The organism is Rhodococcus sp. NPDC019647, from assembly GCF_044389235.1.
Classification (GTDB): Bacteria; Actinomycetota; Actinomycetes; order Mycobacteriales; family Mycobacteriaceae; genus Rhodococcus_F; species Rhodococcus_F oxybenzonivorans.
Map to the genome: position 1 here is coordinate 1 of NZ_JBIRXS010000024.1, position 55,028 is coordinate 55,028.

The 55,028-nt window shown below is 66.0% G+C and carries 59 protein-coding genes, 1 pseudogene and 1 riboswitch (1 of these 61 running past the window's edge); of the genes and pseudogenes, 31 read left to right on the plus strand and 29 right to left on the minus strand.

Features of this window, described 5'->3' with window-relative positions; all coding sequences use genetic code 11:
• On the minus strand, positions 1 to 310 hold a 310-nt coding region (locus ACH49N_RS29265; RefSeq protein ID WP_397504815.1), incomplete at its 3' end, for a maleylpyruvate isomerase N-terminal domain-containing protein.
• A 37-nt stretch (positions 311 to 347) separates the two neighbouring features.
• Here ACH49N_RS29265 and ACH49N_RS29270 point away from each other — a divergent pair.
• On the plus strand, positions 348 to 1,298 hold the full coding sequence (locus ACH49N_RS29270) for a YafY family protein (protein WP_358276212.1): 951 nt from the start codon (positions 348 to 350) through the stop codon (positions 1,296 to 1,298).
• A 36-nt stretch (positions 1,299 to 1,334) separates the two neighbouring features.
• Positions 1,335 to 1,772: an OsmC family protein gene (locus tag ACH49N_RS29275; protein ID WP_109326478.1), complete on the plus strand. Its 438-nt coding sequence runs from the start codon at positions 1,335 to 1,337 to the stop codon at positions 1,770 to 1,772.
• Positions 1,773 to 1,778: 6 nt separating this feature from the next.
• Here the strand turns inward: ACH49N_RS29275 and ACH49N_RS29280 are convergent, their stop codons facing one another.
• From ACH49N_RS29280 to ACH49N_RS29300, 5 genes are read right to left on the minus strand one after another with little or no spacing between them, the layout of a single operon-like run.
• Entirely contained in the window at positions 1,779 to 2,114 is a 336-nt protein-coding gene (locus tag ACH49N_RS29280; RefSeq protein WP_358276214.1) for a ScnB, read from the minus strand.
• Positions 2,111 to 2,794 (minus strand): thiocyanate hydrolase subunit gamma, encoded by a 684-nt coding sequence (scnC, locus tag ACH49N_RS29285; protein WP_109326480.1) that lies wholly within the window; start codon positions 2,792 to 2,794, stop codon positions 2,111 to 2,113. Before scnC ends, ACH49N_RS29280 begins: the two co-directional genes overlap by 4 nt.
• Positions 2,791 to 3,090, minus strand: a complete 300-nt coding sequence (locus ACH49N_RS29290) for an SH3-like domain-containing protein (protein ID WP_358276216.1) — start codon at positions 3,088 to 3,090, stop codon at positions 2,791 to 2,793. Before ACH49N_RS29290 ends, scnC begins: the two co-directional genes overlap by 4 nt.
• Positions 3,087 to 3,530 carry an SH3-like domain-containing protein gene (locus ACH49N_RS29295; RefSeq protein ID WP_109326484.1) on the minus strand — a complete coding sequence of 148 codons (444 nt, stop codon included), beginning with the start codon at positions 3,528 to 3,530 and terminating at the stop codon, positions 3,087 to 3,089. Before ACH49N_RS29295 ends, ACH49N_RS29290 begins: the two co-directional genes overlap by 4 nt.
• A 24-nt stretch (positions 3,531 to 3,554) precedes the next feature.
• Positions 3,555 to 3,749: a CbtB-domain containing protein gene (locus ACH49N_RS29300; RefSeq protein WP_159919034.1), complete on the minus strand. Its 195-nt coding sequence runs from the start codon at positions 3,747 to 3,749 to the stop codon at positions 3,555 to 3,557.
• 271 nt (positions 3,750 to 4,020) lie between these two features.
• On the opposite strand from ACH49N_RS29300, the pseudogene ACH49N_RS29305 reads away from it, so the two are divergent.
• Both ACH49N_RS29305 and ACH49N_RS29310 read left to right on the plus strand, forming a co-directional pair.
• Positions 4,021 to 4,651, plus strand: a pseudogene (locus ACH49N_RS29305) (DsbA family oxidoreductase).
• A 116-nt stretch (positions 4,652 to 4,767) separates the two neighbouring features.
• Entirely contained in the window at positions 4,768 to 5,709 is a 942-nt protein-coding gene (locus ACH49N_RS29310; RefSeq protein WP_358276218.1) for a DUF5996 family protein, read from the plus strand.
• Between the two features lie 17 nt (positions 5,710 to 5,726).
• On the opposite strand, the gene ACH49N_RS29315 is transcribed toward ACH49N_RS29310, so the two are convergent.
• The 3 genes from ACH49N_RS29315 to mhuD form a co-directional block, all read right to left on the minus strand.
• The gene (locus tag ACH49N_RS29315; protein ID WP_358276220.1) at positions 5,727 to 6,509 is read right to left on the minus strand and encodes a CbtA family protein; all 783 of its coding nucleotides are present in this window, start codon (positions 6,507 to 6,509) and stop codon (positions 5,727 to 5,729) included.
• A 44-nt stretch (positions 6,510 to 6,553) separates the two neighbouring features.
• Entirely contained in the window at positions 6,554 to 6,748 is a 195-nt protein-coding gene (locus tag ACH49N_RS29320) for a CbtB domain-containing protein (protein ID WP_109326489.1), read from the minus strand.
• 22 nt (positions 6,749 to 6,770) lie between these two features.
• Positions 6,771 to 6,923: riboswitch (cobalamin riboswitch) on the minus strand.
• 61 nt (positions 6,924 to 6,984) lie between these two features.
• Entirely contained in the window at positions 6,985 to 7,299 is a 315-nt protein-coding gene (mhuD, locus tag ACH49N_RS29325) for a mycobilin-forming heme oxygenase MhuD (RefSeq protein WP_109326490.1), read from the minus strand.
• Positions 7,300 to 7,332: 33 nt separating this feature from the next.
• Between mhuD and ACH49N_RS29330 the strand changes: the two genes are divergently transcribed.
• Complete coding sequence (locus ACH49N_RS29330) at positions 7,333 to 8,088, plus strand: alpha/beta hydrolase (protein WP_358276222.1); 756 nt, start codon at positions 7,333 to 7,335, stop codon at positions 8,086 to 8,088.
• 92 nt (positions 8,089 to 8,180) lie between these two features.
• Here the strand turns inward: ACH49N_RS29330 and ACH49N_RS29335 are convergent, their stop codons facing one another.
• The gene (locus ACH49N_RS29335; RefSeq protein ID WP_358276224.1) at positions 8,181 to 9,059 is read right to left on the minus strand and encodes an A/G-specific adenine glycosylase; all 879 of its coding nucleotides are present in this window, start codon (positions 9,057 to 9,059) and stop codon (positions 8,181 to 8,183) included.
• Positions 9,060 to 9,158: 99 nt separating this feature from the next.
• On the opposite strand from ACH49N_RS29335, the gene ACH49N_RS29340 reads away from it, so the two are divergent.
• Together ACH49N_RS29340 and ACH49N_RS29345 are read left to right on the plus strand one after the other, a co-directional pair.
• The gene (locus ACH49N_RS29340; protein WP_159919039.1) at positions 9,159 to 9,785 is read left to right on the plus strand and encodes a carbonic anhydrase; all 627 of its coding nucleotides are present in this window, start codon (positions 9,159 to 9,161) and stop codon (positions 9,783 to 9,785) included.
• A 59-nt stretch (positions 9,786 to 9,844) separates the two neighbouring features.
• Positions 9,845 to 10,615, plus strand: a complete 771-nt coding sequence (locus ACH49N_RS29345) for a hypothetical protein (RefSeq protein WP_358276225.1) — start codon at positions 9,845 to 9,847, stop codon at positions 10,613 to 10,615.
• A gap of 5 nt (positions 10,616 to 10,620) precedes the next feature.
• Here ACH49N_RS29345 and ACH49N_RS29350 read toward each other — a convergent pair whose 3' ends face one another.
• From ACH49N_RS29350 to ACH49N_RS29360, 3 genes are read right to left on the minus strand one after another with little or no spacing between them, the layout of a single operon-like run.
• On the minus strand, positions 10,621 to 11,568 hold the full coding sequence (locus ACH49N_RS29350; protein WP_358276226.1) for an asparaginase: 948 nt from the start codon (positions 11,566 to 11,568) through the stop codon (positions 10,621 to 10,623).
• Positions 11,569 to 13,059, minus strand: a complete 1,491-nt coding sequence (locus ACH49N_RS29355) for an amino acid permease (RefSeq protein ID WP_358276228.1) — start codon at positions 13,057 to 13,059, stop codon at positions 11,569 to 11,571.
• Entirely contained in the window at positions 13,056 to 14,501 is a 1,446-nt protein-coding gene (locus ACH49N_RS29360) for an aspartate ammonia-lyase (protein ID WP_159919043.1), read from the minus strand. Before ACH49N_RS29360 ends, ACH49N_RS29355 begins: the two co-directional genes overlap by 4 nt.
• A gap of 194 nt (positions 14,502 to 14,695) precedes the next feature.
• Here ACH49N_RS29360 and ACH49N_RS29365 point away from each other — a divergent pair, with 194 nt between their 5' ends.
• On the plus strand, positions 14,696 to 15,415 hold the full coding sequence (locus tag ACH49N_RS29365) for a FadR/GntR family transcriptional regulator (protein ID WP_358276230.1): 720 nt from the start codon (positions 14,696 to 14,698) through the stop codon (positions 15,413 to 15,415).
• A gap of 37 nt (positions 15,416 to 15,452) precedes the next feature.
• Here ACH49N_RS29365 and disA read toward each other — a convergent pair whose 3' ends face one another.
• A complete protein-coding gene (gene disA, locus ACH49N_RS29370; protein ID WP_109326508.1) occupies positions 15,453 to 16,538 on the minus strand; it encodes a DNA integrity scanning diadenylate cyclase DisA in 1,086 nt (361 codons plus the stop codon).
• Positions 16,539 to 16,625: 87 nt separating this feature from the next.
• Between disA and ACH49N_RS29375 the strand changes: the two genes are divergently transcribed.
• Positions 16,626 to 17,189 (plus strand): PaaI family thioesterase, encoded by a 564-nt coding sequence (locus tag ACH49N_RS29375; RefSeq protein WP_159919045.1) that lies wholly within the window; start codon positions 16,626 to 16,628, stop codon positions 17,187 to 17,189.
• An 88-nt stretch (positions 17,190 to 17,277) separates the two neighbouring features.
• Here the strand turns inward: ACH49N_RS29375 and radA are convergent, their stop codons facing one another.
• Positions 17,278 to 18,663: a DNA repair protein RadA gene (radA, locus tag ACH49N_RS29380; RefSeq protein ID WP_358276232.1), complete on the minus strand. Its 1,386-nt coding sequence runs from the start codon at positions 18,661 to 18,663 to the stop codon at positions 17,278 to 17,280.
• Positions 18,664 to 18,710: 47 nt separating this feature from the next.
• Entirely contained in the window at positions 18,711 to 19,346 is a 636-nt protein-coding gene (locus ACH49N_RS29385; RefSeq protein ID WP_159919047.1) for a copper chaperone PCu(A)C, read from the minus strand.
• A 263-nt stretch (positions 19,347 to 19,609) separates the two neighbouring features.
• Between ACH49N_RS29385 and carD the strand changes: the two genes are divergently transcribed.
• The 5 genes from carD to rlmB are packed head-to-tail and all read left to right on the plus strand — an operon-like array spanning position 19,610 to position 23,649.
• A complete protein-coding gene (carD, locus tag ACH49N_RS29390) occupies positions 19,610 to 20,098 on the plus strand; it encodes an RNA polymerase-binding transcription factor CarD (protein WP_109326516.1) in 489 nt (162 codons plus the stop codon).
• 17 nt (positions 20,099 to 20,115) lie between these two features.
• The gene (ispD, locus tag ACH49N_RS29395) at positions 20,116 to 20,796 is read left to right on the plus strand and encodes a 2-C-methyl-D-erythritol 4-phosphate cytidylyltransferase (protein WP_358276233.1); all 681 of its coding nucleotides are present in this window, start codon (positions 20,116 to 20,118) and stop codon (positions 20,794 to 20,796) included.
• Positions 20,796 to 21,272 (plus strand): 2-C-methyl-D-erythritol 2,4-cyclodiphosphate synthase, encoded by a 477-nt coding sequence (gene ispF / locus ACH49N_RS29400; RefSeq protein WP_358276234.1) that lies wholly within the window; start codon positions 20,796 to 20,798, stop codon positions 21,270 to 21,272. Before ispD ends, ispF begins: the two co-directional genes overlap by 1 nt.
• 11 nt (positions 21,273 to 21,283) lie before the next feature.
• On the plus strand, positions 21,284 to 22,678 hold the full coding sequence (gene cysS / locus ACH49N_RS29405) for a cysteine--tRNA ligase (RefSeq protein ID WP_358276236.1): 1,395 nt from the start codon (positions 21,284 to 21,286) through the stop codon (positions 22,676 to 22,678).
• A gap of 2 nt (positions 22,679 to 22,680) precedes the next feature.
• The gene (gene rlmB, locus ACH49N_RS29410; RefSeq protein WP_109326520.1) at positions 22,681 to 23,649 is read left to right on the plus strand and encodes a 23S rRNA (guanosine(2251)-2'-O)-methyltransferase RlmB; all 969 of its coding nucleotides are present in this window, start codon (positions 22,681 to 22,683) and stop codon (positions 23,647 to 23,649) included.
• 64 nt (positions 23,650 to 23,713) lie between these two features.
• Here rlmB and ACH49N_RS29415 read toward each other — a convergent pair whose 3' ends face one another.
• From ACH49N_RS29415 to ACH49N_RS29425, 3 genes are read right to left on the minus strand one after another with little or no spacing between them, the layout of a single operon-like run.
• Complete coding sequence (locus tag ACH49N_RS29415) at positions 23,714 to 24,595, minus strand: biotin-dependent carboxyltransferase family protein (RefSeq protein ID WP_159919050.1); 882 nt, start codon at positions 24,593 to 24,595, stop codon at positions 23,714 to 23,716.
• A gap of 54 nt (positions 24,596 to 24,649) precedes the next feature.
• Positions 24,650 to 25,270, minus strand: coding sequence for an allophanate hydrolase subunit 1 (locus ACH49N_RS29420; protein WP_358276237.1), 621 nt, complete (start codon positions 25,268 to 25,270; stop codon positions 24,650 to 24,652).
• Positions 25,270 to 26,028: a 5-oxoprolinase subunit PxpA gene (locus ACH49N_RS29425; RefSeq protein ID WP_358276239.1), complete on the minus strand. Its 759-nt coding sequence runs from the start codon at positions 26,026 to 26,028 to the stop codon at positions 25,270 to 25,272. The genes ACH49N_RS29420 and ACH49N_RS29425 overlap by 1 nt, the downstream gene beginning before the upstream one ends.
• A gap of 124 nt (positions 26,029 to 26,152) precedes the next feature.
• Here ACH49N_RS29425 and ACH49N_RS29430 point away from each other — a divergent pair, with 124 nt between their 5' ends.
• The 4 genes from ACH49N_RS29430 to ACH49N_RS29445 are packed head-to-tail and all read left to right on the plus strand — an operon-like array spanning position 26,153 to position 29,058.
• Positions 26,153 to 27,310: a hypothetical protein gene (locus tag ACH49N_RS29430; protein WP_358276240.1), complete on the plus strand. Its 1,158-nt coding sequence runs from the start codon at positions 26,153 to 26,155 to the stop codon at positions 27,308 to 27,310.
• Positions 27,307 to 28,065 carry an ESX secretion-associated protein EspG gene (locus ACH49N_RS29435; RefSeq protein WP_358276242.1) on the plus strand — a complete coding sequence of 253 codons (759 nt, stop codon included), beginning with the start codon at positions 27,307 to 27,309 and terminating at the stop codon, positions 28,063 to 28,065. Before ACH49N_RS29430 ends, ACH49N_RS29435 begins: the two co-directional genes overlap by 4 nt.
• Positions 28,066 to 28,111: 46 nt before the next feature.
• Positions 28,112 to 28,525, plus strand: coding sequence for a hypothetical protein (locus ACH49N_RS29440; protein WP_250777801.1), 414 nt, complete (start codon positions 28,112 to 28,114; stop codon positions 28,523 to 28,525).
• On the plus strand, positions 28,522 to 29,058 hold the full coding sequence (locus ACH49N_RS29445; RefSeq protein WP_358276243.1) for a DUF3558 domain-containing protein: 537 nt from the start codon (positions 28,522 to 28,524) through the stop codon (positions 29,056 to 29,058). The genes ACH49N_RS29440 and ACH49N_RS29445 overlap by 4 nt, the downstream gene beginning before the upstream one ends.
• A gap of 77 nt (positions 29,059 to 29,135) precedes the next feature.
• On the opposite strand, the gene ACH49N_RS29450 is transcribed toward ACH49N_RS29445, so the two are convergent.
• Genes ACH49N_RS29450 through ACH49N_RS29460 form a run of 3 tightly spaced genes read right to left on the minus strand, consistent with a single transcriptional unit; the run spans position 29,136 to position 31,895 of the window.
• Entirely contained in the window at positions 29,136 to 30,020 is an 885-nt protein-coding gene (locus ACH49N_RS29450; RefSeq protein ID WP_358276244.1) for a metal ABC transporter permease, read from the minus strand.
• Positions 30,017 to 30,898: a metal ABC transporter ATP-binding protein gene (locus tag ACH49N_RS29455; protein ID WP_358276246.1), complete on the minus strand. Its 882-nt coding sequence runs from the start codon at positions 30,896 to 30,898 to the stop codon at positions 30,017 to 30,019. Before ACH49N_RS29455 ends, ACH49N_RS29450 begins: the two co-directional genes overlap by 4 nt.
• A gap of 13 nt (positions 30,899 to 30,911) precedes the next feature.
• Positions 30,912 to 31,895 (minus strand): metal ABC transporter solute-binding protein, Zn/Mn family, encoded by a 984-nt coding sequence (locus ACH49N_RS29460; RefSeq protein ID WP_358276248.1) that lies wholly within the window; start codon positions 31,893 to 31,895, stop codon positions 30,912 to 30,914.
• Between the two features lie 137 nt (positions 31,896 to 32,032).
• Between ACH49N_RS29460 and ACH49N_RS29465 the strand changes: the two genes are divergently transcribed.
• Entirely contained in the window at positions 32,033 to 33,121 is a 1,089-nt protein-coding gene (locus ACH49N_RS29465) for a substrate-binding domain-containing protein (RefSeq protein ID WP_358276250.1), read from the plus strand.
• An 18-nt stretch (positions 33,122 to 33,139) separates the two neighbouring features.
• Here the strand turns inward: ACH49N_RS29465 and otsB are convergent, their stop codons facing one another.
• Both otsB and kstR read right to left on the minus strand, forming a co-directional pair.
• Complete coding sequence (otsB, locus tag ACH49N_RS29470) at positions 33,140 to 35,680, minus strand: trehalose-phosphatase (protein WP_358276251.1); 2,541 nt, start codon at positions 35,678 to 35,680, stop codon at positions 33,140 to 33,142.
• Positions 35,681 to 35,748: 68 nt separating this feature from the next.
• A complete protein-coding gene (gene kstR / locus ACH49N_RS29475) occupies positions 35,749 to 36,387 on the minus strand; it encodes a cholesterol catabolism transcriptional regulator KstR (protein ID WP_109326538.1) in 639 nt (212 codons plus the stop codon).
• A gap of 93 nt (positions 36,388 to 36,480) precedes the next feature.
• Here kstR and ACH49N_RS29480 point away from each other — a divergent pair, with 93 nt between their 5' ends.
• From ACH49N_RS29480 to ACH49N_RS29505, 6 genes are all read left to right on the plus strand, one after another.
• The gene (locus tag ACH49N_RS29480) at positions 36,481 to 38,643 is read left to right on the plus strand and encodes an acyl-CoA dehydrogenase (protein WP_358276253.1); all 2,163 of its coding nucleotides are present in this window, start codon (positions 36,481 to 36,483) and stop codon (positions 38,641 to 38,643) included.
• An 82-nt stretch (positions 38,644 to 38,725) separates the two neighbouring features.
• Positions 38,726 to 39,766 carry an acyl-CoA dehydrogenase family protein gene (locus tag ACH49N_RS29485; RefSeq protein WP_358276255.1) on the plus strand — a complete coding sequence of 347 codons (1,041 nt, stop codon included), beginning with the start codon at positions 38,726 to 38,728 and terminating at the stop codon, positions 39,764 to 39,766.
• A complete protein-coding gene (locus ACH49N_RS29490) occupies positions 39,751 to 40,902 on the plus strand; it encodes an acyl-CoA dehydrogenase family protein (RefSeq protein WP_250777810.1) in 1,152 nt (383 codons plus the stop codon). The genes ACH49N_RS29485 and ACH49N_RS29490 overlap by 16 nt, the downstream gene beginning before the upstream one ends.
• A 14-nt stretch (positions 40,903 to 40,916) precedes the next feature.
• Complete coding sequence (locus ACH49N_RS29495; protein ID WP_358276257.1) at positions 40,917 to 41,924, plus strand: bifunctional MaoC family dehydratase N-terminal/OB-fold nucleic acid binding domain-containing protein; 1,008 nt, start codon at positions 40,917 to 40,919, stop codon at positions 41,922 to 41,924.
• A complete protein-coding gene (locus ACH49N_RS29500) occupies positions 41,924 to 42,346 on the plus strand; it encodes a MaoC family dehydratase (protein ID WP_358276259.1) in 423 nt (140 codons plus the stop codon). The genes ACH49N_RS29495 and ACH49N_RS29500 overlap by 1 nt, the downstream gene beginning before the upstream one ends.
• Entirely contained in the window at positions 42,343 to 43,512 is a 1,170-nt protein-coding gene (locus ACH49N_RS29505) for a lipid-transfer protein (RefSeq protein WP_358276260.1), read from the plus strand. The genes ACH49N_RS29500 and ACH49N_RS29505 overlap by 4 nt, the downstream gene beginning before the upstream one ends.
• Here ACH49N_RS29505 and ACH49N_RS29510 read toward each other — a convergent pair.
• Both ACH49N_RS29510 and ACH49N_RS29515 read right to left on the minus strand, forming a co-directional pair.
• Positions 43,463 to 44,593 carry an NAD(P)-binding domain-containing protein gene (locus ACH49N_RS29510; RefSeq protein WP_358276261.1) on the minus strand — a complete coding sequence of 377 codons (1,131 nt, stop codon included), beginning with the start codon at positions 44,591 to 44,593 and terminating at the stop codon, positions 43,463 to 43,465. The two genes, ACH49N_RS29505 and ACH49N_RS29510, sit on opposite strands and share 50 nt — an antisense overlap.
• Positions 44,594 to 44,705: 112 nt before the next feature.
• Positions 44,706 to 46,352 carry a response regulator transcription factor gene (locus tag ACH49N_RS29515; protein ID WP_358276263.1) on the minus strand — a complete coding sequence of 549 codons (1,647 nt, stop codon included), beginning with the start codon at positions 46,350 to 46,352 and terminating at the stop codon, positions 44,706 to 44,708.
• 214 nt (positions 46,353 to 46,566) lie between these two features.
• Between ACH49N_RS29515 and ACH49N_RS29520 the strand changes: the two genes are divergently transcribed.
• Complete coding sequence (locus ACH49N_RS29520) at positions 46,567 to 47,523, plus strand: ATP-binding cassette domain-containing protein (RefSeq protein WP_358276265.1); 957 nt, start codon at positions 46,567 to 46,569, stop codon at positions 47,521 to 47,523.
• Complete coding sequence (locus tag ACH49N_RS29525; RefSeq protein ID WP_374436226.1) at positions 47,520 to 48,341, plus strand: ABC transporter permease; 822 nt, start codon at positions 47,520 to 47,522, stop codon at positions 48,339 to 48,341. Before ACH49N_RS29520 ends, ACH49N_RS29525 begins: the two co-directional genes overlap by 4 nt.
• Before the next feature lie 25 nt (positions 48,342 to 48,366).
• On the opposite strand, the gene ACH49N_RS29530 is transcribed toward ACH49N_RS29525, so the two are convergent.
• On the minus strand, positions 48,367 to 48,939 hold the full coding sequence (locus ACH49N_RS29530; protein WP_358276266.1) for a nucleotidyltransferase family protein: 573 nt from the start codon (positions 48,937 to 48,939) through the stop codon (positions 48,367 to 48,369).
• Positions 48,940 to 49,157: 218 nt separating this feature from the next.
• Here ACH49N_RS29530 and ACH49N_RS29535 point away from each other — a divergent pair, with 218 nt between their 5' ends.
• From ACH49N_RS29535 to ACH49N_RS29545, 3 genes are all read left to right on the plus strand, one after another.
• A complete protein-coding gene (locus ACH49N_RS29535) occupies positions 49,158 to 50,099 on the plus strand; it encodes an alpha/beta hydrolase (RefSeq protein ID WP_358276268.1) in 942 nt (313 codons plus the stop codon).
• 94 nt (positions 50,100 to 50,193) lie between these two features.
• Complete coding sequence (locus ACH49N_RS29540) at positions 50,194 to 50,667, plus strand: Rrf2 family transcriptional regulator (RefSeq protein WP_317768422.1); 474 nt, start codon at positions 50,194 to 50,196, stop codon at positions 50,665 to 50,667.
• Between the two features lies 1 nt (position 50,668).
• Positions 50,669 to 51,892 carry a globin domain-containing protein gene (locus ACH49N_RS29545; protein WP_358276270.1) on the plus strand — a complete coding sequence of 408 codons (1,224 nt, stop codon included), beginning with the start codon at positions 50,669 to 50,671 and terminating at the stop codon, positions 51,890 to 51,892.
• A gap of 65 nt (positions 51,893 to 51,957) precedes the next feature.
• Here the strand turns inward: ACH49N_RS29545 and ACH49N_RS29550 are convergent, their stop codons facing one another.
• Positions 51,958 to 52,875: a LysR family transcriptional regulator gene (locus ACH49N_RS29550; protein WP_159919074.1), complete on the minus strand. Its 918-nt coding sequence runs from the start codon at positions 52,873 to 52,875 to the stop codon at positions 51,958 to 51,960.
• Between the two features lie 152 nt (positions 52,876 to 53,027).
• Between ACH49N_RS29550 and ACH49N_RS29555 the strand changes: the two genes are divergently transcribed.
• Positions 53,028 to 54,326, plus strand: a complete 1,299-nt coding sequence (locus ACH49N_RS29555) for an NAD(P)/FAD-dependent oxidoreductase (RefSeq protein WP_358276272.1) — start codon at positions 53,028 to 53,030, stop codon at positions 54,324 to 54,326.
• A 3-nt stretch (positions 54,327 to 54,329) separates the two neighbouring features.
• Here the strand turns inward: ACH49N_RS29555 and ACH49N_RS29560 are convergent, their stop codons facing one another.
• A protein-coding gene (locus ACH49N_RS29560; RefSeq protein WP_358276273.1) for a guanine deaminase crosses the window boundary here: on the minus strand, positions 54,330 to 55,028 show its end. The gene runs 708 nt beyond the window's last position; the window shows 699 of its 1,407 coding nt (coding positions 709-1,407); its start codon lies beyond the right edge, outside the window — the gene reads right to left on this strand; its stop codon occupies positions 54,330 to 54,332.

Consider the following 55,028-nt stretch of genomic DNA (forward strand, 5'->3'; position numbering starts at 1 on the left):
CCCAGGCCGGCCACATCCGTTCGATCGCGGACCGATAGGCGGCTGCGTAGTCCCCGTCGGAGAAGTCGGTGACGACGAGGGGGATCGTGCTCGGATCCCCGCCTTCGCCGATGACCCGGGCACGTTCCACGGTGGCCACCAGATGGCCGAGAAGGGTGCGGACGTCGAAGTCGGCGCACGGGGTGGACGCCGCCAGCTGGTCTTCGCGGACCTGGTCGATGAGGCCAGCAGTCCAGGCGAGTGCCTCGCGGTAGAGGGGACGGGGATCGGTGGTCTGTGTCGTCATGCGGCAACTATCGCCGCGAAACATGACATCTCCTGTCATGTATTTCTGCGAGACTTTTCCCATGCGTGCCGACCGTCTGCTGTCGCTGGTGCTGTTGCTCCGAAACCGTGGTCGGATGTCGGCGTCGGCGCTCGCCCGCGAGCTCGAGGTATCGCCGCGTACCGTGCTGCGTGACATCGACGCTCTGTCGACGGCGGGGATACCGGTGTATGCCGAGCGCGGCCGGGACGGCGGCTTCGAACTGCTCCCCGGATTCACGACGGACCTCACCGGGCTGACCGTCGACGAGGCGAAAGCTCTGCTGGCGGCCGGTTCCGCCGCCACCTCGCAGTCACTGGGCATGGCTCCGGCCTTTGCGTCGGCGATGCGCAAGGTGGTGGCGGCGATGCCCGACGCACACCGCGCAGCGGCCACCAAGGTCGCCGAACGGATTTTCGTCACTCAGAGAACCTGGCTGTCGGACCCGGACCAAGCCGTGGAACATCTCGGCCTGATCCAGCAGGCCGTGTTCGTCGGACGTCGCCTGAGCATTCTGTACGCGTCGAGGGGTGCGGCGGCGGTCCGGCGAATTGTCGACCCGCTGGGACTCATTTATGCGTCCGGACGGTGGTACCTCGTCGCCATGGATGCCGGCAGGGAGAGGATGTACCGACTCGAGCGCATCGAGGAGGCGGTGGAACTGGAGGAACCTGCGCACCGGCCGGCCGACATCGACCTCGCCGCCATCTGGCAGCGTCGCCGCGCAGCGTTCCGGGCGAGGACGGAACCGGTTGTCGCGGACGTACTCGTGCGTGTGGCCCGTCGGGACGATCTCGTGGAACGGGTGTTCGGTGTGCGCTCCCAGTCCGTGTTCGACCGTAGTCGGGTTCGCGTCGAGGTGGTGTTCGGCGACCGCGCCCATGCTCACGGTGTGCTCTGGGCGATGGGGGACGATGTCGAGGTCCTGGAACCTCCGGATCTGCGGACAGAACTGCGGTCCAGAGCGATGCGCATGCTCGCACGGTACGAGTAGGTTCGAGGAGAACTGACGTCACACGAGAGGATCGGCATGCCGACACGTACCGCACGCACCGCCTGGAACGGAACGCTCGAACAGGGAGGGGGGCAAGTCGAACTCACCAGCTCGGGAGTTGCCACGTTCGACGTGTCGTTCCCCAAGCGAGCGGCCGACAACGCGGACGGAACCACCAGCCCCGAAGAGTTGATCGCCGCAGCGCACTCGTCCTGCTTCGCGATGCAGTTGTCCGCGCTGATCGCGGAGGCAGGCGGAACTCCGCAGAGTCTCGAGGTGAAAGCCGATGTGTCCCTGGGCCCGGACACTCCGGGTTTCAAGCTGACCGGCATCCTTCTCACCGTGCGAGGTGAAGTGGAGGGCCTGGACGCCGACGGGTTCGCCAAAGCCGCACAGGCGGCCAAGGAGTCGTGTCCTGTCAGCAAGGCGTTGACCGGTGTCGAGATCACGCTCGACGCGGCCCTCGAGTCCTGAGCCGCGTCACTGCCGGTTGAATCGGGCGCGGATCTCTTCCATCTTGGCCTGCAGCTCCTCTTGATTGATCACGCCCCTGTCCATCAGCGCGTGGGCAGTCGCGATGACGGAGCGGCTGCGGACCGGAAAGTCGCGGTAGACGGTCTCGCCCAGCTCGTCCTCGGTGTGGCGCCTCTCGAGATTGTCGAAGGCGCCACGCCAGGACAGGCATTCAGCCGTGGCCTGCATTCTCGATTCCCAGGGGTCGGGTTTACGGTCGAGGTCGGGAAGCGTGGCATCGTCACGGGTCGTGGACGGTGTCAACGTGTTCAGGAGTATCTCGTAACCTTTGTCGGTCATCACTGTGGTCCTCCGACCGAGGGTGGCGTGGTCGCCGTCCAGTCCACCTGAGGTACTGCGACACCGATCATGGTGTCGCGGGTAACGATCGATGCGAGTTGCTCTTCACTCCAATCCTCGGTTCCGGACGGCCGCATCGGCATCACCATGAACCGGGATTTCTGATTCGAGTCGTGGACGCGCACTTCTACATCGGGCGGAAAGTGCAAGCCGAACTCTGCTATGACTTCCCGGGGCCAGCGGACCATCCGGCGCCGGTAGTTGGGCGTGCGGTACCAATCGGGTGACATGCCCAGGACTGGCCGCGGGTAGCAGGAACACAGCGTGCAGACGATGACGTTGTGCACCTTCGGCGTGTTTTCCAGCACGTAGAAGTAGGTGTAGTCGCTCGGTGTCCCGGACCCGGTGGGATCGCGCCAGTCGATCCCGACTTCCTTGCACGTCTCGGTTCCGTCGGCCAACAGCCGCTTCTTGAATTCGGGGTCGACCCATGCTTTGGCGACGAGCTTCGACCCTCCGGAGGGCCCGACGGATTCGGCCCACTCCGAGAATCTGCGATGGTCCTCGTGGGAGAACAGGCCGTGCTCGATGGACAGTTCGCGGATCGCCGTTTCGAGGATCTCGAATTCGCTGATCTCTTCCGACGCTTGGATCGGGGTGTGGTCGTCGTGCGAATGCGTCATGTCTCAGCCTCCCCTGCAAGCTCGAGCCAGCGCTCGGAGCATTCGGTTTCCACAGTGTCGACGTCGAAGCCGGTGTAGCGAGGCCACAGGTCGGTCTGCTTGAACCGCACTACATAGAACGGTTCCGTTCGTCCGTCGTCCACCCTTCCCCACGCCTCGTCTTCGGGTATCACCCATTCCGGGCGATATTCGACGATCACGCCGGTGTGCCCGCGGATGAACGCTTGAGTTCTGGTGTGGAACATCGACGTCGCGTCCCGGACGGTGACCCGATCGCCGATCCGGAACTTACTCATGACGGACTCCCACCTGCTCGTTGGTCACTCGACCGCCGGCGAACCTCGTCGATCTTCGCGGAAAGTTCGTCAGGGGTGATGAGGCCTTTGTTGATCAGTGTCTTGGCCGCCACCGTGATCCACCGGGCGTAGTACGGCAGACCGAAATAGAGTGTTGCACCCAGATCGTTCTCGGCACGACGGCGCTCTTCCGAATTCCACACACCCCGCCATCCGAGGCATTCACAAGTGACGTAAGTGCGCATCTCCCAGTCTTCTTCCACCTTCTCCTCGTACGGAACGGGAAGAGCGGGCTGGCCGCCGACATCGTGTAGGACATGCCGCAACGCGTCGAAGGCAGCGTTGGAAAGGTAATAGGGCGAATCCATTTCGGCGTGGTGGACTGGGGTGAATTCGGCGACGCGATTGGCCTGTGCTTCGAATTCCGCTCTAGGGTTCATCTCCGGCTCCGGTCCTGGATGGAACTAGTGGCAGGGAAGTCCCAGTAGGTGGCGTCCGTCGTGCATCAGTTCGTGCAGGTACATGCCACTTCGAGAGATCACGCCCTGGTCGAACCCGACCAGGTAGAGCATGAGGAGGGAAAGAAGGACGACTCCGACGGTTATCGACACGACTCCGAGAGTTTCGACAGTCCTGCCCGGCGAAGCGACGTACACCATGATTTCCCCTGGATGAGTGCGGGTTCGAGAACTACGTCCACTGCCGATCTTCCGGGCATTGCGGCGAGCGCCCCTCGATCAGCGGCACGACCGTTTCGACGTTACTCCCGGTACCGAAGACCGACTACTGTCCCGGCGGGCCGAATCCCGGGTGCGCAAATGCGGCGCGGCGGACCAAGACAAACCCAACTTCACGACGTCACGGAACAGAAAGCGGCTTCGCACTGTTTTCTGAACTGTGACGACACAACTCGACGACTCCGCTCGTACCATCGAGATCGAAATCTGGTCGGACGTGGCGTGCCCGTGGTGTTACATCGGCAGGCACCGCTTCCTCGATGCCCTCTCGGACTTCGAGGGGAGTGAGCGGGTGCGGGTGACGTGGCGGGCGTATCAGCTGTCGCCGGAAACACCGGCAGGGGAACGTCGCAGCGAGCTCGACGCCCTCGTGCAGAGCAAAGGTCTGCCCGCAGAACAGGTGCGTCAGATGTTCGAACATGTGTCGCGTACTGCCGCAGAGGAAGGGCTCAGGCTCGACTTCGACACCGTGATCGCCGCAAACACGTTCGACGCGCACCGCCTGATTCACCTCGCGGGCGACTCGCGCGACGCGGTGGTGGAGGCGCTGTTCCGCGCGCACTTCCGTGAGGGCGCGGTGATCGACGATCGGGCCGTTCTCGTCGACATCGCATCGAGTACCGGTCTCGACCCTGATGTCGTGCGGAAGCAGCTGGACTCCGACGTCGGTTCGGATGCCGTACGCGCCGACCTCGACACTGCACGACAGTTGCAGGTATCGGCGGTGCCGTTCTTCGTCGCAGACCGCCGTGGTGTCGGGTGCTCAACCGAAGGACGTGTTCCTTCAGCTGCTGACACAGGCGAGCGCCGCGCCGGTGGACTGACGACGCCGGTGTCCGCGCCAGTGAGGTCGACCCCTACCCGGGCGTCGGTGCGACGCGCTTGCCATCGCGTTGGCCGAAGAGCACATTGAAATGCACGTCATCGGCTGGGAGGTACTTTGCGCGAGCAGACACGATCCAGAGACACATGGCCCGCGTTGAAAGTGGACGACTGGACCTCGACACGGGACACCCTGCACATGTGGACGCAGATAGTCGGGAAGATCCGCCTGGCCCACGCACCGTTGATCAATCACTGGTGGCAGGTCCCGCTGTACGTGAGCCCCCGCGGTCTCACGACGTCGACAGTCCCGTACGGCACCGAATGTTTCGATATCGAATTCGACTTCGCCGACCATCGACTGGTGATCCGCACGAGTACGGGCGGCAGCGGGACGGTTGCCCTCGAACCGAAGTCGGTGGCCGATTTCTACACAGAGACGATGGACACGCTGGCCGAACTGGGTGTGGCGACGACCATTCGGGCCCGGCCCAACGAGGTGAACCCAGCCGTTCCGTTCGCGGAGGACACCCAGCACTGCACGTACGACGGTGAGTCGGTGTACCGGTTCTGGCGTCAGCTCGTGCAGGCGGATCGGGTGTTGCACGAATTCCGTTCGCATTTCATCGGGAAGGTCAGTCCCGTGCACTTTTTTTGGGGTGCGCTCGACCTGGCCTGTACCCGGTTCTCCGGGAAAACCGCGCCGACTCACCCTGGGGGAGCGCCGAACTGCGGAGACTGGGTGATGGTCGAGGGCTACTCGCACGAGCTGAGCAGCTGCGGTTTCTGGCCTGGTGGTGGCGCCGAAGGCGCGTTCTATGCGTATGCCTACCCGGAGCCGGATGGCTTTGCCGACTACCCGGTCGGGCCCGACGGAGCCCTCTACAGCGGAGAGTTCCGGCAGTTCTTGCTGCCGTATGAGGCCGTGCGAACTGCGGAAGATCCGGATCTGGCACTGCTGACGTTCCTGCACAGCACCTACGATGCGGCTGCCGAACTGGGTGGCTGGGACCGGGCCGCCCTGGAGGCGGACCCGGCCCGATGGGACAAATTCCGTTGACGCCCCTGAGAGGCGGGTCAGCCGGCGTTCGCCGACGCGGGCGCCTGCGCCCGGCTGGCACGCTCGGTGAGGAAGGCGAACACGAGACCCAAAGCGAGCCACAGGGTGGCCTGGGTGGCGAGGGATGCGAGGCGGAAATCCCACAGCAGGCCGGCAGGGAAGTCGTCGCCGACCTCGTCGACGGTAGGCAGAATCAAATATCCGACCGTGACCACGACCAGGAAAGCGGCCACCGGGGCCGCGATGCGCGTCGACAGGAATTCCTGAGCAGCTACCGCCTTCGCGGCGAATACCGAGGCGACCACGGCGAACAGTCCCAGTACCACCACGGCGAGCCACAGCCAGGTGCGACTGGTGATGGTCTCGGGATCGCCGACGGCAGGCGGATTGGCCGGGTACTTGAAGAACGGAACGGCTTCGATCGCCAGCCATCCGAGTGACGCGAGCACCATACCGAGCACCGGACCCGAAAGAGTGGTCACCCTGCGCGCGTAGTGCGCGACGACGGCAAATATCGCCCCGAGCGCTAGTCCGGCGAGTGACGTCGCGAGGAACAGACCGAACCGCTGTCCGTTGCGACTGACCAGGGCTTCTTCCTCGTCGTGCGAGTGGCCTGCCGGTGCACTCGATTCCGCCCCGCCGTGCGAGTGGTCGGCGCTACCCGCTTCCTCGATCGCGATGGCGGCGTCGATGTGCGATTCGCCGAGGACGAATGCCACGCCGCCGGCGAGGATTCCGGCAATCAAGCCTGCAAGCAGACCGCGAATCAGTAACTTCCCGAAGGACTCGCTCAGTGTCATGTTCGCGGATGACTCGCTCAGTGGCATGTTCGCGGACGACTCGCTCAGTGGCACGGAAGGCCCAGCAGGTGGCGCCCGTCATGCATCAGTTCGTGCATGTACATGCCACTGCGCGAAATCGCGCCCTGGTCGAATCCCACGAGGTAGAGAGCAAGCATCGCGAAAAGTACGATCGCGAACGAAATGACGGCGAGCCGGGTCGAATCGACCGATGCGCCGGGTGCGTAGACGAGTGCCATGATTCCTCCTGGGATGTCGCGTCCCCTAGGTTCGTGCGATGGCCGCAGTATCTGGCTGTCGAGGTGGTTCCCGCATCTTGCCGTGGCCTAGCTGAGGGACTACTCCGATTTACAGTGGCGCGACCGCTCCGGTTTTGCACCGGATTCCTGCCGAACCATCGCTTTGTCTTGCGAACTTTCGCACCCGGCGGGCCGCCGTGTCAATGTTCGCCTCGAGGTTTGTGTCGAGCAGGTCCTCAGCGGTCGGCCGCGGCCGAGACGTCGAGAACCACTTCGAACTCGAGCAGAGACGCCCCGGACGCCACCGGCTTCTGCCGCTCACCAGCGTGCGCTTCCCGTGCAGGGCCGTCGCGCCACGCCTCGAACGCCTCTTCGCTCTCCCACTGGGTGACGACGAAGTAGCGGTTCTCGCCCTTGACCGGGCGCAGAAGCTGGAACCCGAGAAAGCCTGGGGAATTCTCGACGGCATGAGCGCGTCCTGCGAAGCGCTTCTCCAGTTCGGGGCCCGCACCCTCGGGAACTTCGATTGCATTGATCTTCACCACTGCCATGCTTGGGGAGGGTACTCCGCTAGCGTCGCAGTCGTGGTGGGTGAGAGTGCGTTGCACGACGAGGGCGGCACCGGACGACCGATTCTGCTGCTGCACGGGTTGATGGGCAGTGCGCGGACGTGGCGCAGGCAAATTCCGTGGCTGCGCGAACACGGCCACGTCTACACGTTCGACGCTGCAGGCCACGGCCGTCCCGCTCCGCCCGTGCTGTCGACGGAATCATTCGTCGAGGACCTGGCGGCGGCATTGAGTCCGGTCGCCGAGCCGCTGGTCGTCATCGGGCATTCGATGGGCGCCTTGCACGCGTGGTGCCTGGCCGCCGAGTTCCCGGAGAAGGTCGCCGCTCTCGTTCTCGAAGACATGGCGCCTGATTTTCGTGGCCGTACCGCCGACGACTGGGCGGCGATGATCTCGAACTGGCCGCAACCGTTCGAGACGCGAGAGGCGCTCGTCGAGTACTTCGGACCTGTCGCGGGTCAGTACTTCCTCGACTCGTTCGAGCAGCGTGAAGACGGCTGGTACCTGCACGGCGAGGTCGAAACGTTCCGTGACATCTCCGCCGAGTGGGGCGACCGGCACTTCTGGGCTCAGTGGGCCTCGATCACGGTGCCGGCGCTGCTGATCGAGGGCGAGTACACCATCACCCCCGAGGGGCAGATGCGGAAGATGGCAGAGCGGCATTACCGTGCCGAATACGTCCGCATCGAGCAGGCCGGGCACCTCGTCCACGACGATCAGCCCGAGCAGTACCGGAAAGTGGTCGAGGAATTCCTGGACGGACTGACCTGAGCGCACGGTTGCGCAGAGGTTGGTCAGCTGCGGACGCAATCGTGAAGGTTTCCAGCAATTTCCTCAGCTTCTGTGCCCGATCGCGTGGGCTGCTAGCTTCCCTCACCCGCGAGGGCGAAGAGGCCGTCGTCGGTCTGCTCCACCAGTCCGTCGAGCAGTAACGAGTGCAGAGCACGATCACGCTGACCGGGGTCGTCGAGCCACACCTGGTCGAGGCGAACCCGCTCGACCGGACGCGAACTGTCGCGCAACACCGCCATGAGCTTGCCGCGAACCTGACGGTCCGTGCCCGCAAACTTCTGCACCTTCCTGCGTTCGCCGGTGTGCGCTGGTCGCCCGGCGTCCATCCAGGCGCAACTCGGCAGCGGACACCGCGAGCATTCGGGGGAGCGTGCGGTGCAGATCGTCGCACCGAGTTCCATGAGTGCCGCCGAGAACGTGGCGGCGCGGGCGCGGGTCCGGGGCAGCAGCGCGGACGCGTCCGCCAGGTCGCGCACCGTCGACGGGTTGCCGGGCTCCGCGTTGCCGTGCACAGCGCGCGCCACCACCCGTCGAACATTGGTGTCGACGACGGGGACACGCTGCCCGTAGGCGAAGCACGCCACTGCGCGAGCGGTGTACGCGCCGATCCCGGGAAGCTCGAGGAGCGTGTCGACGTCGCTCGGGACCACGTCACCGTGCTGGGTGGCCAGCACTTCGGAACACTGGTGCAGTCGCAGCGCTCGCCGCGGATAACCGAGCTTTCCCCACGCGCGCAGGACGTCGGCCTGGCTCGACGCCGCCATCAGGGACGGGACGGGCCAGCGCTGTACCCATTGCTCCCAAATGGGAGCAACGCGGACGACGGGTGTCTGCTGCAGCATGATCTCGCTCATCAGGATGTGCCAGGCGGTCACACCCTCGCGACGCCACGGCAAATCCCTGGCCTCGGCGTCGTACCACCTGATCAGCGCAGACGAGTCCACGGTCACTTCTTCTCACAAGTCCCTTCGCCGCAGTGCCAACCGGATTTTCCGTCGACGTAATGCTCCCGCAGAGCCGGTGCAACAGGAGGGGTGCACAATATGCTCATGCCTAACTCCAACCCGGTTTCTGCATGGAAGTCCCTACGCCAGGGTAACGAGCGGTTCGTCAACGGCACCTCGCTCCATCCCAGTCAGGGTGTCGCCGATCGTGCGAAGCTCGTCGACGGCCAGCACCCCACGGCCGTCCTGTTCGGTTGCGGAGACTCCCGCGTCGCCGCCGAGATCATCTTCGACCAGGGGCTCGGCGACATGTTCGTCGTCCGCACCGCAGGCCACGTCCTCGACGACGCGGTTCTCGGGTCGATCGAGTACGCCGTCGGAGTGCTCAACGTGCCGCTCATCGTCGTGCTCGGTCACGACAGCTGTGGCGCCGTCAAGGCGACGCTCGACGCCCTCGACGACGGCAACATCCCCCCCGGATTCATCCGCAGCATCGTCGAACGTGTGGCGCCGTCGATCCTGAAGGGACGCCGCGAGGGCCTCAGTACCGTCGACGAACTCGAAGGTCGCCATGTGGTGGAGACCGGTGCGCTGCTCATGCAGCGGTCGCGCATCATCGCGGAGAAGGTGGAGAGCGGCGCGTGCGCCATCGCCGGTGTCACGTACAAGCTGTCCGACGGCCGCACCCACCTGCAGGGCGCCGTCGGAGACATCGGTGAGCTCACGGACTGACCGCGACACGCCGCACCCGCTGAGCCGTACCCGCACGCTGCCGAACTACCGTTGACGTCGTGCTGGAACCGAATGGACCGTTGCCCCCCGAGATTTACTGGCGCCGCAGGGCGCTGGCGATCGGCGGCGCCATCGTCGTGCTGCTCTTGGTGGTCTGGTTGATCAGTTCTCTCCGCGGTGGGGACGATTCCGAGACCGACCCCGCGGCGGCCAGCTCGTCGTTGACCACGCCGGTGTCGATTTCACCGACTGCGTCGGGTTCGCCGTCGAGTGGTGGTTCCGGCGGCTCGGGTGGGGGCGGTGGAGCTGCCGCGGCCGGCGATGAAGGGTCTGGCACGGCAAGTGCCTCGGGCTCCTCGACCAGTGGAGCATCGAGCAGTGCCGGGTCGACGAGTGCAGCCGCCAGCGGTCAGGCCGTTGCGGCAGGCCAGTGCCCGGACCAATCCCTGGCCATCAAGGTCGCTGCCGACAAGCCGACCTACCTTCCGGGGGAAGAGCCGAGTTTCACGACGGTCATCACCAACATCGGCACCACGCCGTGCCAGCGCGACCTCGGTAGCAGCCTGCAGCAGGTGCTGGTGTACACGATCGACGGCAGCGTCCGGCTGTGGTCCAACATCGACTGCTTCCCGCAGTCCGCAGCCGACCTGCGCACCCTCGCCCCCGGCGAGCAGGCTCAGTTCACGGTGAAGTGGTCTGCCAAGACTTCCGCACCGGATTGCCTCACCCAGCCGGAACCGCAGCGCGACCCGGTGGGTCCCGGCGCATACACCGTGGTGGGGCAGCTGGGACAGCTGCGCAGTGCGCCGGAACCGTTCAACCTGAGCTGACCGGGCTACAGCTCGATCCGGGATCGGCGATCGAATTCCTTCTCCAGGCCGGTCAGGTCAGGGTCGGCAAGCAGTGCCGCGAGAAGAATGCGGGCCTGTCCGGCTCTGAGGTCGGTCGAGAATAGGGCCCCGGCCGCGACGAGATCGGAGCCGCCTCCACCTCCGCCGTAAGTGGGGGAGATCGACCCGTACGGAACGCGGGTGGATACGGCGACCGGCACACCCGCCGCGACGCATTCGCGTACCGCCTCGACGATTCCGGGGTTCGCATTGCCGGATCCGAGCGCATCGAGAACCACGCCGTGCGCGCCGGCGCTGCGACACGCGTCGAACTGCACACGATCCGTCCCAGGGTAGATCGCGACGACGTCGACACGGACGCCGGAGATCGGACGCCAGGGCAGTGGCTCGGGCCGGTGTCGGTGCATCGGGGTGCGGACGGACCGGAACGCATCGAGCGCGGTCGTGTCTGCCTTGCGGACCCCCGGAACCGGATGAAGCTTTCCGCCGAAGGAAATCAACACTCCCCGGCCACGCATGGCCGGATCGGTGGCGGCCGACAATGCGGTAGTGAGATTGGCCTGCGCGTCCGACTCGGGATGATCGAAGGTCCGTTGTGCCCCGGTGAAGACGACCGGCCGGGGATCGGCGTGATGCAGATCCACCAGAAACGCGGTTTCCTCCATGGTGTCGGTTCCGTGGAGAACGACCACCCCGGCGACAGTGGGGTCGCGGAGTTCCGCTGCGATTGCCTCGCATACCCGATCCATGTCGGCGAAGGTCATGCACGAGCTGTCCTTCGACAGCACATCGGTGACGCGGACCTCGGTGGCCGCCCGCTCGGCTCCGGTCGCGAGCAGATCCGGGCCGGTGACGACGGGACGGCTCACACCGTCCTCGTCGCGTCGGCTCGCGATGGTGCCCCCGGTGGTGACGACGGCGACTGTAGGCACTTACTGTCCTCCCTGCGAGGCGGTCGGGTAGTCATCGATGGACATGCTGCCATCTCGTGCGGCGGCCAGGTCGCGGATGCGGTTTCTGCAGGCGTACCACCCGATTACCAGGAGCGGGGCGATGATGGCGATCGATCCGACGGTCCACGTTCCGACGGGGTGGTCGAAGGCCATCAGCACGACTACCCCGACGAGGAACGCCAACGTCAGAAGGCCGGTGTAGGGGGCGCCGAACATCCGGAAGCTCGGCCGGACGAGACGCCCCTCCTTCGCGAACTTCCAGAGTTTCAACTGGCACAACACGATCACGGCCCAGGCGCTGATGATCCCGAGGGCGGCCAGGTTGAGGACGATCTCGAACGCCTGAGTGGGAACGATCGCATTGAGTCCGACACCGAGGAGAATGACGAATCCCGTGAGAGCGATGCCGCCGTAGGGGACGCCCGCCTTGTTCATCCTCGCCGCGAACGCGGGCGCAGACCCTGCCATGGCCATCGAGTGCAGTATTCGTCCGGTCGAATACAGTCCGGCATTGAGTGAGGACAGTGCGGCGGTGAGTACGACGAGATTCATGATCGCGTCTGCGCCTTCGAGGTTGATCGTTCCGAAGAAGGTGACGAACGGGCTTTCGCCGGCGTGATATTCCATGTAGGGGAGGAGTAGCGCCAACAACATGACGGATCCGACGTAGAAGACGAGAATCCGGAGGATCACCGTGTTGATCGCCTTGGGGATCACCTTCTCCGGATTCTTGGTTTCCCCGGCCGTAGTGCCGACCAATTCGATGGATGCGTAGGCGAATACGACGCCCTGAATCACCACGATCGCGGGCAGGATGCCGTTGGGGAACCACCCGCCGTTGTCGGAGATCATGCTGAAGCCGGAGGTGTGGCCATCGATGGGGGTACCGAACAAGACGAAGTAGACCCCGAAACAGAGGAAGGCGGCCAGCGCCACGACTTTGATGAGCGCGAACCAGAATTCCAATTCACCGAACACGCGTACCGACACCATGTTCAGTGTCAAAACGAGCGCTACTGCCGCCAAGGCGAACACCCATTGGTCGACGTCTCCCAGTGGCGCCCAGTATTTCTTGAAGAAGTTCATGTAGAGCGCTACTGCGGTGACATCGACGACCGCGGTCATCGCCCAGTTCAGCCAGTAGAGCCAGCCGGCGGCGAATGCCATTTTCTCGCCGAAGAATTCGCGCGAGTACGAGACGAACGAACCCGACGTGGGACGGTGCATCACCAGCTCGCCCAGTGCCCGCAGAATTAGGAAGGCGAAGAATCCGCAGAGGGCGTAGACGAGAACAAGGGCGGGTCCTGCTTGATGAAGGCGTCCACCGGCGCCCATGAACAGGCCGGTACCGATCGCACCACCGATGGCGATCATCTGAATCTGCCGAGGGCCGAGTGCCTTTCGGTACCCCAGATCTTCCTCGACGAAGATGTCGTGTGTCTGACTCGGGCCGTCTTTTTCGATCGTCATGACACCACTCCAGCGGTCGTCGGAACGGGAGCCTGAGTTGCCGTACCAGCCCTCAGGTTGGCGAGGTGCTCCGGACTGAGTAGTCGATCGAGTTCGTCTCGGTCGAGTAGTCCGGCCTCGATCACGAGGTCGGCGACCCTACGACCGGACACCAGCGCTTCCTGCGCGATACGGGTCGACGCGGTATAGCCGATGTACGGATTGAGCGCGGTGACGAGTCCGATCGAGTCTTCGACCCGGGCACGCAGAAGTTCGGTGTTGGCGGTGATCCCGAGAACGCACTTGTCGGCCAGGATGCGGCAGGCGGCGGCCAGATGCCGCATTCCGTCCGACAGCGAATGCACGATGATCGGTTCGAAGGCGTTGAGTTGCAGCTGGCCGGATTCGGCGGCCATCGTGATGGTGACGTCATGACCGATGACCTCGTAGGCCACCTGGTTGAGCACTTCCGGAATCACGGGATTGACCTTGCCGGGCATGATCGAAGATCCCGCCTGCACCGGCGGCAGATTGATTTCGTTGAGTCCCGCCCGCGGCCCAGAGGACAGGAGACGGAGGTCGTTGCAGACCTTCGACAACTTCACCGCGATCCTCTTCAGGACGCCGGACAGGTGCACGAACTGGCCCACATCCTGGGTGGCCTCCACCAGGTCGGTGGCGAGTACGAGGGGAAGTCCGGTGAGTTCGCGCAGCTTGTCGCACGCGGCCTCGGCGTACCCGGCGGGGGCGTTGAGACCGGTCCCGATTGCGGTGGCTCCGAGATTGATCTCGTGGACCAGTAGCGCTGCTTCCCCGAGTCGTGCGCGGTCCTCGTCGATCATCACCGAGTAGGTGGCGAATTCCTGTCCGAGCGTCATCGGGACCGCATCCTGAAGTTGGGTGCGGCCCATCTTCACCGTGCCGGCGAACTCGACGGCCTTCGAAGCGAACGCCTCCTGCAGCACCCGCAGGGCGTCGAGCAGATCCTCGATCGTCAGAATCGTGGCGATGTTGACTGCCGTGGGATAGACGTCGTTGGTCGATTGGCTGAGGTTGACGTGCTCGTTGGGGTGCAGGTGCTGGTACTCGCCGCGATCGTAACCGAGAATTTCGAGCGCCCGGTTGGCAATGACCTCGTTGGCGTTCATGTTGGTCGACGTCCCGGCGCCACCCTGGATCACATCGACGACGAACTGCTCGTGCCAGCGGCCCTCGACAATTTCGCGGCAGGCCTGGCCGATCGCCTCGGCGCGGCGGTGGTCGAGAATGCCCAGCTTCTCGTTGGCGCTCGATGCCGCCCATTTGACGAAGGCGAGTCCGCGAATCAACGAGGGGTTCGTCGAGATCGGCCGACCGGTGATCGGGAAGTTCTCCACCGCACGGAGCGTGTGAATACCCCAGTACGACTCTGCGGGCACCTGGCGGTCCCCGAGTAGGTCGTGTTCTGTTCTCGTTTCGAGCACTTGACTTCATTCCTCACGTGGATTCGCGCTAGCAGTGGTCCCGCGGCGCTCGGAGAGGCAGTTGGTAGAGCTGCCCACCTACCTGCCTGCCAGGCTGTCAGACAGGTGACATTGTTACTTGGCTCACTTGCGGTCGTCAACCCCTCGATACGCGCAGGTTGACGCATTTGCCTGGTCGTGAGAAGAATGTTGCCATGAACCTGTCAGACAGCTGGGCAGCCAGGCGTCCCGTGACCGCGCGGGTCAGCGCTGCCGAAGCTGTTCTCGCGGACCTGCGCGCCGCCATCACCTCGGGTGAGCTGGCGGTCGGTGAGCGGCTCCCGTCGGAAGCGTCGTTGGCGGCGCGGCACGGGGTCAGTCGTTCGGTCATCCGCGAGGCACTGCGGTCATGTCATGCGCTGGGTCTGACCGAGACCAAATCGGGTCTGGGCACGTTCGTCATCAGTGATTCGATCGCGCGCGACCTCGACTTCGGGAATTACGCTGCCAACGAGCTCGTCGAGGCGCGCCCTCATGTGGAGATCCCCGCTGCCGGTTGGGCGGCGCAGCGGCACTCTGCCGAGGACCTTGCCGCATTGCGCGGCTTGGCCGGTCAGATGCGCGACGAGGACGACCCCTTGGTGTGGGTGTCCCTGGACGCTCAGTTCCACGCGCTGATCGCCCGGACCAGTCGCAATCGTGTGTTCGAGTCGGTCGTCGTCGATATTCGTGAAGCGCTGACCCGGCAGTCGGAAACGCTCAACCTGGTCGCCGGCCGGCAACAGAGGTCGAACGACGAGCATGACCGGATAGTCGACGGGATCGAGTCCAGGAGCTACGACGTGGCCGCAAAGGCCATGGCGGAACACCTCGATGCCGTGCGTGTCGCACTGGAATCCGTTGTCGGCGAGGCCTATTCGGCGGATCGGTCGTAAGAGGTAGTTCGGCTCGTACGTTCCTGTCGGGCGAAAACTAGTCGTACGGACCGGAAATCGACGTTTCGGCGAGCCGGGACAGGCCCTCCCTGATGTGTCGAGCCCACAAGCCGCCGATCCCCTCCACCGACTGCAGGTCGGCGGCCGTTGCGGCAAGCAGCGACTGCAGAGTCCCGAACGAGCCGACGAGCCGGTGAATTTGGTTGAACTGCAAGCGGGGAACTCGGGTGAGAACGCGATAACCACGTGGACTCATGGGAGCCTCGAGCGCTTCGATCGTTCCCGGGTAACCGAACGCGCGAGCCAGAGTCGTCAGGTCCAGCAGGTCGGCGTCGGTGATCTTGTCGAGGGCAGTCAACGACTTCTCGACATCGGGTGCAGGGGCGGGTCCCGAACCGGCGAGATAGTCGCGGACGATCAGTTCCCGGGCTACATCGTTGTCGCCGACGAGCTCTTCGAGTTGGAGGGCGAGCTGTCGGCCGTCGGTGCCCAGTTCGAGTACGTCCTGCTCGATCTCCACAGACACGCGGCGCACCATCTCGAGCCGCTGCACTACGGTGAGCGCGTCGCGGAGGGTGACGAAATCCTCGATCTCGACGACCGACAACTGACGGGTGACCTCGTCGAGGCGCGCCTTGTACCGCTCGAGGGTGGCCACCGCCTGATTGGCCCGGGACAAGATGGTGGCAGACCCGTCGATGACATGCCGTATTCCGCCGACGTACACGCTGACGATGCTCATCGACTGGCTCACCGACACCACGGGATATCCTGTCTGCATCGCCGTGCGTTCGGCGGCGCGGTGCCGGGTGCCGGACTCGACGGTGGGAATCTTGTGGTCGGGAACCAGCTGGACGTTGGCGCGGACGATGCGCGAACCGTCCGTGGACAGGACGACGGCACCGTCCATCTTCGACAGCTCACGCAGCCGGGTGGGAGCGAACTCGACGTCGAGCTCGAAGCCGCCGTCGCAGATTTCTTCCATCTGCTCGTCGTAACCGAGGACGATCAGTGCGCCCGTGCGGCCGCGGAGAATGCGTTCGAGGCCGTCCCGAAGCGCGGTTCCGGGAGCCAGCCGGGCAATGGTTTCGCGCAGCGCAGACGACGACTCTGCATCGTTCATCGCGAAACACTCCCCGCTGAGGTAGACGTCACTTTGTACAGGGCCGTCGGGGAATAGGGCCCGGACCCGCGTTTAGATTACCTATCCATGAGTAGTACCTGGACTTTGCCCGACGACCTGACCCTGCCGGAACCGGTCGGCACCTTCCCCGCTGCAGGTCAGCCCGTGCCGCAGCACTGGAGTCGGTGCTTCGGATGCGGCGACCAGTCGCCGGCCGGTATGTCCATGAGCTTCACCGCCGGGGAGAACCTCGACGTGTGGGGACGTCTCGAGGTGGCCCCTCGCTATCAGGGCGGTCCGGGTGTGATCCACGGCGGCATCCTGTCGACGGCGTTCGACGAGGCACTGGGCATGGCGTGTCGGGCGACCGTGGACGGTCCGGTGGTGACCGGTCATCTGGAGATCGACTTCGCGCGGCCCATTCCGCTGGGCTCGGTGCTCGAATTTCACGCGCGCATCGACGGAACGATCCGCCGCAAGGTCTACGCCAGTGCGGAGGCGCGCATCGTCGAGGGGCCGAACACCGACCCCGACGTGGTTGTGGCCACGTCGCGGGGGTTGTTCCTCACCGTCACGGCCGAACACTTCGAGAAGACCAAGACCTTCGTGGACGGGGTTCCGGACATGCCGTTCGGCACGTCGTCGATCTAGTTGTCTAGATGCGCGGTCAAGCGACGGCTTGCTCATGTGCGCGGTCAAGCGACGGCTTGCTCATATGCGCGGTCAAGCGACGGCTTGCTCATATGCGCAGGGAAGCGATGGCCGCTCCGAGATTCCCGACCTCGGTGACCTTCATTCCGGGAGGGGACGCACCGGAGTCGAGCGGAACGAGGGCCCGGTTGAATCCGAGTCGGGCCGCTTCGGCGAGCCGGCGCCCGACACCGGGAACCCGCCGGACCTCACCTGCCAGCCCGACTTCGCCGAGGATCACCAGCCCGTCGGGAACGGGCTTGTCCTTGACCGCGGAGGCGACGGCGAGTGCCAGCGCCAGGTCTGCAGACGGTTCGGTCATCCGCATGCCGCCGACCGTAGCCGCGTAGACGTCGTTCTTGGCGATCGGTACTCCGCACCGGCGGTCCAGCACGGCCAGCACCATGGCCACACGTGCGCTGTCGAGCCCGCTCACCGCGCGCCGGGGTGCGGGCATGGATGTTGCGGCCACGAGCGCCTGGACTTCGCCGAGCAGAGGCCGTTTGCCGTCCATCATGACCGTGACGGCGGTTCCGGGCACAGCTTCGCCGCGGTGGTGCAGAAACAGTCCCGACGGGTCGCTGATGCCGGCGATGCCGTCTTCTCGGAGTTCGAAGCACCCCACCTCGTCGGCGGCACCGAAGCGGTTCTTGACCCCGCGCACCATGCGGAGTGTGGAGTGCTTGTCTCCCTCGAAGTGCAGGACCACGTCCACGAGGTGTTCGAGCGACCGCGGACCCGCGACGGCGCCGTCCTTCGTGACGTGGCCGATCAGCAGGACCGGGACACCGCTGGCTTTCGCGAGCGAGGTGAGCGCACTGGTGACGGCCTTGACCTGGGTGACGCCGCCGACGACACCGTCGACGTCGGCGGCGAGCATGGTCTGCACGCTGTCGACGATCAGCAGGGTGGGACGTACCTGTTCGACGTGACCGAGGATGGTCGCGAGGTCGGATTCGGCGGCGAGATAGACCCGCTCGTGCACCGCGCCCGTCCGGTCGGCGCGTAGCCGTACCTGACCGGCGGACTCTTCACCCGTGACGTAGAGCGATCGGTCGTCCGGGCCCCGCCGCGCCCACTGGTGCACGACCTCGAGAAGAAGCGTGGACTTGCCGACGCCCGGTTCGCCCGCGAGGAGAACGACCGACCCGGGGACCACACCACCGCCGAGGACGCGGTCGAGTTCACCGATGCCGGTGGGTTTGGCCTGAGTGGATGTGCTGTCGATCTTCGTGATGGGGGTCGCCGGCGTGGACGGGAGAACGGCCCCCGCCCCGGCCTTCGCGAGCGATGCGCCCGGACGACTCGCCACCGGCGCGAGGATCGGAGCCTCGTCCATTGATCCCCAGCTGCCGCACTCGGGACAGCGGCCGACCCATTTGGGCACGGTGCACTGACACGACGAACACCGGAAACTGGACTTGAGTTTGGCCACCGACGCAGCCTAGAGAGCCGGTCCGACAGACCGGCCTCGGGCGGCTGTCAGTGCCCGCCGCCGCCTTCGGCCTGCGTGCCCGCGGACTTGTCGGACACGTGACGCTCGGTTTCGTGACCGGCGTCGACGGGAACGGACACCGTGACCTCACCGGCCTTCTCGAACGTGAAGGTGACGGGGAAGGTGAGGCCGGGGCGCACACCCTCCTTCAGATCGTCCAGCGTGACCAGGACGACATCGCTCGGAACCTCGGCAGCCTGGTCACGTTCTTGCTCGGCTTGACCACCCTCCACGGCGTCCTGCGCGACGTCTCCGGCCACGAGCGCCGTCTGCGGGGGAATCTCCTGGCCGCCGGCAGCATCACGAATGGTGACGGTCTTGGCGACGTCGGTGCTGATCTTGGTCAGCTTGTCGGCGGCATCTTCGTTGTTGTTGATCGCGGTGAACGCGAGGACCGCTTTTCCGCCGGCCTCGATGCTGTACTCGTCCGAGTTGGGGTACACGACGTGCACGTTGCGCAGAGCGATCGATCCGAGGTCGGCGCCGTTGCCGTTGACCGCGGCGACCTGATTCGAGGTCTGGGTGATCTGTCCCGCACCGCAAGCGGACAGCGTGAGGGCCGCGCCGGCAGCGAGAGCAACGGCGGTCGCGACTCGGCGAGTCGGCTTGTCGAGAGCAGTCACGGGTTGTCCTCCAGTGTCAGGTTCGCACTCCAACTAGGCAGAGTAGTAGTTCCCTCGTACGGCCCGGTCGCTGGGTACTCACAACGGTTGTCTGCGTGCACTTTCGGCCTCGAAGAACCGCCAGCTCGGAGCCCCTGAGATGCACGTATCGCAGGCGCTGTCAACCCCTACGATCAGGCCTCGGTGCCCCTGACCTGCACCGTTGATGCGACCTGGAACCGGTCACGTGTTAAACTCGAAAGATCGAAAGGGGCACGGGACAGATGATTTTTAAGGTCGGAGACACCGTCGTATACCCCCATCACGGTGCGGCGCTGATCGAAGCTATCGAAATCCGCACCATCAAGGGTGAGCAGAAGGAATATCTCGTTCTCAAGGTTGCTCAGGGCGATCTCACCGTACGGGTTCCCGCAGACAACGCAGAGTATGTAGGCGTACGTGACGTAGTCGGTCAGGAAGGTCTCGACAAGGTCTTCCAGGTCTTGCGGGCACCGCACACCGAAGAACCCACCAACTGGTCTCGCCGCTACAAGGCGAATCTCGAAAAGCTCGCGTCGGGTGACGTGAACAAGGTCGCCGAGGTCGTTCGTGACCTGTGGCGTCGCGAGCAGGACCGCGGCCTGTCCGCGGGGGAGAAGCGCATGCTCGCGAAGGCCCGGCAGATTCTTGTCGGAGAGCTGGCGTTGGCCGAAGGTACCGACAGCGACAAGGCCGAGACAATCCTCGACGAGGTCCTCGCGGCCGCGTCCTAGACAGCCGCGACGTCGCAGTGACCGAAGACCGAGGTCCTGTAGTCGCGCTGGTTCCCGCCGCTGGTCGAGGAGTGCGTCTGGGCGAGATGACGCCCAAGGCATTCGTTGATCTCGGTGGGAAGACCATGCTTGTACGCGCGGTCGACGGGCTCCTCCAGTCGGGGGCTGTCGACCGCGTCGTCGTGATCGTGCCGGAAGAGCTCGTGGATTCCACGCGCGGCACTCTGCCTGATGGAGTCGTCGTCGTGCCCGGCGGCAGCGAACGGACAGATTCGGTGCGCGCGGGCCTCGCTGTCGCGGACGACGCAGAATACGTGCTGGTCCACGATGCTGCGCGTGCGCTCACGCCCCCATCGCTCATTGCCCGGGTCGTTGCGGAACTGCGCTGCGGGCGCAGCGCCGTCATCCCCGTCCTCCCGGTGACGGACACGATCAAGACCGTCGACGTTCTCGGGGCGGTGACCGGAACACCCGAACGCTCCGAACTGCGGGCGGTCCAGACGCCACAGGGCTTCGTCGCACCACTGCTCCGGCGTGCCTACGCCGCCGCGGATGGCATCGCGACCGACGATGCCGGCCTGGTGGAGCGCCTGGGTGAGCAGGTTCGCAGCATCGTCGGAGAACCCACCGCATTCAAAATCACCACACCGCTGGATCTCGTGCTGGCCCGCGCGCTGGTGGAAGAGGGAGCGAACTAGTGCGCGTCGGCATCGGTACGGACGTCCATCCGATCGAGCAGGGACGGCCGTGCTGGATGGCCGGTCTTCTGTTCGAGGGCGAGGACGGGTGCGCCGGTCACTCGGACGGCGATGTCGCGGTCCACGCTCTGTGTGACGCATTGCTGTCGGCCGCGGGGCTCGGGGACCTGGGTTCGGTTTTCGGCACGGGCAGGCCGGAATGGTCGGGAGTGAGCGGTGCCGCAATGCTCGCCGAGGTGCGGCGACTCCTCGGCGAGGAAGAATTCGGTGTCGCCAATGCCGCCGTCCAGGTGATCGGGAATCGGCCGAAGATCGGCCCGCGCAGAGACGAAGCGCAAAAGGTGTTGAGTGACATTCTGGGCGCACCGGTTTCGGTGTCCGCGACCACCACGGACGGTCTCGGACTCACTGGGCGGGGCGAGGGGATCGCCGCGGTGGCCACCGCGTTGGTCATCCCTGCTCAAAGCGCCAGGTAAGATCGCTGGTCGTGACCCTGCGCCTATTCGACACCGAGACGCGGGCCATGCGTGACTTCGTTCCGCTGGCCCCTGGACACGCATCGGTGTATCTGTGTGGAGCCACGGTGCAGGGCGACCCCCATATCGGGCACGTGCGCAGTGGCGTCGCCTTCGACGTACTGCGACGCTGGTTACTCGCCCACGACTTCGACGTGGCGTTCGTGCGCAACGTCACCGATATCGACGACAAGATCCTGAACAAGGCCGCCGAAGCCGGGCGTCCCTGGTGGGAATGGGCCGCCACATTCGAGCGATCCTTCACCTGGGCGTATCAGCAGCTCGGAGTCCTTCCGCCGTCGATCGAGCCACGGGCTACCGGGCACGTCACCCAAATGGTCGAGATGATGCAGCGACTGATCGACAACGGTCACGCGTACGCCTCGGGAGGTGACGTCTACTTCGACGTGCGCAGCTACGCGAGCTACGGCAGCCTGTCCGGGCACAAGCTCGACGACGTGCATCAAGGCGAGAGTGCCGGCGAGTGCAAGCGGGATCCCCGTGACTTCACGCTGTGGAAAGCGGCCAAGCCCGGTGAGCCGTCGTGGCCGACGCCGTGGGGTCGTGGCCGCCCGGGATGGCACCTCGAGTGCTCGGCAATGGCCGAGTTCTACCTCGGTGCCGAGTTCGATATTCACTGCGGCGGACTCGACCTCGTCTTCCCGCACCACGAGAACGAGATCGCGCAGGCCAAGTGCGCCGGCGACGGTTTCGCGCAGTACTGGTTGCACAACGGCTGGGTCACCATGGGTGGCGAGAAGATGTCGAAGTCGCTCGGCAACGTGCTCTCCGTGCCGAACGTGCTGAACAAGGTTCGGCCGCAGGAACTTCGGTACTACCTCGGCAGCGCCCACTACCGGTCGATGCTCGAGTACTCCGACACCGCTCTCGACGAGGGGGCCGCGGCGTTCCGTCGGGTCGAATCATTCGTGAACCGGACCTGTGAGCGTGTCGGTGAGGTTCCCGTCGGTCGTTGGACGGAGGCGTTCGGTCGCGCTCTCGATGACGATCTCGCCGTCCCGGCCGCGCTCGCCGACGTACACGGCCGTGTGCGTGAGGGCAACATCGCTCTCGAAGGGGGAGACCTCGAGGGTGCCCGCGAGATCGCGTCGCAGGTGCGGGCCATGATGGGAATTCTCGGTGTGGACCCCCTCGATCCGCACTGGACTCAGGACACCGCGGATGCGTCCGCGGCAACCGACGCCCTGGACGTACTGGTCCGGGCCGAACTCGAGCGCAGGCAGAGTGCCCGGGCCGAGAAGAACTGGGCTGTGGCCGACGAGGTGCGTGACCGCCTCATCCGGGCGGGCATCGAGGTCACCGATACCCCCAACGGGCCCGAGTGGTCTCTCAAGGCAGGACAGTAGTAATGGCTGGAAATTCGAGCAGGCGCGGAGCCGTCCGCAAGTCGGGTACGAAGAAGGGGCAGGTTGCCGGTTCCGGTGGCCAGCGTCGCAGGGGACTCGAGGGACGGGGCGCCACTCCGCCCGCCGAGGCCCGCACCAAACATCCCGCGGCCAAGCGGGCAGCCAGGGCCAGTCGTGAGGCCGAAAAGCAGCCGGGTCGCGGCAGGCAGACCGCAGGGCGCAAGGTCCTCGACGGACCCGAAACCGTGCTGGGCCGCAACCCGGTCGTCGAGTGCCTGCGCGCCGGTGTCCCGGCGACCGCACTGTATGTCGCGGTCGGCACCGAGAGCGACGACCGCCTGAAGGAATCGGTGCAGCGGGCGGCCGACGCCGGCATTTCCATCCTCGAGGTTCCGCGAACCGATCTCGACCGGCTCAGCGCCAACGGCCTGCACCAGGGAATCGCGCTGCAGGTGCCGCCGTACCGTTACGCGCACCCCGACGATCTCCTCGCGGAGGCACGTAAGCATCAAGAGGCGCCGTTGCTCGTGGCCCTCGACAACATCACCGATCCGCGCAACCTCGGTGCCGTCGTTCGATCGGTGGCTGCGTTCGGCGGACACGGTGTGGTCATCCCGGAGCGCCGTAGCGCAGCGGTGACCGCGGTGGCCTGGCGGACGAGTGCGGGAGCGGCGGCCCGGTTGCCGATCGCCCGCGCCACCAATCTGACTCGTACGCTGAAGGATTGGGCATCCAAGGGTGTTCAGGTCGTCGGTCTCGACGCGGGCGGTGATACCACTCTCGACGACTTCGACGGCAGCGGTCCCGTCGTGGTCGTGGTCGGCTCGGAGGGCAAGGGCCTGTCGCGTCTGGTTCGGGAGAACTGCGACGCAATCCTGAGCATTCCCATGGCCGGTCCCGTCGAGTCGCTCAACGCTTCCGTCGCCGCAGGCGTCGTACTCGCCGACATCGCGCGTCGCCGCCGGAGCTAGCCGGATCGCGAGCACCGAAGTGTCGTGGGCTCCGGCCGCCGTACCTTTGTGACACTCGTGGGGGTCATCGCGGGATCGTCGGCGCGACCATCCGGTGGAAGCGCATTCGGTGGCCGGGGCGCAATTGTGCGGCCATCGGCAGGTCGTCCTCGACGACGACCGCGATCACCGGATACCCACCCGTGACGGGATGATCGGCGAGGAACAGGATCGGCCGGCCGTCGGGAGGCACCTGCAAGGCTCCCGCCACCATCGCTTCACTGGGCAGTTCACGGGTAATCGCTCGATGCAGAGGTCCCGGCCCGGAGAGACGTGCGCCCACGCGGTTGGTGTCGGAGCTCACCGTCCAGGTTTCCCGCAGGAGCGCGTCGACCGATGCCTTGGTGAACCAGTCGTCGCGGGGTCCCAGTCGAACCCGCATCATCAACGGATTCTCGGGAGCTGCGGGCGGGGGCGCGAATTCGTCGGCAGGCCAGTCGGTGCAATCCGCTCCGACGAGGATTCGATCACCCTCGGCCACCGGGTCCGGGCCGAGATCCGACAGCGTGTCTCTCGAGCGGCTGCCCATCACCGGCGGAACGTCGACACCCCCGCGCACCGCGAGGTAGCTACGTAAACCTTCCGACGCGTACGCCACCTCGAGCAGATCACCGGACTCGAGGTGCAGCATCGTGTAGTCGGGCTGCGGTCGCGAGTTGACGGTCACGGGCGCCCGCGCACCGGTGACCGCAACCGACACGGTGCCCGCGACGCGCACGGCGAGGCCGCCCAGTGTAATTTCCAGAGTGGCGGCCCCGGACCTGTTGCCTACGAGCCGGTTTGCGCAGTCGTGGGCGACGCGGTCGGCAGCGCCGGACTCGCCGACTCCCACCGAGGCGTACCCGGGCCTGCCCCGATCCTGCACGGTGGTGAAGGGTCCGGTGCGCACAACCTCGAGCCAAGCCATGGGCCGATTGTCTCGCACCACCACCCCCCGTGAGTACTTATTAACAAGGGGTGGTTAAGAAGTACTCACGGGCGCGAAGCGCACAACGACGCCGGGCCTCAGGAGCGCTGGAGGAGTCCGCTGAACATCCCAGATGTGTTCGTCCGTGCTGCCGATGAGCTGCCACCCGCCGGGTGAGCTGCGCGGATAGATTCCCGTGAACTCACCGGCGAGGCCGACAGCACCGGCCGGAACGGATGTTCGCGGCGTGGATCGCCGCGGAACGTGTAATTCCGGCGCACCTCCGGTGAGGTAGCCGAATCCCGGCGCGAACCCCGAGAAGGCCACTGTCCATCGTGTGCCGGTATGCGCCTCGATCACCCCGTCCACCCCGAGGCCGGTCAGCTCGGCCACTTCCTCGAGGTCGGGCCCGTCGTAGCGGACGCTGATCTGTAGGTGCTCCGACGTGTCCTCGGGTGCGCCCGTTCGCGGTTCGGTGGTTCGCAACCATCGGACGACGCGGTCGCGGCTGGTTGCGGCACGATCGAATCTGGCGAGGATGGTGCGGGCGGCCGGAACGATCTCGCCGACCCCCGGCGGCCTGGCCTCGTCGAGGGCACGGAAATGGGCGAGGACGGTGTCGAGGTCTTCGAACTCGGCGAGGACCGCAGCATCTCCGACGTCGAGTACCCGCATCAGACGAACGGTTCCACTGTGATGCCCTCGGCATCGAGCAACTGCCGGATGGACGCGGCCATCTCCACGGCCGCGGGGGTGTCGCCGTGTACGCAGACGGATTCGGGTGCGATCGCCAGCAGGGTGCCGTCGACGGCTTCGAGTGTGGAGTCGAGCGCCAACCGGCGTACCCGCTCGGCTACGATCGCCGGATCGTGAAGGACGGACCCAGCTGTCGTGCGCGGTACCAGCGTGCCCTCGGGTGTGTAGGCACGGTCGGCGAAGGCCTCGGCGACGGTCCGCAGGCCAGCGGCCTCCGCTTCCTCCAGGAACACCGAACCGGGCAGGCCGAGGACCGGGAGAGTGTCGTCGTAGGCACGGATTGCGGCGACCACCGCGCGCGCCTGCTCACGATGATGGACGATCGCGTTGTACAGCGCGCCGTGTGGTTTCACATACGCCACCGCTGAACCGCACACCTGCGCGAGCCCGTCGAGGGCGCCGATCTGATAGACGACGTCGGCGGTGAGGTCGCGTGGTGCGACGTCGATGAATCGTCGTCCGAAGCCGGCGAGATCGCGGTAACCGACCTGCGCGCCGATACGCACGGTCAGGTCGGCCGCCGATCTGCACGTGGACAACAGCGTCGTGGGGTCACCGGCGTGGAAACCGCACGCGACGTTTGCACTGGTCACGAGTTTCAACATCGCGAGGTCGTCGCCGAGAGTCCACGCCCCGAAACTCTCGCCGAGATCACTGTTCAGATCGATGGCCGGCACATATTCGATACTAGGGTTCTCGCCCCCGTCTTGTAGATTCTCTGGCGGGGGCGGGTGGAACCGATGGGGGTCCTGCTGCGTCGAAACAAATAAGTGTGGTCGTGCGTTGATCGGGAGGGGACTCGTGGCTGATCCGGGGTACATCAAAGACCCGGAAAATTTTCACTCCGACGGATGGGACCACGCACGCATCGTGAATGCCGTCGCCGGCATGGACGGAAATCAGATCAGTGCCGTCGCCCGGGCATGGACCGAATTGGGTTCGGCAGCAGGCGAAACCATCACCGCCTTCAGTGACGCCGTCAAGAAACAGATCCGCGAGAGTTGGCAGGGCGCCGCGGCCTCTGCGGCGTACGCCGAAACGGAGCGTTACGCCGGCTCGGCACCTGAGGCTCGCGACCAACTACACGGTGTTGCGGGCGCGCTGACTCCGCTCATCGACACCGTCACGGCTCTTCGCGGCAGAGTGCCTCAGACGGTGGGCACCGGGCTCTGGGACAAGCTGACACCGTGGGATACCGATACGGAAGACGAGATCTACCGCCGCGAAGGTGAAGCGCGGGACGCGATGGCCACCGTCTACAACCCGGGCCTCGCCACCTCGGACGGCTCCGTTCCCGAGTTCACAAAACCGGAGAGCAGGGTCGACGTCCCCTCGGGTCCGTCCGGCCCCGGTGTCGACCACGGAAGCAGTGCCCCGAATTCGAGCGATCGGATTGGTGGACCGAGGGCAGTGCAGCCGCTTTCCGGCGAGGCTCCCGCGGGCGAATCCACCGCTGCGGACAGCGCACCCACCGCAGATGGCACTGAGCCTAATGCGGCAACCGCGCCGACAGCGGCCACAGCACCGGCCACGACGGCCCCGGCCTCCGCGGCGGGCGATCAGGCGCAGAGCCGGACGGGTATGCCGCACGGTGTCGATACATCCTCGGGCGGTGGCTCACGAGCAGGTGGTGTGGGCGGCGGTGGCGCGGGTGGCGCTCTCGGGGTCGGGTCCGGCGGACTGGGCGGCAGTAGCGCGGGCGGTGGACGACCGGGTTCGGTCGCGGGGGCGGGTGGAAAACCAGGTGTCGCAGGGGTCGCCGGTAGCGGGCGCGCCGGTTCCGGTGTGCGTGGAACCGGGCCGATGGGCGCCGGAATGCTGGGCGGGGGAGCCGGAGGAGCCAGGGGCACCGGCGAGGACAAGGAGCACAAGACCCCCGACTACCTGATCACACTCGACAACGGCAACGAGTTGATCGGCAAGCTGCCCGTCGTGTCACCGCCGGTGATCGGTGCATGAGCATGCGCAATTGGCAGCTGCGACCGGAGCTTTTCGACGCACTGTGGTCCGGTACCGGGCAGGACCGCATGCCCTACCCGTTTCGGATCGTCAGCCCACATGCCGGGCTCAATGCATATCTCGCAGAGCAGACCCGGATACGAGAAGCTTTCGGGGGAGCAGAGCACGACGATGTGCGCGCGGCGTTGGAGATGCTTGCCGAACCCGACGTGTATGTCGAAATCTCCGGTTCAACCGCCGACGAGGCGCCGATCCGAATCATCGGCGCGCAGCACCGACAATGGTCGGTGATCGCGACACAACTCCCCGGCCGGGCACCGCAGGTCGGTGGCGACGTGGTGATCGGGACCGGCGCGGCGGGGAAACTGGGCGCCCAGCTGATCGGCCTCATCCCACCGAACGCCACCGGCCGCCGCCGGTTCCAGCGGCGCGACGACGACGGCACCCACTTCTCACAAGGAATCTTGCAGGAGGTCAATCGGGTCGCCCCCGCCCGACTCGAGACCGCCGTGCAGAAGGGATACGCGGGCCGCGGCAAGATCCGAGTCTTCCGCGGTCCCCGCTACGGCGCCGGCAGGGACATCGGAGTTCTGCACTGGATCGACATCGCGGGCGACGGACGCTATGCCATCGGCCCACACGATCCCGGCGCAGCCAACCCGGCAGGACCTCGTGAACTCGTATCGGCGCTCGACACCCTGATCCGAGTAGGCACCACCCAGCGAGCAGGCTCGACGACCGCCCGCTGTTGGTAGATTTGCCACGACGTGCAGGGTGGGGACGACAAAGGGGGACACGAACATGGCTGGTCCGGACGCACCGGAAGCCGGATGGAAGGCTTTCACCGAGAACGTGGTCGGGGGCGGCAGGCTCGAACTCGACCCCGCCGGCATCGAGCAGTGCATCAAGCTGTGTGATGATCACGCACGTCGCATGGGCGAACTCGCTAACCGCGCCCGATTCGAATTACGAGCAGCGAATTTGGGAATCGGTGAGAACGACATCGAGTCCGCGAAGGTCTTGGCTCGGAAGTTCGATGAGAAGGCAGTCGGCGGCAGCGAGATCAGCGTCTCCAACACGGCGGTCGGGCTGTTTACAGCGCACCAGTCTTACGCGAAGGATATGAAGTCCATGTTCGAAGCGGTGCTGGCCCGGTATACCGAGCAAGATGACGCGACAGCTGTGGCCTTCGGATCCTTGGGAACCACGCTGTGAGTGGTCGTTTGTGGCGAAATGCAGTTTCGATCGCCAGCACCGCTATTGCGTTGGGCGTTAGTGGCTGTACCCAGTCCGTGGACGGACACGCAGCAGAACCGCCGAATCCTCGCATTTCATTCCATCCGTGTGATGGCTTCCCCGAGGAAGCTATCGTGACGGCGCGTCTGAATGCATCACCGCCCGACCGTATGCCCGAACGGCACAAACCTCAGGTCTACGGGTGCGGGTACCAGTCGCCGGACTCCTATTCGGGCGTCGTCATCTCCGCCATCGCCGAGACTTTCAGCAGTGTCGAGTCGAGTGACCGCTTCACCGTCCTGAGCGAGACGACGATTGGCGGCCGCCCTGCGCTGGTGGCGGACTTTCGTGGTGGGAGTGCGTGCACGGTGTCGGTGGCGATCGAGCCGGGGATTCTCGAGTTCATGATCGGGTACAGCGAGTTGGAGGATTTCACGACCGTCGACGCTGCGTGCGATCAGGCGACGAAGGTGGCGACGACGCTGGCGCCGTATTTCCCCGACCACCTGTAGGCCGCATCCTGTACTGAGTCGCCACTCGTCGACCTGTGCGGGCTGATTCGGCCGTCGAGGCGCGGGGAGTGGCGGGCTCAGTGCGTGTGCGCGGCGACGCGTCCCGCGTTCTTCCGACGCCTGGAGCCGCCGAGGCGGCAGATCAGGTAAATCACGAAGGAGATCGTCGTCACGAAACTCGAGACGGGGACTCCGGGGGCCAGGGACAGCAGGATGCCACCCACTGCCGCGAGTTCCGCGAAGACGATCGACAGAATGGTCGCTTTCACCGGGCTCGCCGTGACGAAGGCTGCAGCCGCCGCGGGCGTGATGAGCAGAGCCATCACGAGCAGCGCCCCGACGATCTGCACGCCGAGGGCCGCGGTGATGCCGACGAGCACTGCGAACACGATCGACAGTGCACGCACCGGCACCCCGCGCGCCTCGGCGACGTCGGGGTCGGTGCTGGCGAACAGTAGAGGCCGGTAGATGAGGGCGAGAACCCCGATGACCACGACAGCGCAGAGCAGCAGCAGCGCAAGCCCACTGTTTCCGGGCGCCACGATCTGACCGATCAGCAAAGAGAAGCTCGTGCCGGTACGGCCTTCGTACGACCAGATGAACAGCACGGACAGTCCCAGACCGAAGGCCATGATCACGCCGATCACCGAGTCGCGGTCGCGTGCCTTCGCTCCGAGTAAGCCGAACAATATTGCAGCCACCACGGAACCGACGATGGCGCCCGCACCCACACTGATACCGACGAGAAGTGCGGCCGACGCACCGGTCAGCGACAGCTCGCTGGTCCCGTGAACCGCGAACGACATCTGCCTGCTCACGATCAGGGGCCCGATGACGCCTGCCAGCAATCCGAGGATGGCACCGGCGATCAATGCCTGCTGGACGAAGTCGTACTGCAAGAGGTCGATGGTGGCGGAGACATCGAACAGGTGCGACATCGCATCGGTGAACTTGTTGCTCATGCGTGTTCCTCGCACGTGTGGTGGACACCTTCGCCGGGGCGAAGTCCGCCGGCGCTGCCGAGTGCGTCGATGGCGTCGCCGGTGCCGATGACGATGAGACGTCCCCGCACGTGCAGGACTTCGACTTCGGTGCGATATAGCTCGGACAGCACCTCGGAGGTCATCACCTCGCCGGGTGTGCCGATACGGAATTGGCCGTCGACGAGGTACAGCACCCGGTCGACCAGCGGCAGAATGGGATTGATCTCGTGGGTGACGAACAACACCGCGGTGTCGTGCGTGCGCCGGCGCCGATCGATGAGGCTCGACACGAGACTCTGATTAGCCAGGTCCAAGCTGAGGAGAGGTTCGTCGCACAGCAGTATCTGCGGATCTCCGACGAGTGCCTGAGCGATCCGTAACCGCTGCTGCTCGCCGCCGGACAGCGAACCGACGGGTGCGTCGGCGTAACTTTCTGCACCGACCTCGGCGATCGCTGCATCCACGATCGCCCGGCGATGTCCCCGGCGCAGCAGCCCGGTTCCCCACCGGTGGCCGTCGACACCGAGACCGACGAGGTCACGTCCCCGGAGGGGAAGCCCGTCGTCGAGCGACTTCTGCTGAGGGATGTACCCGACGTTCGAGTTTCCGGCTCGGGCCGGTGATCCTGCGATTCTCGCGGTCCCGGAATCGAGGCCCAGCTGCCCGAGCAACACCTTGAGCAGTGACGTCTTGCCGGAGCCGTTGGGTCCGAGAACGGCGACGAACTCGCCGGGCTCGACGGTGAGATCGAGATGCTGCCACAAAATGCGTTCGCCGAAAGACAGTCGCGCCCCCGTCAGTTCGACTGCGGGGATGCGACTGCTGTGTTCGGTGTTCGTCGAAGAGAGTTCCGTCACAAGCCGATCAGTTCTATTGCAGCGCCTTGGCGAGGGCCTGGGCGGTGTTGGTCTGCCACTGAATGTAGTCCAACCCCTCGGGCAGGGTTTCGGTTACCTCGACGACGGGGACGCCTGCGGCCTCCGCGGTGGCCCGCACGTCCTCGGTGACCTTGTCCTGCGTCTGGGTGTTGTAGACGACGGCCTTCACCTGCTTGTCGGTGATCAACTGGCGCGTGGCTGCGATTGCGGCGGGCGCGGGATCGTTGCCGTTCTCGATGGCACTGGTGAAGTCGGCGGGGGTGACGTCGTTCAGTTCCGCCGACTCGACGAGGTAATGCGCGATGGGCTCGGTCTGGGCGATCGGCGCGTCCTTGTGCGCGGCCGCGATGCCGTCGGTGACGGCAGTGATCTCCGCGAGCCGGCCGTGGAAGGTTTCGGCGTTGGCGGTGTAGACGTCGGCGTTGTCGGGGTCGAGTTGGCCGAGCTTCTCCGCGATGGCATGTGCGGTCGCGTCGACGGTCGCGACGTCGTACCAGACGTGCTCGTTCACCTCGCCGTGTTCGTGCACGTCACCTTCGTGGCCGGCCTCTTCGCCTTCGTGCCCGGCCTCTTCACCCTCGTGCGCGGTCTCGCCTGCGTGTGCACCGGCTCCGAAGAGTCCGAAGGCGTTGACCGAGAGCTGGTCACCGTTGCCGGTGTTGATGATGTCATCGACGAAGTGGTCGTATCCGCCGCCGTTGTAGACGATGAGGGACGCGTCGGTGAGCTTGGCGGCGTCGGTGGGGCTCGCCTCGAAAGAGTGCGGATCCGAGGACGGCTCCGTGATGATCGAGCTCACCGCGACCTTGTCGCCGGCAACCGCCTGCGCGACGCTGCCCCACACGTTCGTCGACGCGACGACCGTCAAGGCGCCGTCGCTCGACGTGTCGGAGCTGCACGCAGTGAGGGTGAGGGCAGCGGCGAAGGACAGCCCGACGGCGGCCGTTGCGACACGAAAGCCTGAGGAAGCGCGCACAGAAAACTCCTGACAGAAGACGAGCTAAATGCTATTGGAAACCGTTACCGTTGCACTTTAGCGGATACGTCGCTGGTAGTGCACTTTCGGCCGAGCCCCGCCGCACCGTCGAACACTTCGGGTACTAACGTCCCCCTATGCCCAGGTCTCGACAGCCGCGCCGCCAAGCCACGCTGGCGTCGCTCGCGGCCGAGCTCAATATCTCCCGCACGACGGTGTCCAACGCCTACAACAGGCCCGACCAACTTTCCGCGGAACTCCGCGACCGGGTACTGCAAGCCGCGAAACGCCGTGGCTATCCCGGGCCGGATCCGGTGGCTCGTTCGTTGCGCACACGTAAGGCGGGTGCTGTGGGGCTCCTGCTGACCGAGGCGCTCAGCTATTCCTTCCGTGACCCGGCAGCGATGAGCTTCCTGTCCGGGCTCGCGGAGTCGTGTGAGTCGGCGGGACAAGGCCTGCTTCTGATCCCGGCCGGGCCGGGGCGTGACGACGCCGACGCCGCGGCCGTCGTGCAGCAGGCCGGTGTGGACGGGTTCGTCGTCTACTCGGTGGCGGACGACGATCCGTACCTCGCGGCGGTGTGCGAGAGGCACCTTCCCGTCGTCATCTGCGATCAGCCCCGGGAGATTCCTGGAGCATCACTCGTGGGAATCGACGATCGGGCCGCGATGCGGGCGCTCACCGACTACCTCATCGGGCTCGGGCACCGCGACTTCGGGGTGCTCAGCATGCGATTGGGCCGCGACCGCTCAGATGGAATTGCCGACGCCGAACGGTTGCACTCGCCGAATTTCCATGTGCAACGCGAGCGCATCGGTGGAGTTCGCGACGCCATGTCCGATGCCGGCCTGAACCCCGAGACACTCACCGTGGTCGAGCGTTTCGAGCACACCGGACGATCCGGTCACGCGGCCGCCGCCCAAGCGCTCGGCGCGAATCCGAACATCACCGCCCTCGTCTGCACCACCGACGTGCTCGCGCTCGGCGCCGTGGACTGGGCGCGCTGGCAAGGAATCGACGTTCCCGGCCAACTGTCGATCACCGGATTCGACGGCGTCGACGAAGCGCTCCGCGAGGGAATCACCACCGTCCGGCAGCCTCAGGAGGAGAAGGGCCGGCGTGCCGGCGCCCTGCTGATGTCTCCGTCGCACTCCGGCGTCGCAACGGTCGAAATGCTCGACACCGAGCTGTCACGCGGATCCACCGCCGGCCCCGCACCTCGCTGAGGCGGCCCTACGGCCTGCTCACGCCAACAGCTGTGCGCAGCGGAGCAGACCGAGGTGGCTGTATGCCTGCGGGTGATTTCCGAGCGAGCGTTCCGCGACGGGGTCGTACTCCTCGCTGAGAAGCCCGGTCGGTCCCGCCACGTCGACGAGCTGCGCGAACAAGGCCTCCGCCTGTGATCGCTGACCGATCAGCAGGTAGGCCTCCACCAGCCACGCCGCGCAGAGGTGGAATCCGCCCTCGGTGCCCGGCAAGCCGTCGTCGTGGTGGTACCGGTACACCGTCGAACCGCTGCGCAGTTCCGCTTCCGTGGCCGTGACGGTGGCGGCGAACCGCTCGTCGTGCGGGTCGATCAGCCCGGACAGCCCGATGTGCAGTGTGGCGGCATCGAGGTCGGTGCCGTCGTAGGCGGCGGTGTACGAGCGGACCTCGTCCTTCCACCCCTTCTCGCGCACCTCGTCCGCGATCTTGTCCCGCAACGGCGTCCACCCCGGTTCGATGGGGCGGCCGAAGTGCTTCGCCAGCGCCACCGCCCGGTCGACGGTCACCCAGCCCATCACCTTCGAGTACACGTGATGGCGCGGGTTGTCGCGGATCTCCCAGATTCCGTGGTCCGGTTCGAACCATCGGCGCTCGACGGCCGCGACCATCGCGCACACCAGTTCCCAGTCGCGATCGTTCAACGCCACCGCGACGCCCTGCTTCTCGCGGGCATGCGACAGATCGGCGATCAGTTCGACGATGGGACCGAACACGTCGAGCTGGACCTGTTGGTTGGCGGCGTTGCCGATGCGCACCGGGCGCGACCCGGCATACCCGGGCAGTGAATCGATCACGGCCTCGGGAGGAAGTCCGGTGCCGTGGAGGGTGTAGAGCGGATGCAGACGCTCGGGGCCGGGAATGGTCTCCAGCACGTCGTGCACCCAGTCCAGGAAACCTTCGGCTTCATTCAGCGAGCCGAGACTGACCAGTGCGGATGCGGTGAGCGCGGCGTCGCGGAGCCAGCAGTAGCGGTAGTCCCAGTTGCGGACGCCACCGATTTCCTCCGGCAACGAGGTGGTGGCCGCGGCCATGATGGATCCCGAATCGACGTGGACCAGACCGCGCAGGGTCAGCGCCGAGCGCTTCATCAGGTCGGGCTTCAACGTGGGCAGGGTCAGCCCCTTCGCCCAATCCGACCAATACGCTTCCGACGCGGCGCGACGTTCCTCTTCCGGCGTGTGTGACGGACCGATGTCCTCGGTGCCACACCGCAGTTCCAGAATGACGTCGCCTTCGGAGGGGTCGACGACGGCGTGGGCAGTCTGCTGATTCCCGTCGGAGGTCACGTTCCACCGCACGCCCGGCGAGCGCAGGACGATCGGCTCGTTGGTGCCGTGCACGCGCAATCCCTCGGCGACCGCCTCGAGGATTACCTGACCCTGGCCGAACTCGGGCCGCGGTGCGAATGTGACGACTGCGGCGGCCTGCCCGCTGATCACGCGGGTCAGATCGGTGCGACCGGGACACACGTCGTGCGGCAGGTAGTCGGTGACCGAGAGGCTGGCCCACCGTGTCTGCACGGTCATGGTGCTGTCGACGTAGCGCTGGCTGAGCGGCAGGGCGCTGCGGTGCGGGCCGACGCTGAAGTGGCCGGCTTCCGGTCCGCCGAGCAGATGCGCGAATACGGAGGCGGAGTCGGGTTCGGGGTGGCACAGCCAGGTGAGGGTCGCATCCGGGGTGACGAGGGCGACGGTCCGGGGGCTGGCGAGCATGGTGAGCCGCTCGATCGGTGGGGCATGCGCGCCCGACAGCCAGGTGCGACGCTCCTCGAGCAGGAACGCGAGGGCGGTCGCGACCTCTTCGGTGGTGTCTACCCGGAACTCGGCGAGGCTGTCGCCCGACCCGACCTTGACGCCGACGTCCGGACCCTGGAGTCGCGAGAACGCCTTCTCGTCGGTGACGTCGTCGCCCACGAAGACGGCCGCGGTGGCGCCTTCCTGATGGCGGATCAGGTCGAGGGCGTGACCTTTGTCGGTGGCGACCACGGCCAGTTCGATCACCGACTTGCCCTCGGTCACCTGCACGCCTACCCGCTGCGCGGCGTCGGCGCGCACGGCGGCCAGTGCCTTCTCGCCGTGCTCGGGGTCGGCATTACGGACATGCAGTGCCACGCTGGCGGGCTTGGTTTCCACCCCGGTGCCGGGGTGCAGTTGGGAGATCTGTCGCAGATCCTCGGTGATTTCGGCGAGCAGTTGGCGCGCGTCGGCGTCGATGGCGTGGATGAATCCGATATCGAATTCCGATCCGTGACTGCCGACGAGCTGAACCTCGGCGGGCAGACGGGACAGCGCCGCGAGATCCTTCAGCGCCCGACCCGAGATGACGGCCGCCGTCGTTCCTGCCAGGCCGGCGAGACCGCGGAGGGCTCGCACCGATTCGGCATGCGGAAATGCTCTTTCGGGGTCGGACACGATGGGGGCCATCGTGCCGTCGTAGTCGGAGGCCACGAGGAGACGAGGCGTCCTCGCGACCCGGGAGAGGGCACGACGGAGTTCGATGGGCAGATCTTGAGCGCTCACGCGTTCAAATCTAGGTGATGCAGCGGCGGAGAGCGCATTGTCGCTTCCGGATGTGCCCGGTTCGTCCCTTACTCGGGTCTGCGGCTTCCGTCACCGAGGAGCAGTTCGACGGTGAGTTCCAGCCGATTCGCCACATCTGTGGCAGAGGAACGGCGTGTGAGCCAGGCCACCAGATTCGACAACCAGACGTCGGAGATGACGCGAGCGACGGCCAGCTGGTCCTCGGTGGGCTCGGTGTCGGTCATGGCCCGCGCGAACAACCGGTCCATGAGCTTGCCCACCTGATCGACCTCGGCGGCGGCGGAGGCGTCGGCGAACATGAACGCCCGTGTCATCGCCTCGGTCAGCAGCGGGTCACGCTGCATGGCGCGAGTGATCTGGCTGAGGATGAGCTGCATGCGCTCGAGTGGATTGCTGCCCGGCGGATTCTTGCCCCGCGAATCGATGCGCTCGAACTCGCGCGCCAGCGCCGAGACCAGCAGGTGCACCTTGGACGGGAAGTAGCGGTACAGGGTCCCGACCGCAACGTCCGCACGTTCCGCGACCGCGCGCATCTGCACGGCTTCGTATCCGCCCTTGGAGGCCAGGGCCAGGGTGGCGTCGAGAATCCGCTTGCGCCGTTCCTTCTGCGCGTTGGAACTGAGATCGTCCTCGCCCAGCGTCGCCGCAGCGACTGTCGTGGGACGGGATCGAGAGCTGGTCGTCATACCTGTTTTCCTTCGCGCCTTGACTCATGGCCAGGTGACATATTAGAACACGTTCTAGACGAATGTGTCATTCAGGAGAGGCGGAAACCCGTTGTGACTATCGCCACCACCGAGGAACAGAGGGCTGCAGCGGGTTCGATCCAGGCGTGGGCGCGGTCCACGGACCCGCTCGTCACAGTACGCCAGGGACCAGCGGATTCGTGGCGCACGTCCTGGTCGTCCTTCGCGTCGCTCGGGATCTTCTCCGTTGCCGTACCCGATGCGGTCGGTGGCTCGGGCGCGGAGATCGTCGACCTCGCCGCGATGATCGAGCAGGCTGCAACTGAACTCGTCCCGGGTCCTGTTCTGCCCACCGCGCTGGCGGCTCTGGTCGTCGGGCGCAGCTCCGGCGCTGCCGCGAAGACCTGGTCCGGGAATCTCGCCGACGGGAAGATTCCGTGCGCGGTCGCTCTCGGCAGTCCGCCGGTGAACGCCACCCTCGCCGACGACGGGGGGCTGGTGATCACCGGAGACGCCGGTTTCGCGATCGGTGCCGACTCGGGAATGTCGGTGTTGCTGGCGGCCGACGCCGGCGACGGCGTCGTGTGGTGCCTGGTCGACGGCGAGTCCGTCGGACTCGAGGTGGCTCCCGCCGACACGATCGACAAGAGCCGGCCGCTCGCCCGCATCCGGTGCACAGGCGTTGCCGTCGCACCGGACCGCGTGATCACCGGGCTGCGGGAGGGGTTGGTCCGGGATCTCGCGGCCACACTGGCTGCGGCGGAGGCATCGGGGGTCGCGCGCTGGTGCCTGCGCACCGCGGTGGACTACGCCAAGATTCGCGAGCAGTTCGGTAAGCCCATCGGCTCGTTCCAGGCGATCAAGCATCTGTGCGCCGAGATGCTGTGCCGCGTCGAAGCGTCAAGTGCCGCGGCCTGGGACGCCGCGGTGGCGGCCGAAGGCGCGTGGGGCGCAGACGGCGGTGAACTGCCCATCGCCGCTTCCGTCGCTGCGGCGGTCACACTCGACGCCGCGGTGGAGACCGCCAAGGACTGCATCCAGGTGCTCGGCGGGATCGGCTTCACCTGGGAACACGACGCCCACTTCTATCTGCGCCGGGCGACGTCGCTGCGACAGTTGCTCGGTGGGTCGACGAGGTGGCGCGCGAGGGTAGCCGAACTCACCCGCGGCGGCGCCCGCAGGCACCTGTCCCTCGATCTCTCGGAACTCGCCGACGTGCGCGCCCGGATCCGGGCCGAGGTGACTGAACTGGTCGCGCTGCCCGACTCCGAGCGTCGCGCCGCACTCGCCGAATCGGGCTACCTCGCGCCGCACTGGCCCCAACCGTACGGGCGGGGCGCGCGGGCCGCCGAACAGATCCTCATCGAGCAGGAGCTGGCCGCAGTCGGTGTGGCACGGCCGGACCTGGTGATCGGGTGGTGGGCGGTGCCCACCATTCTCGAGCACGGAAGTCCGGAGCAGATCGAGCGATTCGCGATGCCCACTCTGCGCGGCGACATCATCTGGTGCCAACTGTTCAGTGAGCCGGGGGCCGGTTCCGACCTGGCGGCCCTGCGCACGTCCGCCGTGAAGGTCGACGGCGGATGGACACTGTCGGGTCAGAAGGTGTGGACCTCGCGGGCCCACGAGGCGGACTGGGCGATCTGCCTCGCCCGCACCGACCGTGATGCGCCGAAACACAAGGGCATCACGTACTTTCTCGTCGATATGACAAGCCCGGGAATCACGATCTCACCGCTTCGCGAGATCACCGGCGACGCCCTGTTCAACGAGGTCTATCTGGAAGACGTGTTCGTGCCCGACGATCTCGTGGTCGGCAATCTCGGTGACGGCTGGAAGCTGGCCCGTACCACCCTGGCCAACGAGCGAGTCGCGATGGGCGGTGGGTCGTCGCTGGGCGCGGCAATGGAAGAGCTGCTGACACTCGCAGGTGAAGGCGATCCGGTGACGGACGATCGGCTCGGCCGATTGATCGCAGGCGCGCTCGTCGGGTCCGTGCTCGAACTGCGCACCACCCTTCGGCAGCTCGACGGCCAGGATCCTGGAGCGGAGTCGAGCGTGCGCAAGCTGGTGGGTGTGCGCCAGCGCCAGGAAGTGGCGGAATTCGCGATGGAACTCGGCGGCGTCGACGGCTGGGTGGACGGTCCGCTCTCGCGTGAGTTCCTCAACACACGATGCTTGTCCATCGCCGGTGGCACGACGCAGATTCTTCTGACCGTCGCGGCGGAACGCATTCTCGGACTGCCCCGATCCTGAGCACCTCCCGCGATGGCCTTTCGCGAGTTCCGCGATGGTGATACAACTAGAACACGTTCTAAATCGAAAGTGGGAATGCCAGGTGGACTTCACCCGAGACGAGACTCAGGAGGCGATCGCCCAGGTTGCGAGGGGACTTCTGGACCGCGACCTCGAGGGCGACGCTCTGTGGCGCGCCTTTGCCGAGGCCGACCTGCTCACTCTCGCGCTACCCGAACGTCTCGGTGGGGAGGGCCTCTCGGTCACCGACGTCGGTGCGCTGCTCACCGAGGTCGGGCGCAGGGCGGCGGTCGTCCCCGCCCTCGCGACGCTGGGCTTCGGGGTGTTGCCCCTCGTTGCGCTCGGTGACGACAGGCAACAGGACGAGTTGCTGAGCGGGCTGGCGGACGGACGAACCTTCACCGCGGCGCTCGCCGAGCCCGGGAGGCCGTTCCCGGCGCCGCCGTCGGTGACCGCGGTGGCGGAGGGGAACGACTACCTCGTCACCGGACGCGTCGTGGCCGTCCCCTATGCGGACGGTGCCCACCGCATCCTCGTGCCGACCGACGCCGGCGTCGTGCTGGTGCAGCCGGGGTCGGACGGGGTGTCGCTGACTCCCACACCCTCGTCGTCCGGCAGTCCCGAATTTGCCGTCACCTTCGACGGAGCGCGGGGTGAACTCCTCGCCGGTGGACCGGAAGCGGTCCAGCAGCTCTATCGGATCGCCCTCGCCTCCATCGGTGCCGTGGCCGACGGATTGCTCTCGGGAGCAACACTTCTGGCGGGTGAGCATCTCGCCACCCGGCATCAGTTCGGCAAGCCGCTGGCGACGTTCCAGGCGGTCGCCCAGCAGATCGCCGACGTCTATGTCACCTCCCGCACTTTGCACGTGTCCGCACTATCGGCATCGTGGCGGGTGTCGCAGGGGCTCGACGCTCAGGACGACCTCGATGTGATGGCGTACTGGATCGCCGCGGAGGTTCCCGCAGCCATGCAGGTGCTGCACCACCTCCACGGCGGAATCGGCGTCGACGTCACCTATCCGCTGCACCGCTACTACTCGACTGCCAAAGACCTGGCGCGCCTCGTCGGCGGCGCCTCGTACCGACTCGACCTCGTGGGGGCCCGGTGTTCATCGATCTGACCGACGAGCAGCGAGAGTTGCAAGCGGAACTACGACGTTACTTCTCGGGCCTCGTCACGCCTGCCGAGGCCGAGATCATGCGCACCGAACGGCACGGCCCCACCTACCGTGAGGTGATCCGGCGGATGGGCAAGGACGGCTGGCTCGGCGTGGGCTGGCCGGTGGAATTCGGCGGCCGTGGATTCGGCGAGATCGAACAGCAGATTTTCGTGAACGAGGCGACGCGCGCGGACATTCCACTTCCGGCGGTCACCTTGCAAACGGTGGGCCCGACCCTCCAGAAGTACGGAACGGACGAGCAGAAACGCAAGTTCCTGCCGGCAATCCTCGCGGGCGAAGTGCATTTCGCGATCGGCTATACCGAACCCGAGGCCGGCACCGACCTCGCGGCCCTGCGGACCACGGCCCTCCGGGTGGGCGACGAATACATCGTGAACGGCCAAAAGATTTTCACCACGGGCGGCCACGACGCCGACTACCTGTGGCTCGCCGTCCGGACGGGTTCCGCGGATTCGCGTCACCGTGGGATCTCGATCCTGATCATGGACACGAAGGATCCGGGCTACAGCTGGACACCGATCATCACCTGCGACGGGGCCCATCACGTCAACGCCACCTACTACTCCGATGTTCGAGTACCGGTGAATATGCTTGTGGGTGAGGAGAACCAGGGGTGGCGACTGATCACGACCCAGCTCAACCACGAGCGGGTCATGCTCGGTCCGGCGGGACGCGTGGGCGGCCTCTACGACCGCATTCGCGACTGGGTGGTAGCCCACGGTCTTCTCGCCGAGCCCGACGTGCGGCGCGCGCTCGGAGAGATCCACGCAACGTATCGGCTGAACGAACTGCTCAACTGGCAGGTCGCCTCGAGTGACGCGGAGGCCATCGACATTGCCGATGCTTCGGCAACGAAAGTGTTTGCCACCGAGCGGATCCAGCGCATCGGAAGGCTCGTGGAGGAGATTATCGGACGCTACGGCGACCCGTCCGACCCGGATACCGCCGACCTGATGACGTGGCTCGACATGCAAACGAAGCGAAACCTGGTCATCACTTTCGGTGGGGGAGTCAACGAGGTGATGCGCGAACTGATCGCGACGGCAGGCCTGAAGCTTCCCCGAGTACCGCGATAGGAGCGCCGCGCATCATGAGTGCCGAACAGATCCTCGCTGCAGCAGAGAAGGTCCGATCCGCCGGTCCCAGCGCACCGCGGCCCGGACGGGACCCGATCAACCTCCCGATGATTCGCAACTGGGTAGAGGCGATCGGCGACCGGAACCCCATCTACGTCGACGAGGACGCCGCGCGGGCAGCAGGCCACGACGGTATCGTCGCCCCACCGGCGATGGCGCAGGTATGGACCATGCAGGGGCTGCACGCCGAACGCCAGCCCGACGACCCGCTGGGCCGCATGACGACCATCCTCGACGAGGCCGGGTACACGTCCGTCGTCGCCACCAACTGCGATCAGACCTACCACCGCTACCTGCGGCTCGGCGAGAAGGTCACTATCTCCACGACGCTCGAAGACGTCGTGGGACCGAAGAAGACCGGCCTCGGCGACGGGTGGTTCTTCACCACCCGCAGCCGGTGGACGGTGGCGAACGACGAGGGCGCCGACGAGGTCGTGGCCGAGATGTTGTTCCGCATCCTGAAGTTCGCCCCGAAACCCGCTGAACCGGTGGGACCTTCGGCGAACGGTCAGGGCGCGTCCTTCGACGATCTGGACCCATCGAAGATGATGCGGCCGAGTGCATCTCAGGATACCCAGTTCTTCTGGGACGGTGTCGCCGCGCACGAATTGCGTATCCAGAAGCGAGCAGACGGGTCCTTGCAGCATCCGCCGGTACCGGCGCTGTGGAAGGACAAGGCGGAGTCGACGGACTACCTCGTGGCCTCCGGCCGCGGCACCGTGTTCAGTTTCGTCGTTCATCACGCGCCGAAGGTGCCGGGGCGCTCACTGCCCTTCGTGGTGGCCCTCGTCGAACTCGAGGAGGGTGTCCGCATGCTCGGTGAACTGCGCGGCGTGGAGCCGTCCGCGGTGGGCGTGGGAATGCCCGTGGAGGCGATCTACCTCGACTTTCCCGGCGACGACGACACCGGCGGGGCGCCATGGACCCTGTACGCGTGGCAGCCCGCGACGAAGGAGCACTGATGACCTCTACTCTCGACGTCACGGTCGGCACCACACTGCCGGAGCTCGTGATTGCGGGTGATCCCACGTTCGTGGTGTCGTCCGCGCTGGCCACCCGCGATTTTCAGGACGTCCACCACGACCGCGATCTGGCGCAGAAGCGAGGGTCGAAGGACATCTTCGTGAACATCCTCACCGACACCGGTCTGGTGCAGCGGTTCGTGACCGACTGGGCAGGTCCGACCGCCGTCATCAAGTCGATCGCGCTCCGGCTCGGAGTTCCGTGGTACGCCTACGACACCTTGACGCTCAGCGGAACGGTGGCCGCGATCGATGACGGTGTCGTCAGCCTCGACGTGGTCGGCAGGAACTCGCTCGGTAACCACATCACGTCGCAGGTGACGCTCGTGCTGAACGGATCCACGAACGGAGCCGGGGCATGACGGGATTGTCTGGGAAGGCTGTCATTGCCGGCATCGGAGCCACCGATTTCTCGAAGGATTCCGGTCGCAGCGAATTGCGGTTGGCGGCCGAGGCCGTGCTCGCGGCACTGGACGACGCCGGCCTGGCGCCGGCCGACGTCGACGGGCTTACCTCGTTCACCATGGACACCAATACCGAGGCGGCCGTGGCCCGTTCGGTCGGAATCCCGGACCTGAAATTCTTCAGCCGCATCCACTACGGCGGCGGAGCGGCGTGTGCGACGGTGCAGCAGGCCGCGATGGCCGTGGCCACCGGGGTCGCGGACGTGGTGGTGGCGTACCGGGCATTCAACGAGCGTTCCGGAATGCGGTTCGGTCAGGTGAATTCGGGTCTGGTGCAGCAGGTGAATTCCTCGGGGACCGACAACACGTTCTCGTACCCGCACGGCCTGTCCACCCCGGCCGCATTCGTCGCGATGGTGGCCCAGCGCTACATGCACGAGTACGGCGCGACGAGTGCCGACTTCGGCCGGATCGCCGTCACCGACCGGAAGCACGCGGCCAACAACCCGCAGGCCTTCTTCTACTGCAAACCGATCACCCTCGAGGATCACCAGAACTCCCGGTTCATCGCCGAACCCCTGCACCTCCTCGACTGCTGTCAGGAGTCCGACGGCGGCATCGCGATTGTCGTCACCTCGCCCGAGCGAGCCAGGAATCTGAGGCAGAAACCCGCTGTGATCGCGGCAGCAGCGCAGGGGAGCGGCAGCGACCAGTACATCATGACGAGCTATTACCGCCCCGAACTCGCGGGATTACCGGAAATGGCACTGGTGGGCAGGCAGCTGTGGGAACAGGCCGGGCTCGGGCCGCAGGACATCGATATGGCGGTGCTCTACGACCACTTCACTCCGTACGTATTGATGCAGCTCGAGGAACTCGGGTTCTGCGGTCGGGGCGAGGCCAAGGACTTCATCGCCGACGGTGCCATCGACATCGGCGGCCGGCTACCCCTCAACACTCACGGCGGCCAGCTCGGCGAGGCCTACATCCACGGGATGAACGGCATCGCCGAGGGCGTCCGGCAGATCCGCGGCACGTCGGTGAACCAGGTGAAGGACGTGCAGCACGTGCTCGTCACCGCGGGGACGGGTGTCCCGACATCAGGTCTGGTGCTGACGGCCTGACTACCGGCCTGTTGCTCCGCCGCGCAATGTGTTTCGCGACGTACTCGGCGTCTCTGCCGACACCGCCGGTGAGCATCGAGGCGAACGCCCGGAGGAATGGGAGACCCACGAAGTACAGTCCGGGATGGTCCGGCGAGACACCGCGGGATTGCTCGGGCCATCCGTCGGCGCCGGTCACCGGGATCCGGATCCACGAGGTGTCCTTGGTGAAACCCGTGCACCAGACAATGTTTCGGACGTCCAGCTCGGTTCCGTCGTCGAGGACGGGCCTGCCGTCGCGCACGCCCGTGACTTTCGCGGGGAAGTGTTCCACCCCGGCATCGGCGAGGTCGGCTCGCTTGACCCGTAGGAGTGGGCCGCCCCCGAACCGGACGTGCGGGCGCATCTTCCGTCCCATCGGAGTGCGTTCCGTGAGAATGTGATTGGCCATGAACCACATGACCGGGATCGCGATGTGCGCGGCGCGTCCCTCGATGTCGAACGGCAGCTCGCCGCGGACAGGGCCGCAGATCGTGGTCCGATGTGCAGGAGAAACTTCCAACGCGATGTCCGCGCCGGAGTGGCTGCACCCGACCACCAGCACGGGGCCGTCCTGCAACTGGGCGGGGTTGCGGTAGTCGCTGGAGTGCAGTTGCCTGATCCGGGGGTCGAGTTGCTCGGCGAGATCCGGGATCACAGGTGTCTGCCAGGTTCCGGACGCGACCACGACATTGGTCGCCTCGAAAGTCCGGGCCCCGGCTGTGACGACGTACCCGTCGCCGCCCGGCGAAAGTCCGTCCACCGTGACACCGGTGCGAACGGGGAGGGAAAATCTGTCTGCATACGCCTCGAAGTAGTCGGCCACCTCGTCCTTGCCGGGCCATGTCCACGAACGTGCGGGAATGCCCCAACCGGGCAAGCCGTCGTATTTGGCTGGGCTGTAGAGACGGAGCGAGTCGAACCGCTCCCGCCACACGTCACCCACCCGGTCGTGGGCGTCGAGAATGACGAACCGCTGCTTGCGCCTGGCGAGGTGGTATCCGGTCGCGAGACCGGCCTGCCCGGCCCCGATCACGATCGTGTCGAACTGTTCTGTAGTCATGGTCATTGCCTCTTCGTCGAGGGTGGAAATCGTCAGCTACGACGCTATGACCGCACCCGGCCGGGGGGCTTCGGGAGAATGATGCAGAATTCTCCACCCGGCATGGGTAGTTCTATGCAGACGGCTCCACGAGACGATGCTCGTAGGCATACGCGGTCGCAGCGGAGCGGGAAGAGATTCCCAGTTTGAGGAAGATGTTGCTCACATGCCGGGCCACGGTCTTCTCGCTGAGGAACAGGTCCTCGGCGATGGCGCGATTCGTCTTCCCCGCGGCCACGAGGCGGAGCACATTCAGCTCACGGGGAGTCAGGGGCGAAGCCGAGGTTTCGGTTCCGACTTCCGTCCGTACCCGTTCCAGATCGGGAGCAGCGGCCAGGTCGCGGTAGATCGCGGCGGCGAGATCGAACTCCATCCGCGCGGTGTCCACGTCGCCGAGCTCGCGGCACGCCCGCCCGATCAGCTCCCGCACGCGTGCCGCCTCGTACGGCGCCCCGATCAGGTTCCACCGTTCCCACGCCTCGCGGAGGACGGCCACTGCGTTCTGCGCCCGGGATTCCGCGAGCAGAACCGACCCCGACGCCTGCGCCGCCACGGCGTGGAGGTAGGGGATGTCGAGGCGTGCGGCGAGGGTTTCGAGCGCTGCTGCGGCGGCGCGGGCCGATGCGACGTCGTGCGCGGCGAGCATGATCTCGACGCATGCCGGGAGGAGCCGTGCCTGCTCGAGTGGGTCGAGCGTCTCATCCACCTCACGCCGGATGCAGGCCACCGCGCTGCCGACCCGGCCCTGCATCATTCGCAGCAGGGCAAGCCCGGGCCGCGGCGGCCTACCCCACTTGTTCGCTTCCGTGTACAGCTTTTCGGCCTGCGCGAACTCACCGCGCAGTCGATGGAGCTCAGCCATCAGATAGCTGGCGGACCCCACCGCGGCGTGCACCGTCGGCTGGGTGAGTCTTCGGTGTGCACGCCGGGCCGCCTCCATGGACTCCGCCCACGCGCCCTGCAGTTGCAGGATCTCGGCGCGGTGGACGAGGCATTGCCCGCGGTAGGGCACCAGGTCCGGCTGCGCCGAACACCACTGCGTCAGTGCGGCAGTCCATTCCTGCGAGCGGCGCAGGTCGAAAATGCGCTGGCATTGTTCGATCACAGCGCAGTACACGATCCCGGTAACAATGGGAGACACCTCCTCGGACGTCACCCGGATCATGGCTTCGTCGAAGGCCGCAACGCCGTCGAGGTGGCGCCCCAGCACGATCAGCGCATGGCCCGTCCCGAGCGCGCCCAGCGAGATGAGGTCGGGATCGGCGAACCGTTCACCGATGACTGCTGCGGTGGAGAACACCTCCCGCGCGGCGGCGCCGTCTCCCTCGGCCAGGCGCTGGAGTCCCAGGGGGACCAGGAGGTAGCCGCGTTCGGGGCAGTCGACACCCGTGGTGTCCAGTAGCTTCCGAGCCCTGCCCAACCAGCCGCCACCGCGAACCTGCTCACCCCTGAGGGACAGGGCGAGTCCCAGCCAGAATGCGCAGCGCGCCGCACTCACGGGATCGCTGCTGTGTCCCCATTGGTTCACGGCCCGCGTCCAGAACTCGGTAGCGGCGTCGTCCTCACCGATCAGATAGGCGGCGACCGCGAGTCGCTCGAGATCCGTACCCTCGAGCGGTTCCTGCCGATCGGCGTTCGACAGTTGGGTGTAGGCGACGCTCCAGTCCCGCCGGGTGTAGGCCTCGCGGCCGGCCCTGAGCGCCGACGTGTCGTCGGACATCACCTTCTCCTGCCGGTTTCGCAGTGTCGTGGAGGCGCTCGCATCCAGATTACCGCCGCGCTCGCTGCCCTCGCGTGGTCGCTGTGGAGTCGTCGCATCGCGCCTGAAGACGGGTTCCCGGTCCGCAGACCAGGAGGCGGGGGCCTATATTCCCTGCACCCGGTCGGCGCCTCGAGTCACACTGGGTTCACACGCCGAGGAACGGGGAGTTCTGATGGTCGACGCGATCGCAGCCGAGGGGCTGGTGAAACGGTACGGAAAGGTCACCGCGCTTGGCGGTGTAGATCTCGCGGTCCGCGCGGGCAGCGTCATGGCCCTGCTGGGGCCGAACGGTGCAGGCAAGACCACCGCGGTACGCGTCTTCACCACCCTTCTCATCCCGGACGAAGGATGGGCCAGGGTGGCGGGTCTCGACGTCATCCACGACGCCCGGGCTCTTCGGTCGCGGATCGGTGCGTCCGGCCAGTACGCCGCGGTCGACGAATACCTCACCGGTTTCGAGAACCTCGAGATGGTGGGCAGGCTCTACCACCTCGGTGCCAAGCGAAGCAAAGCCCGGGCCCGCGAGTTGCTCGAACAGTTCGATCTGGTGGAAGCCGGGGACCGGCCCGTGAAGGGGTACTCCGGCGGCATGAGACGCCGCCTCGACCTGGCGGGCGCGCTGGTGGCCGAACCGGAGGTCCTTTTCCTCGACGAACCCACAACCGGACTGGATCCCCGGGCCCGACTCGGATTGTGGGACGTCATCGACGGCCTCGTGGCCAAGGGCACCACCCTGCTGCTCACCACCCAGTACATGGAGGAGGCGGAGCGGCTCGCCGACCAGATCGCCGTCATCGACCGCGGCAGCGTGATCGCGCGGGGGACCGCCGACGAGCTGAAGGATCGCGTCGGTGGTGAGCGCATCGAACTGACCGTCCGGGAAGGTGCCGATCTCGAGGTGGTGCGAAACGAACTCACACCGCTGGCCGCGGGAGCGATCACCATCGAAGACAACGTCCGCCGGGTCACCGTCCCGGTGTCCGGGGGTTCGGACGCACTGGTCGAGGCCCTGGGGCGGCTGTCCGATCGTGGGGTGAAGGTATACGACGTCGGGTTGCGCCGGCCGACGCTCGACGACGTCTTCCTCACCCTCACTGGGCACGAGGCCGAGGAGGAGCAAGTCTCATGACCGCACCACCGACCACCGCCCCGATGCACACCGCACTCGCCGACGGTCTCACCATCGCCAAGCGCAACATGATCAAGATCAAACGCGTGCCCGACCTCATCGTCTTCACCACGCTGTCGCCGATCATGTTCGTGCTGCTGTTCGCATACGTATTCGGAAGTGCCATCGAAGTTCCCGGGATGTCGTATCGCGAGTTCCTGATCGCCGGAATCTTCACCCAGACGGTCATCTTCGGGGCGACGTGGACCGGACTCGGCATGGTCGAGGATGTGCAGAAAGGGATCATCGACCGGTTTCGATCGCTCCCGATGGCGCCGTCAGCGGTTCTCCTGGGACGGACGTCCACCGACGTGCTCATCAACATCGTCAGTCTCGTGGTGATGTCGCTGACGGGTCTCGTCATCGGGTGGCGTATCCACTCGAGTGTGGGCGAGGCCGTACTGGGCTACCTGCTTCTGCTGCTGTTCGCCTATGCGCTGTCGTGGGTGATGGCGGTGGTGGGGCTGTGGATCCGCACGCCCGAAGTGTTCAACAATGCCAGCTTCATCGTCATCTTCCCGTTGTCCTTCGTCGCGAACACGTTCGTCGAAACCACCAACCTGCCGGGACCGCTCAAAGTGATCGCGGAGTGGAACCCGGTGTCCGCACTCACCCAGGCCGTGCGCGAATTGTTCGGAAACACGAACCCCGCCATGGCAGTTCCCGACGCCTGGCCATTGCAGAATCCCGTGATCGCCTCGCTGGCATGGACGGCGGTACTGCTCGTCATCTTCGTCCCGTTCGCGATCCGGCGGTACAAGAAGGCGGTCAGCCGCTGACTGTCGCCGGCTGCGGGCTGCATGACTAGTCGCGGGAATCGACGTCCCGGCCGGTTCCGAGGTCGGAGCAGTCGACCATTTCGACTCCGTGAGCGGCGAGGTATTGCCTCGCGCCGGTGTCGCCGGTGAGGCTGTGGCGTAGAGCTTTCCAGTGGTCGCGGCCGATGAGGACGGGATGTCCGGGTGCGTCGGTGTAACGGGCTTGCCGCAGGGCCGCTCGTGCGCTGCCGGGCGGAACGGAGGCGATGCGGCGTACAGCGTCGGCGTCCAGGTCGGGCAGATCGACGAGGGTGATGACGACGGCGTCGACGTTGTCGAACGTCTCCGCAACCTCCAAACCTCGTCGCAGCGACGCCGACATGCCCTGGTGCCAGTCTTTCGCCACACCCACGACCACCGGTACGCCGTCGGGTAGCAGGCTCTCGGCCTCGTCGGCGCGGGCGCCGAGGACTACGACGACGGGACAGCATCCGGCCTCCGCGAGGATGCGCGCGCCACGCCCCAGCCAGGGTTCTCCGTCGACGCCGACGACGAGCGCCTTGGGCATACCCATCCGCGAGCCGCCCCCCGCGGCGAGCAGCACGCCCCCGATCATCACGGCTGGACGACCGCGGCCCGATCGGCCGTCGACACCGCGATCGGCTTGCTGTCGGCGTCCTCGGAACTGGGAGCTAAGTACGGCACGCGTTCACGCTACTTCTCCATCGGAGAGTTTGCTCCGCGGCCTGGGGGAACAGCGGTCGTAGACTGACCGACACCGGCCTCCGGACAGCGAGAGGCGCGACGCCGAGACGACGCATCGAAGGGGATGGACGCATGCTTGATCCGAAACGAGGTGGCTCGCCGGCCGGTCAGACGTTCGCGCGGTCGTGGGGTGGCTCGGGCAGTGTCATCGACATCGACGGACCCGTCCACTGGGTCGAGTACGGCGATCCGCAAGCAGGGTCGCTGCCGGTGGTGATGGTGCACGGCCTCGGCGGGTCCCATCTCAACTGGGTCCGGGTGGCCCCGGCGTTGGCGGAACGGACGCGGGTTCTGACGGTGGATCTCCCGGGTTTCGGACTCAGCCCGGCGGGGAAGCGTCAGACAGGGATCCCCGCCAACGTCGCGGTACTTCACCGCTTCCTCACCGAGGTGGTGGGTGGGCCGGTGATCCTGATGGGCAATTCCATGGGCGGCATGATCTCGATGTTCGAGGCGTCCGCCCACCCCGACACTGTTGCTGCACTCGTGCTCGTCGACCCGGCGCTTCCTGCGGCGCAACGAATGCCGCATCCGCGGATCGCTGCGCAGTTCGCGATGTACATGACGCCCTTCGTCGGGGAGCGTTACCTCCAGTATTCGAGCCGGCGGATGACCGACCGTCAGCTGGTCGAGCGGGTCATCGACCTGTGCTTCGCCGATCCCGCACGGGCCTCCGAGGACGTCCTCGAGGCAGCGACGGAGCTGGCGAAGTACCGGCGCGAGCAGCCCTCGCAAGATGCCGCGTTCCTGCAGGCGAGCCGGTCACTGATGCGGGTGATGGCGCGTCCGCAGCGTTACCTGCAGGCCATGCGCGCCCTCGAACAACCGGTTCTCCTGCTCCACGGTGACCGCGACCGCCTGGTTCCGGTCGCCGCGGCGCGCAAGGTCGCTGCGGACAACCCGCGGTGGGACACCGTCGTACTGCGCGGCGTCGGGCACACCCCACAACTCGAGATGCCGGACGCGGTACTCGACCACGTGCTGACCTGGATCGACCGGCACGGGCTCGTCTAGCGTCTTCGCTCCCGTCCGGGTGTCGCCGGCGGCCGGCAGGTAACCTCACTCACATAACTCGCATACGAAATGCGAATTAATGTACTTTCAGGTCATGCAGCTCACCCGGTTCACCGACCTCGGCTTGCGGGTCGTCATGCGCCTGGCCGTCGCGGCAGAGGGGGACCGTCCGGGGAGCCGTCAGGTCGCCGAGGAATTGGCGGTGTCCTACACGCACGCGACAAAAGTGATCACCCGGCTCGCTGAACTCGGCATCGTCGACGCGCGCCGCGGCCGCGGGGGCGGCCTCGCCATTACCGAACTCGGCCGCACCGCCTCGGTCGGGTGGCTCGCCCGCCGCCTCGAGGGAGACGGGGAGGTGGTCGACTGCGACGGCGCCCAGCCGTGTCCGCTGCGGTCGGGTTGCCGGCTGCGGTCGGCGCTGCGCCGTGCGCAGGAAGCGTTTTTCGCGTCGCTCGACACTGTCACCATCGACGACCTCACCCAATCACCGACCCGCGCCGTCCTGCTCGGACTGCCCCGGCCGGCCGACACAGATTTCCAGTTCTCTTCCGCGATCGGAGAATGACATGCTCTCGCCCACTTCCACGGAAATCATCCGCGCCACGCTGCCCGTGGTCGGTGCCGCCATCGGCGACATCACTAGCCTGTTCTACCGCAAGATGTTTGCCGCCCGCCCCGACCTCGAACGCGACTTGTTCAACCGGGGCAACCAGAAGCAGGGTGGTCAGCAGAAAGCGTTGGCGGGGGCGATCGCCGCGTTCGCGGCTCTGCAACTGGAACCCGATCAGGCTCGCGTCGATTTGATACTCTCGCGGATCGCGAACAAGCATGCCTCGCTGGGTATCGAGCCCGCCCAGTACGCGATCGTGCACACACATCTGTTCGACGCCATCGTCGAGGTGCTTGGTGACGCCGTCACTCCGGAGGTGGCCGCCGCCTGGGACGAGGTGTACTGGACGATGGCCGAGACTCTGATCGCGATGGAAGCCGGTCTCTACCGCGCAGCGGGGGTCGCGCCCGGTGACGTCTGGCGGCAGGTGCGTGTCCGTGAGCGCCGCCACGAGTCCGCCGACACCGTCTCCTTCGTGCTCACCTCGGTGGACGGTGCGCCCCTGCCCGCCTTCGCCCCGGGGCAGTATCTCTCGGTGGGGGTTCATCTTTCCGGCGGCGCCCGGCAGATCCGCCAGTACAGCCTCTCGTCCGCTCCGTCGCAGAAGGACTGGCGGATCACCGTCAAGCGGGTGGACGGGCAGATGCTGTCGGACGGATCGCACTCGCCTGCGGGCGAAGTCTCGAACTTCCTGTACCACAATGTTTTCGAGAATGACCTGCTGGACGTGACCACCCCGTTCGGTGACCTGGTTCTGCAGGACGACGACGCGCCGCTGCTGCTGATTTCGGCCGGCATCGGGTGCACGCCGATGATGGGAATGCTCAGCCACCTCGCCGACACCGAGGACACCCGCCCGATCTCGGTGCTGCACGCCGACCGATCGCCCAGTAACCACGCCCACCGGGCGGAGTTGACCGAACTCGTCGAGCGGCTGCCGTTCGCGGTCATGCACCGCTGGTACGAGGATCTCGGCGCGCGTCGCCCCGAGGCGGACCTGCGGAAGGGGCGAGCCGACCTCGGGGAGATCACCATCGCCCCCGGCACCCGGGCCTATCTCTGTGGGCCGCTGCCCTTCATGCTGGGCATGCGCGAAGCCTTGCTCGAGAAAGATGTTGCGGCCGAGAACATTCACTACGAGGTTTTCGGCCCGGACAGCTGGGCGGCCGCCCCGGCATGAACTGCACCTCGACCTGATCACCGGAATATTCCTCCTCGGCCAGGTCGCGCGCCGACCCTGCCGGCCTAACTGTCGGTTGGGGATTCGGCGTCGGCAGCTCCCCGTGATCCTGCGATCGACTGCGCGAGCGCACGAAACAAGTGAGTGAGTTCGGGGCGGGTTGCCGTTCCGCTGCGGACTACCCCGCACACCGGGATGCGCAGGAGGTCGTGCGACTCGCGCATGAAACTGAGCCCGCGCCGGGGAGTCGCGTCGGCGGTGTCGGCGTACAACACGGTCCACGACAGGGGAGTGGTGAGGACGTCGAGGGTCGCCGTGTGGTCGCTGGGAATGGAGGGCCCGAGCTTTACGCGTTGCCCGACCTGCCGGAATGCATCCTCGACCACGGTGTGGATCAGCACCTGACTACTGCGCGGCGGCAGCAGTAGCGGATAGGGCGCCAGTTCGCTGAGGTCGACGGTCGAAAACTTGGACAGCGGATGTTGAGCCGAGGTGACGATCACCAGATCCTCGAGGCCGAATTCGATTGTTTCGAGTCCTGGTCTGTCGACGCCGCCGCGGATCAGGGCCAGGTCTGCATCACCGGACGCCACCGCGGTCATGCGGTCGGTGAAATCCTTGATGACAAATTCGATGTCGAGCTGTGGGAACTCCTCGCGCACAAGCGATATCGCCTCCAGGCTTTGGGTGGCGAAGCTCATGCTGGCGCTGATTCGCAGCCGATTGCGGGGGTCGAGTCCCACCGAGAGTGCGCGCGCCTCGAGGCTCATCATTTCTGCCGCGATAGGCATGAGGCGTTCGCCGGCCGCGGTCAGGCGCGTCGCACGGGTGGACCGTTCGAGAAGGGCCGTGCCGAGTTCGTGCTCGAGCTTGGCTATCTGGTGGCTGATCGCCGACTGCGAGATGAAGCATCGCTCCGCCGCTCGGGAAAAACTGCCTTCTTCACCGACCGCGAGGAAGTAGCGCAACTGCCGGAACTCCATGACCCCAGGCTACAGCGCCGACGAGCATTTATGAGCAATCGAGATAACACAATTTCGATTTCCCCAGGTTATTGGCAATCAGGCTCATCGGATCCATAAGGTGGGCTCATACGCAACGCTAAGCACAGGAACGCTGGCAGAGGAGGTTTTCGGTGGATCGCACACAGGTCGTCATCGTGGGATCGGGTTTCGGCGCCCTCGCGGCGGCGAAGAAGCTCGGCAAGGCAGGCACGCCGTTCGTGCTGATTTCCGAGACCACCGAGCACCTCTTCCAGCCACTGCTCTACCAGGTGGCCACGGGTGTGCTCTCGCCCGGCGAGATCGCGCCTTCCATCCGTGCCATCCTCGCCAAGTATCCCAGTGGTGACGTCCGGCTCGGCCGCGTCGTCGACGTCGACCCGGACAAGCACGAGGTGGTCTACGAGGCAGGCGGGATCCGCCACACCCTCGGCTACGACACTCTGATCGCCGCGACGGGTGCTCGTCAGGCGTACTTCGGCCGCGATGAGTTCGCCGAGGTCACGTACGCCCTCAAGACCGTCGCCGACGCCGACCGGTTGCGTCGCCAGATCGTCCGCTGCTTCGAAGAGGCGCACACCACGTCGGACCCGGAACGTCGCCGGGATCTTCTCCACTTCATCGTGATCGGCGCGGGGCCCACCGGGGTCGAACTGGCAGGTCAGATCAAGGAACCGGCGGGACGCTACTTCGAGAAGTCGCTGCGGGACGTCACCGCCGAGGACGTCACCGTGACCCTCGTCGAGGGTGCGGGGGAGACGCTGCCCGTGTTCGGCGGCAAGCTCAGCAAGTACACGCAGGACTCCCTCGAGCGTGCAGGGGTCGAGGTGGTCCTCGGCACCATGGTGACCGATATCGACGAGCACGGTGCCACCTTGTCGTCGCCCGGTAACGGGTTCGAGAAGCGACTGACGGCGGAGACGATCATCTGGTCGGCAGGCATTCAGGCCAACGACTTCGCGGCGGTGCTCGCGGAACGGACCGGGTGTGATACCGGCCGCGGCGGTCGACTTCTGGTCGACGAGGACCTCACCGTGGGCCGCTACGACGACATCTATGCCATCGGCGACATGGCTTCGCTGAACAACCTCCCGGCTCAGTCGCCGTTCGCGATGCAGGGTGGCCGTCACGTCGCGGCGATCATCAACGGAAAGCGGCCGGCCGGAACACCCTTCACCTATCGGGACAAGGGCAGCATGGCGATCATCAACCGGTTCCGTGCGATCACCCGCGTCGGCAAGATCGAGTTGACCGGTGTACTCGCCTGGTTCCTGTGGCTTGCCGTCCACCTCGTCTACCTGGTCGGATTCCGGAACCGCTACGTGGCAGTGATGTCGTGGTGTGGATCGTTCCTCGGTCATCGGCGCCCGCACTTCCACTACGCGCAGGAGATCGAACCTGCCGACTCGAACGAGCTGGACCGGGCGGCCTAGAACTCAGGACGCCCCGGCCCGCCGGCCCGTGACATAGACCTCGGCGATGGAAGTATCGCGTATCCCCATCAAGAGCGCGAACAAGGTCTGATCGCGGGCCAGGTCGGGGTCGGCGGCGCGGATGCCGTGGCGCAGTAGTCCGTCGAGCGCCGGGGTGCCGGACGGATCGACGACGACGAAGTCGGCTTCCTTACCGACGTCGAAGTTACCGAATCGGTTCTCCATGTCCAAGGCTCTGGCACCGCCGAGGGTACCGATGAACAGCATTTCGGCCGGATGCATCGATACTCCGTCGTCCCCGGGTTCGTTGATGTGCACTTTGAACGCATCGCCGAGCACCCGCGGGATCAACCATTCGTCGCCGCCGCCGAAATCTGTGCCCGCGGAAATGTTGACACCCGAGGCGACCGTCCGCTTCCACGGCATCGTTCCGGATCCCAGGAACAGCTGCGAGACCGGACAGTGCGAGACGGACGTACCGGTCTCGGCCATCCGTTCGAGCTCGACGTCCTGGCAGTGCACGCAGTGCGCGAGGATGGTGCGTCGGCCCAGCAGGCTCTTCCCTCCCACCTGGGAGCCGGGTAGGAACTTTCCGTCGTAGGTGTCCAGGTATGAATTCACCTGGTACACCTCTTTGGTCGAGTCCACCTCTCCGGTTCCCGGGCGATTGTTCTCGTTGAGATGCGAGTGCACATACACCCC

Bases quoted from the DNA above. Each gene is read 5' to 3' on its own strand.
- ACH49N_RS29415 (WP_159919050.1), bottom strand. From the start codon at position 24,595: ATGGCTTGGCTCGAGGTTGTGCGCACCGGACCCTTCACCACCGTGCAG.
- mhuD (WP_109326490.1), bottom strand. From the start codon at position 7,299: ATGGCAGTGGTGAAGATCAATGCAATCGAAGTTCCCGAGGGTGCGGGC.
- ACH49N_RS29520 (WP_358276265.1), top strand. From the start codon at position 46,567: ATGGTCGACGCGATCGCAGCCGAGGGGCTGGTGAAACGGTACGGAAAG.
- ACH49N_RS29290 (WP_358276216.1), bottom strand. From the start codon at position 3,090: ATGAGTAAGTTCCGGATCGGCGATCGGGTCACCGTCCGGGACGCGACG.
- ACH49N_RS29515 (WP_358276263.1), bottom strand. From the start codon at position 46,352: ATGTCCGACGACACGTCGGCGCTCAGGGCCGGCCGCGAGGCCTACACC.
- ACH49N_RS29510 (WP_358276261.1), bottom strand. From the start codon at position 44,593: ATGACTACAGAACAGTTCGACACGATCGTGATCGGGGCCGGGCAGGCC.
- carD (WP_109326516.1), top strand. From the start codon at position 19,610: ATGATTTTTAAGGTCGGAGACACCGTCGTATACCCCCATCACGGTGCG.
- ACH49N_RS29300 (WP_159919034.1), bottom strand. From the start codon at position 3,749: ATGGTGTACGTCGCTTCGCCGGGCAGGACTGTCGAAACTCTCGGAGTC.
- ACH49N_RS29550 (WP_159919074.1), bottom strand. From the start codon at position 52,875: ATGGAGTTCCGGCAGTTGCGCTACTTCCTCGCGGTCGGTGAAGAAGGC.
- ACH49N_RS29540 (WP_317768422.1), top strand. From the start codon at position 50,194: ATGCAGCTCACCCGGTTCACCGACCTCGGCTTGCGGGTCGTCATGCGC.
- ACH49N_RS29545 (WP_358276270.1), top strand. From the start codon at position 50,669: ATGCTCTCGCCCACTTCCACGGAAATCATCCGCGCCACGCTGCCCGTG.
- ACH49N_RS29340 (WP_159919039.1), top strand. From the start codon at position 9,159: ATGCCTAACTCCAACCCGGTTTCTGCATGGAAGTCCCTACGCCAGGGT.
- kstR (WP_109326538.1), bottom strand. From the start codon at position 36,387: ATGACGACCAGCTCTCGATCCCGTCCCACGACAGTCGCTGCGGCGACG.
- ACH49N_RS29365 (WP_358276230.1), top strand. From the start codon at position 14,696: ATGAACCTGTCAGACAGCTGGGCAGCCAGGCGTCCCGTGACCGCGCGG.
- ACH49N_RS29375 (WP_159919045.1), top strand. From the start codon at position 16,626: ATGAGTAGTACCTGGACTTTGCCCGACGACCTGACCCTGCCGGAACCG.
- ACH49N_RS29315 (WP_358276220.1), bottom strand. From the start codon at position 6,509: ATGACACTGAGCGAGTCCTTCGGGAAGTTACTGATTCGCGGTCTGCTT.
- rlmB (WP_109326520.1), top strand. From the start codon at position 22,681: ATGGCTGGAAATTCGAGCAGGCGCGGAGCCGTCCGCAAGTCGGGTACG.
- ACH49N_RS29505 (WP_358276260.1), top strand. From the start codon at position 42,343: ATGACGGGATTGTCTGGGAAGGCTGTCATTGCCGGCATCGGAGCCACC.
- ACH49N_RS29495 (WP_358276257.1), top strand. From the start codon at position 40,917: ATGAGTGCCGAACAGATCCTCGCTGCAGCAGAGAAGGTCCGATCCGCC.
- ACH49N_RS29465 (WP_358276250.1), top strand. From the start codon at position 32,033: ATGCCCAGGTCTCGACAGCCGCGCCGCCAAGCCACGCTGGCGTCGCTC.
- ACH49N_RS29450 (WP_358276244.1), bottom strand. From the start codon at position 30,020: ATGAGCAACAAGTTCACCGATGCGATGTCGCACCTGTTCGATGTCTCC.
- ACH49N_RS29535 (WP_358276268.1), top strand. From the start codon at position 49,158: ATGCTTGATCCGAAACGAGGTGGCTCGCCGGCCGGTCAGACGTTCGCG.
- ACH49N_RS29355 (WP_358276228.1), bottom strand. From the start codon at position 13,059: ATGACGATCGAAAAAGACGGCCCGAGTCAGACACACGACATCTTCGTC.
- ACH49N_RS29435 (WP_358276242.1), top strand. From the start codon at position 27,307: ATGAGCATGCGCAATTGGCAGCTGCGACCGGAGCTTTTCGACGCACTG.
- ACH49N_RS29420 (WP_358276237.1), bottom strand. From the start codon at position 25,270: ATGCGGGTACTCGACGTCGGAGATGCTGCGGTCCTCGCCGAGTTCGAA.
- ACH49N_RS29270 (WP_358276212.1), top strand. From the start codon at position 348: ATGCGTGCCGACCGTCTGCTGTCGCTGGTGCTGTTGCTCCGAAACCGT.
- ACH49N_RS29440 (WP_250777801.1), top strand. From the start codon at position 28,112: ATGGCTGGTCCGGACGCACCGGAAGCCGGATGGAAGGCTTTCACCGAG.
- disA (WP_109326508.1), bottom strand. From the start codon at position 16,538: ATGAACGATGCAGAGTCGTCGTCTGCGCTGCGCGAAACCATTGCCCGG.
- ACH49N_RS29295 (WP_109326484.1), bottom strand. From the start codon at position 3,530: ATGAACCCTAGAGCGGAATTCGAAGCACAGGCCAATCGCGTCGCCGAA.
- scnC (WP_109326480.1), bottom strand. From the start codon at position 2,794: ATGACGCATTCGCACGACGACCACACCCCGATCCAAGCGTCGGAAGAG.
- ACH49N_RS29500 (WP_358276259.1), top strand. From the start codon at position 41,924: ATGACCTCTACTCTCGACGTCACGGTCGGCACCACACTGCCGGAGCTC.
- ACH49N_RS29525 (WP_374436226.1), top strand. From the start codon at position 47,520: ATGACCGCACCACCGACCACCGCCCCGATGCACACCGCACTCGCCGAC.
- ACH49N_RS29320 (WP_109326489.1), bottom strand. From the start codon at position 6,748: ATGGCACTCGTCTACGCACCCGGCGCATCGGTCGATTCGACCCGGCTC.
- ACH49N_RS29275 (WP_109326478.1), top strand. From the start codon at position 1,335: ATGCCGACACGTACCGCACGCACCGCCTGGAACGGAACGCTCGAACAG.